This window comes from Streptomyces sp. NPDC002884 (assembly GCF_040295245.1).
In the GTDB taxonomy this organism is placed as follows: Bacteria; Actinomycetota; Actinomycetes; order Streptomycetales; family Streptomycetaceae; genus Streptomyces.
The window spans coordinates 54,399-109,898 of record NZ_JBEOVB010000002.1 but is presented as its reverse complement, the minus strand read 5'-3'; the positions used below and the strand labels follow the sequence as shown (position 1 = coordinate 109,898).

The window sequence follows — 55,500 nt, the reverse complement described above, 5'->3', positions numbered from 1 at the left end:
AAAGCGCCGCGGGCGCCTCCCGAAGGCGCCACGATCGCCGACCGGGCCTCCCAGCGGCTTGCTGCGCACCCTCCGGGAGCAGCACCCTGGTCAGGCGGCCATCCCGCCGATCCGCCGGAGTGAGGAGCGACCCCTTGTTCTACTACGTGCTCAAGTACGTCTTGCTGGGCCCCCTGCTGAGACTGGTCTTCCGACCGCGGATCGAAGGCCTCGAGCACGTACCGGAGTCGGGACCCGCGATCGTCGCCGGGAACCATCTGTCGTTCTCGGACCACTTCCTGATGCCCGCGATCCTCAAACGCCGCATCACCTTCCTCGCGAAGGCCGAGTACTTCACGGGCCCCGGCATCAAGGGCCGGTTGACCGCGGCCTTCTTCCGCAGCGCGGGCCAGATCCCGGTCGACCGCTCCGGCAAGGAGGCCGGCCAGGCCGCGATCCGCGAGGGCCTCGGCGTGCTGAGCAAGGACGAACTGCTCGGCATCTACCCGGAGGGCACCCGCTCCCACGACGGCCGCCTGTACAAGGGCAAGGTCGGGGTGGCCGTGATGGCGCTCAGGGCTCAGGTCCCCGTCATCCCCTGCGCGATGATCGGCACCTTCGAGGCACAGCCGCCCGGCAAGGTGATCCCGACCCTGCACCCGGTGGCGATCCGCTTCGGCAAGCCCCTCGACTTCTCCCGCTACCTCGGCATGGAGAACGAGAAGGCGGTGCTGCGCGCGATCACCGACGAGATCATGTACGCGATCCTGACGCTGTCCGAGCAGGAGTACGTGGACCAGTACGCGGCCGTGGCCAAGGCGGAGGGGCAGGCGGCGGCCAAGGCGGCGAAGACGGAGAGGGAACGCAGGTTCCCGCGTCTGCCGTCCCGCTGACGTTCCGTCACGAGGGGGTGCGCCGCCGCGGGTGCTCCGGGGCCGACGGTCGTGTCGCCGCCGTCCGGTGGCCGACACCGGCGTTCGGCGGCTGATGTTCCGTCAAGACGCCGGAAGGGCGGCCGGATCGCTCCGGCCGCCCTTCGCTGTCAGACGGGCGGTGCTACGGCTTGGGCGTGGCGTGCGGCGCGCAGGTCACGTCCGCGGTGTCCAGCTTGCCGGTGAGGAGGTAGGCGTCCACCCGCGCGTTGATGCAGGTGTTCACCAGGCCGGTCACTCCGTGGGAGCCGGCGTCCTTCTCGGTGATCAGACGGGATCCCTTGAAGCGCTTGTGCAGTTCGACGGCACCCTCGTACGGGGTGGCCGCGTCGTCCGTGGACTGCACGATGAGCACCTGCGGCAGGCCCTTGTGGGTCTTGACGTCCACCGGCGTCTGCTGCTTGACCGGCCAGTAGGCGCACGGCAGGTTCATCCACGCGTTGGCCCAGGTCATGAACGGGTAGTCCTTGTTGAGCCGCGTGTTGTCGCTGTTCCACTTCCGCCAGCTGGTCGGCCACTTGGCGTCGGTGCACTCGACGGCGGTGTAGACGGCGTTGCCGTTCTCCGAGGAGATGTTGCCCGCCGTGTCGGTCAGGTCCGGCGCGGCCGCGTCGACGAGCGCCTGGGTGTCTCCCGCGAAGTACTTGCTGAAGATCGTGGCGACCGGGATCCACGAGGAGTCGTAGTACGGGGCGCTCTGGAAGAAGGAGATCAGCTCGGCCGGGCCGACGATCCCGCCGATGGGGTTCTTCTTCGCGGTGGCGCGCAGTTCGAGCCACTTGGCCTGGACGGCGGCACGGGTGGTGCCGAGGTGGAAGGTGGCGTCGTTGGCGGCGACCCAGTCCTGCCAGTCCTTCCAGCGGCCCTCGAAGGCGACGTCCTGGTCGAGGTTGGCCTCGTACCAGATCTTCTCGCGGGAGGGGTTGACCACGCTGTCGACGATCATGCGGCGCAGGTGGCCGGGGAACATGGTGCCGTAGACGGCGCCGATGTAGGTGCCGTAGGAGACGCCCAGGAAGTTGAGCTTCTTCTCGCCCAGGGCGGCGCGGATCACGTCCAGGTCGCGGACGGTGTTCGGGGTGGTCATCTGCGCCAGCACGGCCTTGCCGCTGCGCTCGGCGCACCCGTCCGCGTACTCACGGGCGAGCTTGATCTGGGCGAGCTTGTCGGCCTCGCTGTCCGGGACCGGGTCGGCCTTCGGCGCCTTGACGAACTCCTGCGGGTCGATGCAGGAGATGGCGGCGGAGTGGCCGACGCCGCGCGGGTCGAAGCCCACGAAGTCGTAGGCCTTCGCCACGTTGGTCCAGACGGGGGCCTTGGTGGTGACGCGGCGCGGGAAGCGCAGGCCCGAACCGCCGGGGCCGCCGGGGTTGTAGACGAGCGCGCCCTGGCGCTCCTGGGCCGTGCCCGTGTTGCCGATGCGGTCGACGGCGAGCTTGATCTGCTTGCCGTTCGGCTTGGCGTAGTCGAGCGGCACGGTGACCCAGCCGCACTGGATCGGCTTCTCCAGGCCCCAGTCGGCGGGGCAGTCCTGCCAGTCGATGCCGGCCTTGCCGGCGCGCTCCGCGGCGATCGCGGCGCCACGCGCCTCCCGGTCCTGGCCCGGACGGCCGCTGGTCGCGCTGGCCGTGGGCGCCGCGAAAGCGCCGGCGAGCATCGTCGCGGCGACGAGCACGCCGGCCGATCCGAGCGCCGTGGTGCGCTTGTTCGGTCGTATGTCCTTCAAGTGGGAACTCCCCTACCTGGTGATGGCGGCAGAGGGATCCTCGCGGCTGTGAGGCACCTGAGAAAAGGTGTCGTTGACCTTCTTTGCCAATCCGATAACCGGAAAGTGATGTACCGCTCACCGGATGTCGACATCGGCGAGCGCCTCGTCCAACGCCCGCCGCAGCAGCAGCGCGTCGGGCGCGACGGCGGTGACGAGAGCGGCGGGGCCGGCCAGCGGCATGACCCTGGCGTGCTCGCCGACACTGCGGGCCGCCGTGGGCGTCTCGAGGAACTCCGGCCGTACGACGACGAGTTGCCCCACGGCACGATACCCCGCGAGGACGGCGGGCCCGTCCCAGCCGCCGGGCGCGCCGGTCCCGCAGGCCAGTTCCTGATCGAGGACGACCCGCCCGGCGACCCGCACGGTGAGTCGGCTGGTCAGTCTCCCCGGCTCCTCCCCCACCCGGCCGAGCACCTGCTCCTCGCGCAGCACGAGCCGGGCGCCGGACCCGAGCTCGACCCGCGTGGTGACGAACAGTTCGCTCCCCTTGGCCGAGATCAACTGCTCGGGCAGCCAGCGCAGTTCGCCGCCGTCGGCGACCGTGAGGCGTACGTCGTAGTGGGCCTCGCCCTTCGCCTGCCCGGGCAGGGCGATGGTCGCGGCGGCCGAACCGACCTGCAGCCGGGCGCCGCTCGCGACGTCGGCCTCGACGGCGAAGCGGTCACCGCCGAGAGGTCCGCTCATCGCGCCGACGAGCAGGACGCGTGCCTCGCCGTCGGCGCCCCGGGTGCGCCGCAGGGCGAGCGGCCCGTCGCTCTCGAGGACGGGCAGGGAGGTCCCGCCGCGTCCGTCGGCCCTCGCCCCGATCCGTGCGGTGGCGTGCACTCCGCTCATGTCACGCCGTCCAGGCGGCGAACTGCGCCCGCACCCACGCGGCGACGTCCGTGACGCCGACCTCGCTCCGCAACGACTGGAAGACGACCGGGAGTTCGGCCCGCTGAGCCTTGGCGTCGGCGGCCATCCGGGCGAGGTCGGAGCCGACGTACGGCGCGAGGTCGGTCTTGTTGACGACGAGCAGATCGGCGGTGGTGACACCGGGCCCGCCCTTGCGCGGGATGTCGTCCCCGCCGGCGACGTCGATGACGAAGATCTGCGCGTCCACGAGGCCCTTGGAGAAGGTGGCGGTGAGGTTGTCCCCACCGGACTCCACGAGGATCAGGTCCAGCGGCCCGGCCTCGTCCTCCAGATCCTCCACGGCCTCGAGGTTGGCGGAGATGTCGTCCCGGATCGCGGTGTGCGGACAGGCGCCCGTCTCGACGGCGGTGATCCGCTCGGGCGGCAGCACGGCCTCCCGCAGCAGGAACTCGGCGTCCTCGCGCGTGTAGATGTCATTGGTGACGACGGCGAGGGACAGTTCGTCACGCAGCGCCCGGCAGAGCGCGGCGACGGTGGCGGTCTTGCCGGAACCGACGGGACCGCCGAGTCCGATACGGAGGGCGCGCCGCGAGCCGTCCGTACGGTGCGCGTCGGCACCGACGGCGGCCGGCCCGTGGGGGGTGTGGTCGAGATGCATGACTACGGCTCCTCAAGTCAGCCCGTCCGGAGTCCGAGGACGAGGCCCGTCCAGGGCCGAACGGGGTCCGGGGGCAGAACCCCCGGGGTCGGGGTCGGGAAGGGGCGGCGGGGGCGGCTGGGCGACGGGACGACGGGGACGGCTGGACCGCGCGACGACGGGACGACGGGGACGGCTGGACGACGGACGCTAGGAGGCGAACAGCCGTACCGGCCAGGCGGCGTGCACCTCCGCCCCGATCTCCAGCAACGGCGCCGACGCCGCCGGCAGCACGTCGACGCCCTTCGTCGGCACCGCCGCCCCGCAGGACACCGCCCGGTCGACCACCCGGTCCAGCTGGGGCGCCAGCCGGGCCAGCACCGCCGTGGCCTCGAACGGGTCGAGGCTCAGCAGCCGCACCACGGCCGTCGCCGGTCCGCTCACGCTCTCGTAGACCGAGCAGTAGGCCGCGTCCTCGGCCCCGAGCCCGGCCGCCCGCGCGGTCAGCCCCAACACCACGGGCTGGTGGGCACCCTTGGGGAACTCGCTTGCCAGGGCGTCGAGTTCGGTGCTCGGCCAGGCCGCCCGGGCGGCCCGCATCAGTTGCCGGCCCAGCTTCCTGGCGGTCAGCCGCAGCGCCGGGGACGGGGTGCGGGCGTCCGCCGCCGCGTCCAGCTCCACCGGGTCGGCCCCGGCCGCGGCGGCGGCCGCCAGCGCCGCCGTCACCAGCCCGGTGGTGTGCAGCCTCCCGCGGAGGAAGGTCTCCAGGGTCGTCGCGCCGGTGATCCGGCCCGCCTTGACGGCCTCCTCCGCCCCGCCGGAGTGCGCGTGCCCTCCGGCGGGGAAACGGCCGTCGGCCAGGACGAGCAGTGCTGCCCTTGTCACATCGATGTCCTCAGAACCGGGTCAGAACCACGTCAGAACAGGAAGTAGCGCTGCGCCATGGGCAGTTCGGCGGCCGGAGTCGCCTCGACCAGCTCGCCGTCGATGTGCACGGCGAAGCTGTCGGGGTCGACCTGGACGCGCGGCCGGGCGTCGTTCTCCCGCATGTCCGCCTTGGTCACCCCGCGCGTGGAGTCGATGGCGACGAACCTCTTGCCCAGCTGCAGACGCTCCGGCAGCCCGTCCTCGATCGCGAGCGGCGCCACGAAGTTGAACGAGTTCGACGCGGGTGCCCGGCCGATCGCGCCGTACATCGGACGCGGCAGAATCGGCTGCGGCGTCGGGATCGAGGCGTTGGCGTCGCCCATCTGCGCGTACGCGATCTGTCCGCCCTTGATGACGAGGTGCGGCTTGACGCCGAAGAACGCCGGCTCCCACAGCACGAGGTCGGCGAGCTTGCCGCTCTCGACGGAGCCGATCTCGCGGGCCAGTCCCTGGGCCAGCGCGGGGTTGATCGTGTACTTGGCGATGTAGCGGCGCACCCGGTGGTTGTCCGCCCGGCCGTCGCCCGGCAGGGAGCCCCTGCGCCGCTTCATGACGTGCGCCGTCTGCCAGGTCCGCAGGACGACCTCGCCGACCCTGCCCATGGCCTGCGCGTCGGAGGAGATGATCGAGATCGCCCCGAGGTCGTGCAGCACGTCCTCGGCCCCGATCGTCGACGGCCTGATTCGAGACTCGGCGAAGGCCAGGTCCTCGGGGACCGCCGGGTTGAGGTGATGGCACACCATCAGCATGTCGAGGTGTTCCTCGGCGGTGTTCACCGTGTACGGCCGCGTCGGATTGGTCGAGCTCGGCAGCACGTGCGGCTCGGAGACCACGGTCATGATGTCCGGCGCGTGCCCGCCACCCGCACCCTCGGTGTGGTAGGCGTGGATGCCGCGTCCGGCGATCGCGGCGAGCGTGTCGCCGACGAACCCGGCCTCGTTGAGGGTGTCCGTGTGGATCGCGACCTGGATGCCCGTCCGGTCGGCGACGGTGAGCGAGGCGTCGATGACGGCCGGCGTCGAGCCCCAGTCCTCGTGCAGCTTCAGGCCGAGCGCCCCGCCCCGGATCTGCGACAGCATCGCGTCCTGCGACACGGTGTTGCCCTTGCCGAGGAAGCCGATGTTCAGCGGGTACTGCTCCATCGCCTCCAGCATCCGCGCGAGGTGCCAGGGGCCGGGCGTGACGGTGGTCGCCTTCGAGCCCTCGGCCGGTCCGGTGCCGCCGCCGACCAGTGTGGTGACACCGGCGGACAGCGCCTCGTCGGCGATCTGCGGGCAGATGAAGTGGACGTGCGCGTCGACCGCGCCGGCCGTCAGGATCCGTCCGTTGCCGGCGATGATCTCGGTCTCCGGGCCGATGACCAGGTCCGGGTGGACCCCGTCCATCGTGTCGGGGTTGCCGGCCTTGCCGATCCCGGTGATGCGCCCGTCGCGGATGCCGACGTCGGCCTTCACCACCCCCCAGTGGTCGACGACGACCGCGCCCGTGATGACGGTGTCGGGGGTGCCCTCCGCGCGTGTGGCGCGGGACTGTCCCATGGACTCACGGATGACCTTGCCGCCGCCGAAGACCGCCTCGTCACCGGCGAGTCCGGGGCCGCCGCAGCGGTCCTCCTCGATCTCGATCAGCAGGTCGGTGTCGGCGAGCCGGATGCGGTCGCCGGTCGTCGGGCCGAACAGGTCGGCGTACGCGGCACGCGAGATCTCAGGCATCGAGGGCACCTCCGGTCTCCCCGCGCAGACCGGGCACGACCCGGGCGCCGGCGAGGGGGACGAGTTCGACGTCGACGGGGATTCCGGGCTCGAAGCGCACGGCGGTGCCGGCGGCGACGTTCAGCCGCCGGCCGCGGGCGGCGGCGCGGTCGAACTCCAGGCCGGGGTTGGCCTCGGCGAAGTGGTAGTGGGAGCCGACCTGGACGGGCCGGTCGGCGGCGTTGAGGACGGTGAGCCGGGTGACCTCGCGGCCCTCGTTGCAGACGACCGGGTCCGCCGCGAACAGGATCTCTCCGGGAATCATCGAGGCCCTCTCAGACGATCGGGTCGTGGACGGTGACGAGCTTGGTGCCGTCCGGGAAGGTGGCCTCGACCTGGACGTCGTGGATCATCTCGGGGATGCCCTCCATGACGTCGTCGCGGGTGAGCAGCTTGCGGCCGGAGGACATGAGCTCGGCCACCGTACGGCCGTCACGCGCCCCTTCGAGGATGTGCGACGTGATGAGGGCCACGGCCTCCGGGTGGTTGAGCCTGAGCCCGCGGGCCCGGCGCTTCTCGGCTACGTCGGCCGCCACGTGGATCAGCAGCCTCTCCTGCTCGTGCGGGGTCAGTTGCACGTCCCACCTCACATCCTCGCTCCGGACCGTGCGGGGCCCGGTTGCCGCGGCCACGGGGCAAAGACCCAGGTGGCATGGATCGGCAGGCTAGTTGGACCGCATTTCGAGCAAGTTAACCGAGCTGTGGTCGATTCAGGCCCCCGAGAGCGGGGCCGACACGCTCATCAACGCGCGCAGCCCGTCCCGCAGCACCTCGACCGGAGCGGGCCCGAACAGCGACTGCTGGACGAGGAAGCCCAGGACGACGGCGATCATGGTGCGGGCCACATGGTCGGGCGCCACGTCGGACCGCATCATCCCGGCCTCCTGGTAGGCGACCACGATCCGCCCCCACGCCTCGCGCACCCCGCTGTAGCCCTCCCTCAGGATCGCCGCCAGCTCCGGGTTGCGCAGTGTCTCCGTCCACACCTGGATCACCAGGCGGGGGAAGGCCGGCAGCCCGTCGACGGTCAGGTACTCCCGGGAGGTGTGGACCCGGCCGAAGACCGAGGAGACCAGGATGTCGGGCGCCGGTGGCGGAATGTGCCGGCCCTCCTCCTCGAAGCTCTCGCGGACCTCGTCGAGCACCTCTCCGACGATCGCGGCGATGAGCTCCTCCTTGCCGCTGAAGTAGCGGTACACCGCCCCGGCGGAGAGGTCGACCTCCTTCAGCACGTCCTGCATGGACGTGGCGTGGAAGCCGTTGCGGGCGAAGCACACCGACGCGCCGTCGAGGATCTGCCGGCGGCGGGCGTCGAGGTGTGCCTGGGATACACGGGCCATGGTCACAAAGTAAAACGAACATTCCTTCTTGACAAGACGCCGGTCCGGCGGGACGGTGTCGTCGTACCTAAAACGAACGATCCTTCTTTTTACCGCGCACGCCGACCCGTCCCACCGCTTCCAGGGGGAGCCCCCATGTCCGCCACCCGGCGCCTGATCGCCGTCGTCCTGCTCGTTCCGACCCTCGCCGCCGTCGCCCTCTGGGCCTTCGCCTGGCCGGCCGCCCGCACCGCGCCCCGCGACCTGCCGATCGGCGTGGCCGGCCCGCCCGCCGCGACCGCACAGCTGGAGGGGCAGCTGACCCGGCACCAGGGAGCCTTCGAGATCCACCACTACGCCGACGGGACGGCCGCCCGGGACGCTGTGAAGGACCGGACCGTATACGGCGCGGTGGTCGTCACGGCCGAGGGGCCCGAGCTGCTGACCGCCTCGGCCGCGAGCCCGCTGGTGGCCCAGCTGCTCCAGCAGGCGGTCGCCGAGCCGGCGGCCGCCTCGGGCACCCGGGTGAAGACGGTGGACGTGGTGGCGGCGCCGGCCGCCGACCCGCGTGGTTCGGCCCTCGGCGCGAGCGTGCTGCCGCTGGCCCTCGCCGGGATCGCGGCGGGCGCGGTGGCGTCCCTGCTGGGCCTGCGCGGGGTCCGCGCCGTGCTCGCGCTGGTCGGCGCCGCCGCCCTGGTCGGGCTGGTCGCGGCGGCGCTGGCGCACAGCTGGCTCGGGGTGCTCACCGGTGACTGGTGGGCGGAGGCGGCGGTGCTGGGGCTGTCGACGCTGGCGGTGAGCGCGGCGGTGGCGGGCTGTGCCGCGCTGCTCGGCACACCGGGCATCGGAGTCGTGTCGTTCCTGGTGATGTTCCTCGGGAACCCGTTCTCCGGGGCCGCCTCGGCGCCGCGGATGCTGCCGGAGCCGGTCGGGGCGATCGGCCAGTGGCTGCCGCCGGGCGCCGGGACGACCCTGCTGCGCTCGGTGTCGTTCTTCGACGGAGCGGCGGCGACCGGCCCCGCGCTCACATTGGTCTGGTGGGCCGCGCTGGGCCTCGGGGCGGTACTGCTGGGCGCTCAGCTGAAGCCGGGACCGAGCCGGGCCGAGCCGCCCGCCGAGGCACGGCGGCCCGCGCTCGTCGCCTGACCGGCGCTCGTCGCACGAACCGCGCTCGTCGCCTCATCGGCGCTCGTCGCCCGACCCGTTCCGAGGCCGGACCTTCCACAGGGCCGTGCGCCCCCGACTCCGGGGCTGCACGGCCTTTCTGGTGCCCGGCGCTTCCGGGCCCGGCCCCAGAGCCCTGGCGTGCCCTACGACGGATTCGGTCCCCGGTACTCCGCCGTGACCCCGAACCGATGCTGTTCGCGGGGAGCGGACGCGACCTCGCGCACGGTCGTGACCGAGCTGATCACCGGCTCCTCCGCGGCCCTGTCGAGTTCGTCGAGTCGCTCCAGGTCGGCGGCGGAGACGAGGGCGACGAGAGGCTTGCCGTGGCGTGTCACGACGACACGCTCACCGCCGTACACCACGCGGTTGATCAGGTCGGCGAGTTCAGCCCTGGCTTGCGTCACCGGAATCTCGTAGGCCATGACCCCATTCTAACGTCACGTACGTCCTGTACATTTTTTACAGATGCCGTCAGACGCAGAAGGAGGGGGCTCCGATGAACCGACCGTCCGCCCGCCATGTACTGCCCGAGTTCACCGAGCGCACGAGCTTCGGGCACCGGACCGTCGACCCGTACTCGAAGCTGCTGGAGGAGCGGATCGTCTTCCTGGGGACGCCGATCGACGACATCTCGGCGAACGACGTGACGGCCATGTTCATGTACCTCGAGCACAAGGACCCGGACCGGGACATCGCGCTGTACATCAACTCCCCCGGCGGCTCCTTCAGCGCGATGACGGCCCTCTACGACACCATCCGCTTCGTCACCTGCGACGTCGGGACGACCTGCCTGGGCCGGGCGGATTCGACCGCCGCGGTGCTGCTCGCCGCGGGCACGCCGGGCAAGCGGTACGCACTGCCGGGCGCGCGGATGACGATCCGCCAGCCGTCCCCGCCCGAGCCCTTCGAGGGACGGGCCAGCGACCTGGCCGTACGGGCCGAGGAGCTGGCACGCACCCGCGCGGGCCTGGAGGAGATGCTCGTACGGCACACCGGACGGACGCCGGAGCAGGTGGCCGCGGACATCGAGCGGGACAGGTTCCTCACCGCCCAGGAGGCCGTGGAGTACGGCCTGGTGGACGGGATCGTCCCCGGCCGCAGGGCCTCGGCCGGCGCGTCCGGCGGGAGGTGAGCCGCCGATGGTGCCCGAGCTGCCGCCGCTGCCCGCACTGACCCGCGCGGAGGCCGAGCTGATCGACGGTTACCTCGACGTGGTCGACATGCTCGGCCGGATCAACCCGGCCCACCACGGCGACACCTACCGCGGACTGCGCGCCGCCCAGGCGCTGGTGACCAAGGCGGCCGCGCTGCGCGACGCGCTGACGCTGATGCACCAGCGGGGCGAGAGCGAGCTGCACGCGCCGACGCTCGCGCGGGCGCTGCGCGTCCTGGACGGAGAGCGCCGCACCGCGCGTGTCACGCTGCCCCCGCTCTCCGACAGTTGACCCGAGTGGCCCACCTCCGGTCCGGACCGCTCACGCCCGGGACGTGACGACCGGACCGGAGTCGAAACGGCCCAGAAGAGGTACCCCCGTTCAGCGGAGCGTCTACTGCTCCCCCGGACCCTCCGAGGTTGCGCAAAAGGGCGCTCTTCGGGCGGAACAGCGGACTCCACCGCTGGTGGGAGGCCTTGAGGCGCCTTGACACCTGATCCCCCATCAGGGTGTCCACCCGAACGGGTGAGTGGTGAGTAACCCCACAAATCCCCGGTTCCGTTGGGATTTTCGGACATCGGTGAGCCAAGATCCCTGACTGACGACAAGCCCCCGCCACAAGCGGCGGGGCGGTCCGGGCGGACGCCGAGTCCTGCCGCCGCACGGATGACCGGTCGACAGGAGTGCATCGGCAGGAGTGGAGGACCCAAGCACGACGGGTCGCCGGAACGGTCACGCCATGACCGGGCCGAGCAGCCCTTGGGGTGAAGCCGCAGCAGCGGCCGGGCAACTTCGCCAGCCCGAATCCGACAGGTCATCCTTCACAGGCGGCTGACGAAGGGTTGCGCATGACTGCGCTCAATCGTGTCCCGTCGCTCATGGCCCGGGCCGGTACGGCCTCGGCTTTCGCCATCGCCGCCGTGGGCGGCTCCGTCGTGGTCCCGGGGCTCGCCCCCGACGCCGCGGCCGCCACACCGGCGACGAAGGCGCTCCAGATCGCGGCCTCGAAGAAGGGTGCCCCGTACAAGTACGGCGCCACCGGACCGAAGAGGTTCGACTGCTCGGGGCTCACGCTGTACTCGTTCAAGAAGGCGGGCAAGAGCCTGCCCCGCACGGCGGCCCAGCAGTACAACAAGACGAAGCACATCTCGTCGTCCAGCCGCAAGGCGGGCGACCTCGTGTTCTTCCACTCGGGCTCGAACGTGTACCACGTCGGGATCTACGCGGGTAAGGGCAAGATCTGGCACTCGCCGAAGACCGGCGACGTGGTGAAGCTCCAGAAGATCTGGACCAAGAGCGTCTGGTACGGGCGGGTCCGCTAGGGCCTGCCAGGGTCACGGGCTGGTTTTCCCGGGGCGGTGGGGGCGTCCTGACGCGCCTTCAACGCCCCGGGAGCTCACCCTCCGCCGGGGCCGTCAGAGCTCCGGCCACCGGCTCCGTCGCCGGGACGGCCCACGGGAGCTCGACGGTGACCGTCTTGCCGCCCTCCCGGGTGGGCCGCACTCTCAGCCTGCCGCCGCACTCCGCGGTGAGCCAGCGAATGATCACCATGCCTCGGCCGTTGTCCTGCTGGACGGCGGCCGGCAGTCGTTTGGGGAAGCGCGGGTGGCTGTCGGTGACCCCGACGCGCAGGTGTTCGTCACGGTCGAGGACCAGGTCCACCGTGAAGGTGGGTGACTGCCCGAAGGTGTGCTGTACGGCGTTGGTGGCGAGTTCCGAGACGATGAGCCGGATGGCGTCGGCCGCCTCCGTGTCCGCCGGAAGACCCCATTCCCCCAGGACGTCGGCCACGAAGCCGCGGGCCGTGGACACCGAGGCGGGATCGCTCGGCAGAGTGACGGATGCTTCCAGGTGATCTGCCATGGCGACGTCGTCCCTTTCCCACGGGACCGGGAGCCCGACACGGTGCGGATGGTTCGAGTACGGTCCCGGACTGGTGCTTCTTCGCCAGACTGCCATTACCGCGCCGGTCACGGGTGGGATCCACCAAGATATGCATATATCTGTCGCCCAATGCGGTGAACTCTGCGACGGCAGAGCGTATTTGGTCGGCCCGATAGGAGTAAGGAGGGACCCATGCAGCACGGTCCCGCGGTGCGTCGCCGAAAGCTGGGCGCCGAACTGCGCAATCTGCGCGCCCAGGCGGGGCTCACCAGTGGTGAGGCGGCCCGGCTCGTGGGCTGGCACCAGTCCAAGGTGAGCCGCATCGAGACCGGTATCAGTGGATCGAAACCGGCCGATGTGCGGTTACTCCTCGACGCCTACGGTGTCGAGGATCCGCAACTGCGGGAGCTGATGCTGGCGTTGGCGAGCGACGGCGGAAGTGGCGGCCGGGACCACTGGTGGCACGCCTACCGCGGGGTGCTGCCGCCCACCTACCGGGACTTCATCAGCCTGGAGTCGCAGGCGAGCGCGATGCGCACCCTGGAGACGACGGTGGTGCCGGGACTGCTGCAGACGCCCGAGTACGCACGCGCGGTGACCAGGGCGGCCGTGGAGGGGGGCGACGAGGACCAGCTCGACACCCTGGTGGAGGTACGGCTGGCCCGCCAGGACGTGCTGCGCGCGCAACCGCCGCTGGAACTGTGCGCGGTACTGGACGAGGCGGTGCTGCGGCGGGAGGTGGGCGGGCCCGAGGTGATGGCGCGACAGCTGGGCCGGCTCGTGGAAGCCGCCCGATTGCCCCAAGTCCGGCTCCAGGTACTGCCGTTCGCCGCCGGAGCGCATATCGGGGTAACCGGCCCTTTCGTTATCTTCTCATTTTCGCGCACTTCTGATCTGGACGTGGTTGTTCTCGACCACTTGACGAGTAGCCTCTATCTCGAACGGAAAGAAGACCTCCAGGCCTACACCGAGGCCTTCAACGCCCTTCGGGCGCATGCCCTTTCGCCCGGGGACTCATCGGATTACATCGCCGCGATAGCCGACGGCGCGTAAGGAGGCACCATGTCCGCACCACCGCGGAACGTACCTTCCAGTACCGATCCCGACCGTCTCCCGGATGTGCGGTGGCTGCGCAGCAGCTACAGCACGGGAGCGAACAACTGTGTGGAGACGGCCCGGCCGGCCTCCGGCCCCTGGGCCGGTCTGCTCGCCGTACGCGACTCCAAGGACCCGGCCGGACCCGCCCTGCTCTTCTCCCCCGAGAGCTGGTCGGGCTTCACGGCAGTGTTCTCGCGGGTCCGCTGACCGAACCGGAGCAGCCGGAGCGGTCAGCGGCGGTCCACGGCCGTGTCACGCCGACTCATGGTCGTGTTTCGCCGATCACCCGTACAGCGCGTTCCAGCTCGGCCCCGGAGAGGTCCGCACGCGCGGTCAGCCTGAGGCGCGAGATGCCGTCGGGCACGGAAGGAGGACGGAAGCAGCCCACGGCCAGGCCTGCCGACCGGCAGTCCGCCGCCCAGCGCACGGCCCCCTCCGGGGACGGCGCACGCACGGAGACGACCGCGGCGTCCGGACGCACCGCTGCCAGACCCGCGGCCGTCAGGCGCGCGTGCAGCTCGCCCGCCACTTCACGCGCGCGTCGCGCGCGCTGCGGCTCCCGCCGCAGCAGTCCGAGAGCGGCCAGCGCCGCGCCCGCCGCCGCCGGGGCCAGACCCGTGTCGAAGATGAACGTCCGGGCCGCGTTCACCAGATGCTCGATCACCCGCGCGGGACCCAGTACGGCGCCGCCCTGGCTGCCCAGCGACTTGGACAGCGTGGCCGTGACGACGACGTCGTCGGCGCCCGCCAGACCCGCCGCGTACGGAGCGCCCTGACCGCCCTCCCCGAGCACACCGAGCCCGTGGGCGTCGTCGACGACCAGTCCGGCGCCGTACTCCCGGCAGGCGGCCGCCAGGGCGGCCAGCGGGGCGGCGTCGCCGTCGACCGAGAAGACCGTGTCGGAGACGGCCACGGCCGGGCCGTCGTGCGTGCCGAGCGCCTTGCGCACCGCGTCCGGGTCGGCGTGCCCGACGACCTGGGTGGTGCCGCGGGCCAGTCGGCAGCCGTCGATGAGCGAGGCGTGGTTGCCCGCGTCGGAGACGATGAGCGAGCCGTGGGGGGCCAGCGCGGTGACCGCGGCCAGGTTGGCCGCGTACCCGGAGGAGAAGACGAGGGCCGCCTCGAAGCCGCAGTGCTCCGCGAGCTCCCGCTCCAGCTCGGCGTGCAGCTCGGTGGTGCCCGTGACGAGCCGGGAGCCGGTCGCACCGCCGCCCCAGGTCCTGGCGGCCGCCGCGGCGCCCTCCGTCACCTCGGGATGGCGGGCGAGGCCCAGGTAGTCGTTGCTCGCCAGGTCGAGGAGCGGCGAGTCGGCCGGGCGGGGCCGCAGCGTCCGTACGAGTCCGGCCCGGCGGCGCAGCTCCGCCTGTTCGTCGATCCAGCCGAACGCCATGGGTCCTCCGGGCTTTTGTAGGTAGCGGACAGACACTAGCGGGCCGACCGCCCACCCACGGTGTGGCAATACCCACACGTCGAACCCGGTGTGTTGTGCGATCCCTACCTTGGCCCGGAGCGGGTGCGTAGGACAGGATCGGCTCTCATGGACCTGCTGAACACGCTGGTGGACAAGGGGCTTCGGCGCGAGCTGCCGACCCGCGAGGAAGCGCTGGCCGTACTGGCCACTTCCGACGACGACGTGCTGGACGTGGTGGCCGCGGCCGGCCGGGTGCGCCGGCAGTGGTTCGGGCGACGGGTGAAACTGAACTACCTCGTCAACCTCAAGTCGGGGCTGTGCCCCGAGGACTGCTCCTACTGCTCCCAGCGGCTCGGCTCCACGGCCGGGATCCTCAAGTACACCTGGCTCAAGCCGGACGAGGCCTCGCAGGCGGCGGCGGCCGGGCTGGCGGGCGGGGCCAAGCGGGTCTGTCTGGTGGCGTCCGGGCGCGGTCCGACGGACCGTGACGTCGACCGGGTCGCCGGCACCATCAAGGCGATCAAGGACCAGAACGAGGGCGTCGAGGTCTGCGCCTGTCTGGGCCTGCTCTCCGAGGGCCAGGCCGAACGGCTGCGCGAGGCGGGCGCCGACGCCTACAACCACAACCTGAACACGTCCGAGGGCACGTACGGGGAGATCACGACCACGCACACGTACGCCGACCGGGTGGACACGGTGCAGAAGGCGCACGCGGCCGGTCTGTCGGCGTGCTCGGGTCTGATCGCCGGCATGGGCGAGTCCGACGAGGACCTGGTGGACGTCGTCTTCTCGCTGCGCGAGCTGGATCCGGACTCCGTCCCGGTCAACTTCCTCATCCCGGTCGAGGGCACCCCGCTCGCCAAGGAGTGGAACCTCACCCCGCAGCGCTGTCTGCGCATCCTGGCGATGGTGCGGTTCGTCTGCCCGGACGTCGAGGTGCGCATCGCGGGCGGCCGCGAGGTCCATCTGCGCACCATGCAGCCGCTCGCCCTGCACCTGGCCAACTCGATCTTCCTGGGCGACTACCTCACGACCGAGGGCCAGGCCGGCAAGGCCGACCTGGAGATGATCGCGGACGCCGGTTTCGAGGTGGAGGGCGCGGAGCAGGTCACCCTGCCGGAGCACCGGGCGACGGCGGGCGGGGCCTGCGGGTCCCACGCGGGCGGTGGCTGCGGCTCCCACGAAGGCGGTGGCTGCGGCTCCCACGAGGACTCCGGGTGCGGCTCGCACGAGGGCGGCGGTGTGTGCGGCTCCGCCCCGGCCACGACCGCGGCCGTGGCCCCGGCGGCGACCGCGGCGGTCGGCGAGGCCCGTACGGACCTGGTCGCCGTACGCCGCCGAGGCGCCGGTACCGATCTCGCGCCCAATGCCTGAGCTGCCCCCGCTCGGGGTGCCCGAGCTGCTGGAACTCGACCGGCGGCACGTGTGGCACCCGTACGGTCCGATGCCCGGCCGGGTCGAACCGCTCGTCGTGGAGTCGGCGAGCGGGGTCCGGCTGCGGCCGGCGGACGGCTCGGGTGAGCTGGTCGACGGCATGGCGTCCTGGTGGTCGGCGATCCACGGCTACAACCACCCGGTGCTCAACGAGGCCGTGCGCGATCAGCTGGGCCGGATGAGTCATGTGATGTTCGGCGGGCTCACCCACGAGCCCGCCGTACGTCTGGCGAAGCTCCTTGTCGACATGTCTCCCGAGGGTCTGGAGCATGTCTTCCTCGCCGACTCCGGCTCGGTGTCGGTCGAGGTGGCGGTGAAGATGTGCCTCCAGTACTGGCGCTCGCTGGGCCGCCCGGCCAAGCGACGCCTGCTGACCTGGCGCGGCGGCTACCACGGCGACACCTGGCAGCCGATGTCCGTGTGCGACCCCGAGGGCGGGATGCACGACCTGTGGACCGGGGTGCTGCCCCGACAGGTCTTCGTGGACGCGCCTCCGGTGGAGTTCGAGGAGGCGTACGCCGACCTCTTGCGCGAGACGATCGGGCGGCACGCCGACGAACTGGCCGCGGTCATCGTGGAGCCGGTCGTACAGGGCGCGGGCGGGATGCGGTTCCACTCCCCCGGGTATCTGCGGGTGCTGCGCGAGGCGTGCGACGCGCACGACGTGCTGCTGGTGTTCGACGAGATCGCGACCGGGTTCGGGCGCACGGGCGCGCTGTTCGCGGCGGAGCACGCCGCGGTGACCCCGGACGTCATGTGCGTCGGCAAGGCGCTGACCGGCGGCTACCTGACGATGGCGGCGACGCTGTGCACGTCCCGGGTGGCCGACGGGATCTCGCGGGGCGAGGTGCCGGTCCTGGCCCACGGGCCGACCTTCATGGGCAACCCGCTGGCCGCGGCCGTCGCGTGCGCCTCGATCGAGCTGCTGCTCGGACAGGACTGGCTCGCGGAGGTCAAACGGATCGAGGCGGGGCTGCGGGAGGGACTCGCTCAGGCGGCGGAGATCCCGGGTGTGCGGGACGTCCGGGTCCTCGGCGCGATCGGCGTCGTCCAGCTCGATCGCCCCGTGGACATGGCGGCCGCCACTCGGGCCGCCGTGCGCGAGGGCGTCTGGCTGCGGCCGTTCCGCGATCTGGTCTACACGATGCCGCCGTACGTCACCGGTGACGTGGACGTGGCACGGATCGCGCGCGCGGTGTGCGCCGCGGCGCGGGAGGGATGAACATGCCGATCCTGGTGATCACGGGGACGGGCACGGAGGTCGGCAAGACCGTCACGACGGCCGCGGTCGCCGCGTCGGCGCTCGCGGCGGGGCGGTCGGTGGCCGTCCTCAAGCCCGCGCAGACCGGCGTACGGGCGGACGAGAGCGGGGACGCCGCCGAGGTGGCCCGGCTCGCGGGCGCGGTGACGACGGCCGAACTGGCCCGCTATCCCGAGCCGTTGGCTCCGGCGACGGCGGCGCGCAGGGCGGGCCTGGCGGCGGTGCGGCCGCAGGACGTGGCGGAGGCGGCGCAGAAGCTGGCCGCCGAACACGACCTGGTGCTCGTCGAAGGGGCGGGCGGGCTGCTCGTCCGGTTCGACGAGGCGGGCGGGACGCTGGCCGACGCGGCGCAACTGCTGCGGGCGCCGGTGCTGGTCGTGGCCTCGGCGGGCCTCGGCACGCTGAACACGACGGAGCTGACGGCCCGTGAACTGCGCGTACGGGGAGTCGAGTTGCTGGGGGTCGTGATCGGCAGCTGGCCCGACTCCCCCGATCTTGCGTCCCGTTGCAATGTCGTGGATCTGCCGGAGGTGGCCGGGGCCCCGCTGCTGGGGGCGCTGCCGTCGGGAGCCGGTGCTCTCGAACCCGCCGACTTCCGTACCGTGGCGCCCGGTTGGCTGGCGCCACGGCTGGACGGGACCTGGCAGGCGGAGGCCTTCCGCGAGCGGACCGGTTCGGGGTCCTAGCCGTTCTCCGCGTCCGCGAGCAGCCGTACGAGTTCGATGCGGGAGCGGATGCCGAGGCGGGTGAAGACACCGCGCAGATGGTGGTCGATGGTGCGCGGGCTGAGGGCGAGGCGGGCGGCGATCTCCCGGTTCGTGGCACCGTCGGCGGCCATCCGGGCGACCAGGAGCTGCTGGGCGGTCAGGTGGGCCGTCGGACGCCGGTCGCCGCGGGTGGGGGCCGCGGGGGCGCCGAGCGCGCGCAGTTCGGCGCGGGCGCTCTCGGCGCAGTGCGGGGCGCCGAAGGACTCGAACGCCTCCAGGGCGCTGTGCAGCCGGTCGCGGGCCTCCGTGCGGCGGCGCAGCCTGCGCAGCGCACTGCCGAACAGCAGTTCGGTGCGGGCCCGTTCGAAGGCGCGCGTCCCTTCGGCGTGCAGGCGCAGCGCCGTGCGGTAGTGCTCGACGGCGTCGGCGCCCGGCGTGAGCAGGGCCCGGGAGCGGGCGCTGAGGGCCAGGTCGTCGGGGCTGTCGACGGCACGGGCCCAGCGGTCGTAGTCGGCGTGCGCGGCGCGCGCCACCCGGGTCTCGCCGGTGCGCACGGCCGCCTCGACATAGTGCGGGGTGGCCAGGTGGCGGATGGCCCGGTGGCCGTGGCCCGGGCCCGAGGCGGCGAGCGCGCGCAGCCGGGCCGCGGCGGCGTCGAAGCGGCCGGAGCCGAGGTCGAGGAAGGCGAGCGCCCACTGCGCCAGGGCGGCGGGCAGCCCCAGGGCATGGGCGAGGGCGTAGGACCGGGCGGCCGCGGCCCGCTCCCGGCACAGGTCCTCGTCGCCGGTGAGCGCCGCGAACATCGCCAGAGCGGCCTGGAGATGGCAGGCGCCGTTGTCCTGTCCGGTGGCGTACGCCTGGCGCAGGGCGTCCAGCGCGGCGGCCTCGGCGGCGCGCGGGCGGCCGGTCCAGAAGTCGGCGTAGGCACGGAACTCCATCGCCTGGGAGACGGCGGCGGTGACGCCCCGGGCGCGGGCGGAGGCGGCGGCCCGGACCGTGGCGGTGGCGGCGCGGGTGTGGTCGCCGAGCATCAGGGCGGCGATGCCCGCGTGCAGGAGGAGGGTGGGGTCGCCGCCGGGACCGCACCGTCCGGCGGTGGCCTCCAGCAGGTCGCGGGCGTCCTCGTACCGCCCGTCGACGGCCGCGGCGAGGCCGCCGAGCACACCGGGCGGGTCGACGCCCGACTGCGCCGCGACGAGCGTCGCCTCACGGCATCGACGCAGATCACCGGTGTAGACGGCGGCTTCGGCGGCTCGGGCCAGGAAGTGGGCGACGGGGGTGAGGGGGGCTGAGCCCGCTGCCTCGCGATGGTCCCGGGACTCCCCGGACTCCCCGGACTCCCCGGACTCCCCGGACTCGCGGGACTCGCGGGACTCGCGGGACTCGCGGGACTCGCGGGACTCGCGGGACTCGCGGGACTCGCGGGACTCGCGGGACTCGCGGGAGAGGGCGGAGGCAGTGAGGTCGGCGGAGGCGAGGGAAGCGGTGGTGCCGGAGGAGGCGGTGGTGCCGGGGGAAGCGATCGTGGTGGGGGAAGCGGTCGTGGTGGGGGAAGCGGTGGTGGTGGCGCTTCGTGCCGGTGGCGGGTCGCCGGGCGCGGGCCGCGTCCCGGCCGCCCGTGCCGCCCCGGCCAGCAGCGCGTCGAACGCCTCCCCCGCGTGCCCGGTCCGCAGGGCGAGGATGCCGGTGAGGGCGTCGGCGTCGGTGCGGGCGGCCAGGGCGCGGGAGCGGTCGCCGTCGCCGCGGTGCCAGGCGTCGGCCGCCGCATGGGCGAGGAGCCGGGACCGTTCGCCCGGGTCCGTGCAGAGCTCGACGGCGCGTTCGGCGAGGGCGCCCGAGAGCGCCGGGTCGCCGGCGGCGCGCGCCCGGTCGGCGGCCGCCGTCAGTTCCGCGGCGAGCCGCGTGCTGGGCCCGAGCGCGCCCGCGCCCCGGTGCCAGGACCGCCGGGGTGTCTCCGCCGGGCCGTGCAGGACGCGGGCGAGCAGTCGGTGGGCGTCGCGCCGGTCGGCCGGGGCCGCCGTCTCGTACGCGGCGATCCGGGTCCAGGCGTCGCGGAAGCCGACCCCGCCGGCCGTGGCGTAGGCGATCCCGGCTGCCTCGGCCGCGTCGAGGGGCCGGGTGTCGAGGCGGGCGGCGGCGACGGCGCGCAGGAAGGCGTGGGTGGCCACCGGGTACTGGTCGGCGGCCGCCAGCAGGAGCACCAGCCGGGTGCCGTCGGGCAGCGCGCGGACCTCGCGGCGGTGGGCGCGCAGCGTCTCGGGGGCGAGATCGGCGGGTTCGGCCGGCAGCGGGTCGAGGCCGGCGGCCTGCCGTTCGGTCAGCCGCGCGACGAGTTCGGCGGCGGCGCGCGGGTCGCCGTATACGAGGCGCAGCACGCGCACGCGGACGCCTTCGGACAGCGCCGGGACCGGGAGCGGGCCCGCTCCCGGAGGCGCCGGTGGCGAAGTGCGGTCAAGCGACGGGGGGTTCACTCGTGTCACCACACAAGTGACGTTACTGGCGGGTTACTTGAACCGTAAAGACTGGCGATTTCACCGATGCGGCGCGCGTAGACCCGCCGGACACTCCTGGCAACCCCACACGTTTCAGGAGGCATCATGCAGCGCCACAAGCGTCGCATCGCCGCGGCATTCTCGGCCGTGGTCTCTTCGCTCCTTCTGTCACTCTCGTTCTCCGCCCCCACAGCCCACGCCGCGACCCACAACCCGATCGTCTTCGTGCACGGCCTCAGCAGTTCCTCCAGCAGCTGGGACGACTGGGTCGCGGACTTCAAGGCCGACGGCTACACCGCCGCCGAGCTGGACGCCTGGACCTACAGCTGGTCCCAGTCCAACGTCACGACCGCCTCCCAGCTCTCCACCGAGATCAAGAACGTGCTGGCGAGAACCGGCGCGTCCAAGGTCGACGTGGTCGTCCACTCCATGGGCACGCTCAGCTCCCGCTACTACCTCAAGAACCTCGGCGGCACCGCGTACGTGGACGACTTCGTCTCCGTGGCGGGCACGAACCACGGGACGTCGGTCGCCTCGTGGTGCAGCTGGCTCTACACCTCCTGCGCCGAGATGGTCACCGGCAGTTCGTTCCTCACCTCGCTCAACTCCGGCGACGAGACCCCGGGCAGCGTGAACTACGCGACCTACTGGTCGAACTGCGACTCGGCCATCGACCCGGACTCCTCGGCGCTGCTGAGCGGGGCCACCAACGTCGGCGTCGGGTGCATCTCGCACACCGACATCAACAACGACTCCGGCGTGTACGAGCAGGTGCGCGACTTCATCCAGTGAGCCGTTCCGTCCGGTGAGCGGCGCGACAGCGACAGCACGGGTGCGGCGGGCCTGCGCGGGGGACAATCCCGGTAGGCCCGCTCCTGCTCGGGAGGTCGCCATGCCCCTACGGTCCGCCGGCTCCGGCAAGACGCCCGGTGATCCCGTCCACCACCCGCTGTTCGCCCGCTGCTACGCCCGGCTCGGCACGGCCGCGGAGACCCGAGCCGGTCTGGCCCCCCTGCGGGACCAGCTGCTCGCGGGACTCGCCGGCCGGATCATCGAGATCGGCGCGGGCAACGGACTGAACTTCGCGCACTACCCGGCAGCCGTCTCGGAGGTCGTCGCCGTCGAGCCGGAGCGCCACCTGCGCACGCTGGCGCTGGAGGCGGCCCTGCGCGCGGACGTGCCGGTGGACGTCGTGCCGGCCGTGGCGGAGGCGCTGCCGGTGAAGAGCGAGGCCTTCGACGGGGCGGTCGTCTCGCTGGTGCTGTGCAGTGTGCGGGACGTCCCCCGTGTGCTCGGGGAGCTGCGGCGGGTGCTGCGGCCCGGCGGCGAGCTGAGGTTCTTCGAGCACGGTCCCGGCGGCGGTCCGGTGATGCGGTTCACCCAGCGCGCGCTGGACCGGACGGTGTGGCCGACGCTGGCCGGCGGCTGTCACCTCACCCGGGACACGCTGGACGCCCTGCGCGAGGCAGGGTTCGAACTCGGTCCGTACCGCCGGCTGACCGTGCCGGAGAGGGGCCCGCGGTCCCCCGCCTCGTACTGCGTGCTCGGCAGGGCCCGTCGGCCGTCCTAGCCCTCACTGGCTCCATCGGCGCAGTTCCCGCGCGATGTCGGACACCGAGGCGTCCCCGGTCTTGGCCAGGCGGGCCAGGTCACGGACCTGTTCGGGCGAGGTGGCGACCTTCAGGCCGCTGGCGACGAGATAGGCGTACGCGACGGCGCAGGCGAACAGGGCGTTGGAGCGCTCCAGCGCGGGGACGTGGATGAGGAGCTGGAGCAGCGCGGCGGCGCGGGCCGGCGCGTCGTCGTAGACGGGGACGTCGAATATCTCGGCCTGGTGGCGTGCCACGGCCGCCACCAGCGCCCCCCAGTCGGTGACCTGGGGGTCCCCGGGTGTCTTCTGTTCGGCGAGCATGAGGAGCCAGGCGAGATCGATGCGGAGGTCGCTCAAGGGATCAGCGGCGACCTTCGCGCGTGCCGCCCTCGCGTTCCGCGCCGAACTCGTCCGCGAAAACGGCCTCGTACTGCTTCATGAAGTCGCTGGCGGCCTCGACGAACGTGTGGCCGACTTCTCCGGCGTCCTTTCTGACCAGCTCTTCTATATAGCGGTTGACGCTCATGCCACGGGCCGTGGCGCGCTCGCGGGCGGCGCGGGCCGTGCCCTCGTCCACGCGTACGTTCAGCTGGGTCTTCGCCATACCTCGACGCTAGCGCCGTGACGCTAGCAACGGCAAGGGCGGACGGGAGTCGAAAAGGGATACCGGGTGTGCGCCGGGTCACACTACGCTCGGCCGGGCAGAAACATCACCACGCGGTCGGCACGTCCATACGAGCGAGGAGGCAGCCTTGTCCACACCTGCTGCGGAGCACGCCCCCGGCCGGGCCTCGGCCGGCGGGATCGCGGCCCGCGCCCGCGGTCTGACCAAGGCGTACGGCTCCGGCGAGACCACGGTGCTCGCCCTGGACTCGGTGGACGTGGACGTGGCGCGCGGCCGTTTCACCGCCGTCATGGGGCCGTCCGGCTCCGGGAAGTCGACGCTGATGCACTGCCTGGCGGGCCTCGACACCGTGTCGGCCGGTCAGGTGTGGATCGGCGACACCGAGATCACGGGCCTGAAGGACCGGGAGCTGACCCGCCTGCGCCGGGACCGGATCGGGTTCATGTTCCAGTCGTTCAACCTGATCCCGACGCTGAACGCGGCCGAGAACATCACCCTGCCCATGGACATCGCGGGGCAGAAGCCCGACCAGAAGTGGCTGGACGAGGTGATCGACACGCTCGGCCTGCGGGACCGGCTGAAGCACCGGCCGTCGCAGCTGTCCGGCGGCCAGCAGCAGCGCGTGGCCTGCGCCCGGGCGCTCGCCTCCCGCCCCGAGCTGATCTTCGCCGACGAACCGACCGGCAACCTGGACTCGCGCGCCGGGCTGGAGGTCCTCGCGTTCCTGCGGGAGGCCGTCGACCAACTGGGGCAGACCGTCGTCATGGTCACCCACGACCCGGGTGCCGCCGCCCACTCCGACCTGGTCCTCTTCCTCGCGGACGGGCGGATCGTGGACGAGATGGAGCGGCCGACGGCGGACGCGGTGCTGGAACGCATGAAGCGTTTCGACGTGCTCCGCGCCCCGGCCGACGGCGAGAGCGGCGCCGGCGCCCGTCTCCCGGCGCCCGACACCGACGCCCACGGCACCGACGCCCACGGCACCGAAGTCAAGGAGAAGTGATCCGGTGCTGAAAGCGACCCTCAGGAGCTTCCTCGCGCACAAGGGGCGGCTGCTCCTGTCCGCGCTCGCCGTCGTCCTGTCGGTGGCGTTCGTCGCGGGCAGTCTGATCTTCTCCGACACGGTGACACGCACCTTCGACCGGCTCTTCGCGTCCACGTCGGCGGATGTGACGGTCGGACCCTCCGACGACCTCAAGGCGTCCGTGCCGACCGGCGCGGTGCAGACCGTGCCCGCCTCGCTCGCCGAGGAGGTGGCCCGCGTCGACGGGGTCGCGTCGACCCACGCGGACGTGAGCGTGGAGAACATCACGGTCGTGGACAGCGGGAACAAGTCCGTCGGCCCGACCACGGGCGCGCCCACCATCGCCACCGACTGGTACGTCACCGACCGCAGTCCGGTGAAGCTGACCTCCGGTCACGCCCCGCAGGGCGCGGGCGAGGCCATGCTGGACGCCGACACCGCCGACAAGAAGCACGTGAAGATCGGCGACACCCTCACCGTGATGGCCCAGCCGGGCTCGTTCAAGGTGAAGATCGTCGGCGTCGCCACCTTCACCACCACCAACCCGGGCGCGGCCCTGGTCTTCCTCGACCCGAAGACGGCCGCCGACCAGCTCCTGGGATCGCCGGACAAGGCCACGAGCATCTCCGTCGACGCGGCGCCGGGGGTGAGCGACGCGGCGCTCGAACGACGCGTCACCGCCGCGATCGGCGCCGGTCCCTACGACGTGAAGACCGCCGACGAGCAGGCTCAGTCGTCGGCGGAGGCGCTGGGCGGCTTCCTCGACGTGATCAAGTACGTGATGCTCGGCTTCGCCGGGATCGCCGTCCTGGTCGGTGTGTTCCTGATCGTCAACACGTTCTCGATGCTGATCGCCCAGCGCACCCGTGAGCTGGGTCTGCTGCGCGCCCTGGGCGCCGACCGCCGTCAGGTGCGCCGCTCGGTGCTCACCGAGGCGGTGCTGCTCGGTCTCGTGGGCTCCACGCTCGGTCTGGCCGCCGGAATCGGTCTGGCGGCCGGGCTGATCAAGCTCATGAGCGCGTTCGGCATGAACCTCAAGACCACGGAGATGGTCGTCGGCTGGGCGACCCCGGTGGCGGCGTACGTCGTCGGCGTCGGCGTCACCTTCGTGGCGGCCTACCTCCCGGCCCGGCGCGCCGCGACCGTGTCGCCGATGGCGGCCCTCGCGGACGCGGACATCGCCGGAGTGGGCCGGCCGCTGAAGGTGCGCGCGGTGGTGGGCGTGGTCGTCGGCGCGCTGGGCGTGGCGGCGCTGGCCGGCTGTGCGAGCGCCTCGAAGACGGCGTCCGCGGCGTCCCTGCTGGGCCTGGGCGTCGTGCTCACGCTCATCGCCACCGTCATCGCCGGGCCGCTGCTCGTCCGCCCGGTGATCCGCGTGCTCGGCGGCGCCTTCCCCGCGCTGTTCGGCTCGGTCGGCCGGATGAGCCAGCGCAACGCCCTGCGCAACCCGCGCCGTACGGGTGCCACCGCGGCGGCCCTGATGGTGGGCCTCGCTCTGGTGGGCGGGATGTCGGTGGCGAGCGCCTCGATGTCCAAGTCCTTCGACGAGCAGATCGACAAGACCCTGGGCGCCGACTTCGTCGTCCAGAACGCCAACTTCACGCCGTTCTCCCAGGAGGTCACGGACGCGGTGCGCGACACCGACGGCGTCGGCCTCGTCGTACGGCAGCGGTTCGCGCCGCTCGCCGTACGGCTGCCCGACGGCAAGCGGGTCGAGACGACCGCCTCCGGTTACGACGACCAGGTCGACGACGTCGCGCACGTCACGTACGCCGAGGGCGACACGGCGGCCGCGCTGGCCGACGGCTCCATCGGCATGGACGTCGACTTCGCCAAGGACCACGGGGTACGGCTGGGCAGCGTGCTGCCGGTGGAGTTCCCCGGGAAGCGGACCGCGTCGCTGAAGGTCGGCGCGCTCAGCGACCAGGACGGCGGCGACGGGTTCGGCATGCAGGGCGGGCTGTTCCTCGGGATCGCCACCGTCGAGAAGTACGTGCCCGGCGGACAGGACTCGGCGCTGTACGTGAACGCGGCCCCGGGCACGAGCGGCGAGCAGCTGCGCCCGCGCCTGGAGAAGACGCTCGACGCCTATCCGCAGGTGCAGGCGCGTGACCAGGCCGACTACAAGAAGCTGGTGCACGACCAGATCGCCGTGCTGCTGTACCTGGTGTACGCGCTGCTCGGGCTCGCGATCGTCATCGCGGTGCTCGGTGTGGTCAACACCCTGGCGCTGTCGGTGGTGGAGCGGACCCGGGAGATCGGGCTGCTGCGGGCCATCGGGCTGGGCCGGCGGCAGTTGCGCCGGATGATCCGGCTGGAGTCGGTCGTGATCGCGGTGTTCGGCGCGGTGCTGGGGCTGGCGCTCGGGCTGGTGTGGGGCGTGTGCATACAGCAGGTGCTGGAGTTGCAGGGCATGAAGGCCCTCGCCGTCCCGTGGGGCACGATCGTCGCGGTGGTGGTGGGCTCCGCGGTCGTCGGCGTCGTGGCGGCGCTGCTGCCCGCGTTGCGCGCCTCCCGGATGAACGTACTGGCCGCCATCGCGCACGAGTGACGCGAACGCGGCACGGACTCGAGCGACTTACCACTCAAGAGCGGTACGGGTTCTCGTACTGACCGTCATGGAACCGGAGACGGAGGCTTTCGCGCCGGTGATCGCCGAGCTGAGCGGCGAGCAGTGGCCCGCGACCGTCCGCCTGCCGCCCGCCCGGGCGCCACGCGACCACCACTCGACCGCCGTCCACGGACCGTCCGTTTGCCTCCCGCGCCGCTTGCCTCCCGCGGTTCGTCCGGGTACCGCACGCGGATCGTAGGGGTGTCGCACGCAGGCCGTCGGCAGTGGTCCGCATGCTGGAAATTCGCGTTCCGTCCGGTTTCCCGCGTGGTGGGATCGGGCCATGACTGATCTGCGGATACGGGCCGCCGGCCCCGAGGACCTGGACGCCGTGCTGGACTTCTGGAAGACCTCCGCCGAGGGCACGAGCATCAGCGACGACCGGAGCGGGGTGGAGCGGCTGGTCGCGCGCGATCCGGGGGCACTGATCCTGGCCGAGCGGGACGGTGAACTGGCCGGGACGGTGATCGCCGGGTTCGACGGATGGCGGTGCCATCTGTACCGGCTGGCGGTACACCCGGAGCGCCGCCGCCAGGGCATCGGATCGGCGCTGCTGGCCGCCGCGGAGGAGCGGTTCGTACGGCTGGGCGGGCGCCGCGGGGACGCGATGGTGCTCACCCGCAACGAAACGGCACATCATGCCTGGCGCGCGGCGGGGTACGCGCCCGAGGAGAAGTGGCGGCGCTGGGTGAAGCCGCTCAGCGACTGACCGGAGCCCCCGGAAGGGCCCTTTTGCCGATCCTTTACCATTGGGGGACCGTGCGGACGACCCGCGCGGTCCCCTGATGACTTCATGAAAGGTGTGAGCGTCCGCCCATGGGCGAGCCTCCCAGTACCCCCACGCGACATCGCGCGTCCCTCCCCGCCCTGCCCGATCATGGGACGGAGGTGACCCGATGACCGAAGTCCTGCTCCTCCTGGTGGCGATCCTGCTATCGCTCGCGTGCGGCGCCTTCGTCGCCGCCGAGTTCTCGCTGACCACGGTCGAGCGCAGCGAACTGGAACGGGCGGTGGAGCGCGGCGAGCGCGGCGCTCCCGGAGCGCTCAAGGCCGTACGGAACCTCACCTTCCAGCTCTCCGGCGCCCAGCTCGGCATCACCGTCACCAACCTGGTGGTCGGCATGCTCTCCGAGCCGTCGATCGCCAAGCTGATCGCCGGGCCGCTGGAGTCGCTCGGCCTGTCCAGCAGCGCGTCGAGCTCCGTCGCGCTGGTGCTGGGTACGGCCCTGTCGACCGTGTTCCTGATGGTCGTCGGCGAACTCGTGCCCAAGAACTGGGCGATCTCCTCCCCGCTGGCCGTCGCCAAGCGGGTGGGCAACGCGCAGCGCTGGTTCAGCGCCGCCTTCCGGCCCTTCATCACCCATCTCAACAACACCGCGAACCGCATCGTGCGCCGCTTCGGCGTGGAGCCCACCGAGGAACTCGCCGCCGCGCGAGGCCCCCAGGAGCTCGCCGCCCTGGCCCGGCACTCCGCGAAGGAGGGCGCCCTGGAGGCGGACACCGCGGAACTGTTCGTGCGCACGCTGAACCTGGCCGATCTGACCGCGGAGAACGTGATGACCCCGCGCGTCCAGGTCATCGCCCTCGACACGGCGGCGACCTGCGAGGACGTGGCGAACGCGACCCGGGCGACGGGCCTGTCCCGGTTCCCGGTGTACCGCGGCAACCTCGACTCGGTGGTCGGCACCGCGCACATCAAGGACGTGCTGGCGATCCCGGCGGAGCGCCGGACGCGCGTGCCGGTCTCGGAGATCATGCGTGAGCCGCTCCTCGTGCCCGAGTCGCTGACCGTGGACCGGCTGCTGGACCGGCTGTCCGGCAAGCGGACGATGGCCGTGGTGATCGACGAGTACGGCGGCACGGCGGGCGTCGCGACGCTGGAGGACATCGTCGAGGAGGTCGTCGGCGAGGTCCGCGACGAGCACGACCCGCACGAGACGTCCGACCTGGCCGCCGCGGGCAAGGACGACGAGGGCCGCGCGCTCTACTCGGCCGACGGCGCCGCCCGCACCGACCAGCTCGCGCGCGTGGGCCTGCACACCCCCGAGGGGCCGTACGAGACGCTCGCCGGCCTGCTCGCCACCGAGCTGGGCCGGATACCGGCCGTCGGCGACACCGTGGAGGTCGCGGGCTGGCGCATGGACGTGGTGGACGCCTCGGGCCGGCGGGCCGCGCGCGTGCTGCTGCACGCGCCGCTCGCCCCGTCCGAAGGCTCTGAACAGGAGGCCGGGAAGTGACCGCCGTCCAGTTGCTGATCGCACTGGCGACCCTCGTCGTCAACGCGTTCTTCGTCGGCGCCGAGTTCGCGCTGATCTCCGTACGCCGCTCCCAGATCGAGCAGTACCTCGAAGGGGGCGCGAAGGGCGCCCAGGGCGACCGGCGCGCCAAGAGCGTGCTGTGGGGCCTCCAGCACGTGTCCGCGCTGATGGCGGCCGCGCAGCTCGGCATCACGCTGTGCACGCTGGTCCTCGGCGTGGTCGCCGAACCGGCCATCGCGCACCTGCTGGAACCGGTGTTCCACGCGGTGGGCGTGCCCGAGGGCGCGGGACACGCGGTGTCCTTCGTGATCGCGCTGGCGGTGGCGACCTATCTGCACATGCTGCTCGGCGAGATGGTGCCGAAGAACATCGCCCTCGCGGAGCCGGTGCGCAGCGCGCTGCTGCTGGGGCCGCCGCTGGTCACGCTGGCCCGGGCGCTGCGCCCGGTGATCTTCGCGATCAACGCCTTCGCGAACGCCCTGCTGAAGCTCATGCGGATCGAGACCAAGGACGAGGTCGCCGCGGCCTTCTCCGACGCCCAGCTCGCCCAGATCGTCAAGGACGCGGGCGAGGCGGGTCTCATCGACGACCGCGCCCTGGAGCGGCTGCACGACGCCCTGGAACTGGGCCGGCGCCCGGTGCGGGATGTCGTCCTGCCGCTGGAACGGGTCGTCTACGCGCGCGTGGGCGTCACCGCGGAGGAACTGGAGCAGCTCGCGGCGGAGTCCGGGTTCTCCCGGTTCCCCGTGGTGGACGAGGGGCGCCGGATCGTCGGTTACCTGCACGTGAAGGACGCCCTGGACGCCTCGCCGCGGGACAAGGCGTTCCGGCTGGGCGACATGCGGCCCATCGCGCGCGTGCGGGAGGCGACACCGCTGGACGACGTCCTCACCGCGATGCGGGGCAGCCGTACGCACCTGGCGGCCGTGCTCGGCTCCGACGGGCGGCTGTCCGGCCTGGTGACCATGGAGGACGTGTTGCAGGAGCTGTTCGGGCAGCGGGCGTGAGCGCGCGGGGGGGGGGAGCGGCCGCAGGGGCCGGAGCGGGGGCAGCGGCGGCGGCCGAGGAACCGGAGGTGACCGACCGCTGGGTATGAGACTCGGGCTACCATCGATGTCGCCATGCAGACGAATCCCACACACACCAGCCTGGTCGCGATCGGCGACTCCTTCACCGAGGGCATGTCGGACCTGCTGCCCGACGGCTCCTACCGGGGCTGGGCGGACCTCCTCGCCGCGCGGATGGCCGCCCGCGCCCCCGGCTTCCGGTACGCCAACCTGGCGGTACGCGGCAAGCTGATCGGGCAGATCGTCGAGGAGCAGGTGCCGGTGGCCGCCGCGATGGGCGCCGACGTGATCACCCTGGTCGGCGGCCTGAACGACACCCTGCGCCCCAAGTGCGACATGGTCCGCGTGAAGGACCTGCTGACGGAGGCCGTGGAGCGCCTCACGCCCGCCTGCAAGGAGCTGGTGCTGATGCGCAGCCCGGGTCGGCAGGGGCCGGTCCTGGAGCGGTTCAGGCCGCGCATGGAAGAGCTGTTCGTGCACGTCGAGGAGCTGGCGCAGCGGCACGGCGCGCTCGTCGTCGACCTGTACGGCGCCCCGTCCCTCGGCGATCCGCGGCTGTGGGACGTCGACCGGCTGCATCTGTCGGCGGAGGGCCACCGCCGGGTCGCGGAGGCGGTCTGGCAGAGCCTCGGGCACGACCCCGAGGACACCGAGTGGCACACGCCGATGCCGGCGACCCTGCCTCCGGGCTGGGCCGCCCGGCGCGTCGCGGACGCGCGGTTCGCCCGGCAGTACCTCCTCCCCTGGATAGGCCGCCGCCTGACCGGCCGGTCCTCCGGGGACGGCCTGCCGCCGAAGCGGCCCGATCTGCTGCCGTACGAGGGTCAGCCGCACGAGGGCCGGCCGCACGAGGGCCGGCCACACGAGGGTCGGGCGTAGACGGGTTCGCGTACGCCGCGCTGCTGACCGGCCGCGCGGCCGGAGCCGAGGCGGGTCGCGCCCAGCCGCACCGCACGGCACCGGGCGGCACCGGGCGGCACCGGGCGGAGTGACGCCGGTCTCGTACGTTCCGCCGAACCGGGCCGCGGCACTGGCCTGCACGAATCGCCAGTAGAATCCGTACACGTGACTTCCGCTCCCGCCAAGCCCCGCATCCCCAACGTCCTCGCCGGACGCTACGCCTCCGCCGAGCTCGCCACGCTCTGGTCGCCCGAGCAGAAGGTGAGGCTGGAGCGTCAGCTCTGGCTCGCCGTGCTGCGGGCGCAGAAGGACCTCGGGATCGAGGTGCCGGACGCCGCGATCACCGACTACGAGCGTGTCCTCGACACCGTCGACCTGGCCTCCATCGCCGAGCGCGAGAAGGTCACCCGGCACGACGTGAAGGCCCGGATCGAGGAGTTCAACGACCTCGCCGGCCATGAGCAGGTCCACAAGGGCATGACGTCCCGCGATCTGACCGAGAACGTCGAGCAGCTCCAGATCCGGCTCTCGCTGGAGCTCGTCCGCGACCGCACGGTGGCCGTGCTGGCGCGTCTCGGCAAGCTGGCCGGCGAGTACGGCGAGCTGGTCATGGCCGGGCGCTCGCACAATGTGGCCGCGCAGGCCACGACCCTCGGCAAGCGGTTCGCGACCGCCGCCGACGAGCTGCTCGTCGCGTACGGCCGGGTCGAGGAACTGCTCGGGCGTTACCCGCTGCGCGGCATCAAGGGCCCGGTGGGCACCGCCCAGGACATGCTCGACCTGCTCGGGGGCGACGCCGAGAAGCTCAGCGACCTCGAGGACCGGATCGCCGGACACCTGGGCTTCTCGCAGGCGTTCACGTCCGTCGGCCAGGTCTACCCGCGGTCGCTGGACTACGAGGTCGTCACCGCGCTGGTGCAGCTCGCGGCGGCCCCCTCCTCGCTGGCGAAGACGATCCGGCTGATGGCCGGGCACGAGCTGGTGACCGAGGGGTTCAAGCCCGGCCAGGTCGGCTCCTCGGCGATGCCGCACAAGATGAACACCCGCTCCTGCGAGCGCGTCAACGGCCTGATGGTCATCCTGCGCGGCTACGCGTCGATGACCGGCGAGCTGGCGGGCGACCAGTGGAACGAGGGCGACGTGTCCTGCTCGGTGGTGCGCCGGGTCGCGCTGCCGGACGCGTTCTTCGCGCTCGACGGTCTGCTGGAGACGTTCCTGACGGTCCTCGACGAGTTCGGCGCCTTCCCGGCGGTCGTCGCCCGGGAGCTGGACCGCTACCTGCCGTTCCTCGCCACCACCAAGGTGCTGATGGGCGCGGTGCGCGCGGGCGTCGGCCGTGAGGTCGCGCACGAGGCGATCAAGGAGAACGCCGTCGCCTCGGCGCTGGCGATGCGCGAGCGGGGTGCCGAGCGCAACGAGCTGCTCGACAAGCTGGCCGCCGACGAGCGGCTGCCGCTCGACCGCGCCCGGCTGGACGCGCTGATGGCCGACAAGCTGTCCTTCACGGGTGCCGCGGCGGCCCAGGTGACCACGGTCGTCGGCCGGATCGAGGAGATCGTGAAGCAGCGTCCGGAGGCGGCCGGCTACACCCCGGGAGCGATCCTCTGACGCGCTTCACCCAGGCGGAGCTGGAGGCCGCCCGCGACCGTCTCGTACCGGACGTCGTCGCGGGCGGCCTGCGCGTGCTGTTCTGCGGCATCAACCCGGGCCTGATGACGGCGGCGACCGGCCACCACTTCGCCCGCCCGGGCAACCGCTTCTGGCCGGTGCTGCACCTGTCCGGCTTCACCCCGAGGCTGCTGAAACCGGCGGAACAGCAGGAGCTGCTCTCCTACGGGCTCGGCATCACCAACGTGGTGGCGAGGGCGACCGCGCGGGCCGACGAGCTCACGGCGCGGGAGTACCGGGACGGCGGGCGGCTGCTGGCGGAGAAGGTGACCCGGCTGAAGCCCCGCCTGCTGGCGGTGGTGGGCGTGACCGCGTACCGGGCGGCCTTCGACGACCGCAAGGCCGTGGTGGGCCCGCAGGAGCGGGTCATCGGGGACACCCGCGTGTGGGTGCTGCCGAATCCCAGCGGGCTGAACGCGCACTGGACGGCGGCGACGATGGCGGAGGAGTTCGCGCGGCTGCGGGTGGCGGCGCAGGACTGACCGCGGTCAGGGCGGGGCGACCTCCGTCACGACCAGGAGGAGCTGGAACGGCAGCTCCCTGTCCCACTGGGAGACGCCCAGAGCTATCCAGCGTGCCGTGCCCGGCAACCGCCACAGGTGGAGATCCGGCACATGCGCGCTGAGCGAGGCCCAGGGCTCGGGTATGTCCTCGCCGTCCACGGAGGACTCGAGCGTGCTCGCCAGGCTGATGAGGTGGGGTGCCCCCCAGCGGTCGGCCAGCCGCTCCGACAGACCGTCCCGGTCGGCGTCGTACTGGTCCTCCGTCTCCTCCCACCCGGTGCCGTCGTCCTCGTAGAAGTCGCGGCTGGTCTGCAACTCGGCGACGAGATACCCCTCCTCGGGGAACTCCCGGACGCACAGCAGGTCGACGGTGGCGAGGCCGCGCGCGATGTCCATGGCATCCAGTAAACCGGCCGCCACTGACAATTGGCGGCCCGTCAGGACGCCGTCCCGGCGGCCGATCGGGTCCGGCGCTCCCGGCCGAGCGGCGGACGACGGGCGCCGGCGTTGGTTGCGGTACGGATTCGACACTCGCCGGGGTCCTTTCCGCCGAGTACGATCCGCCCAACACGCGCACGAGCTGGAAGGACGGACGTTGGGGCAGCTGACCGGCGGGGATCCCTCGCTGCTGCGAAGGATCAATTCCGCGGTGGTGCTGCACGCGCTGCGTGCCGCGGACTGCGCGACGCTCACGGAGATCACCCGCGTGACGGGCCTGTCCCGGCCGACCGTCGAGGGGGTCGTCGAGGACCTCATCGGGGCGGGGCTCGTCGTCGAGAAGGCGGCCGACGAGAGTGTCGCCCGGCGGCAGGGGCGGCCCGCGCGGCGGTTCCGGTTCCGGGCGGAGGCCGGGCACCTGCTGGGGCTGGAGATCGGCTCGCACCGGGTGGCCGCGCTGCTGGCCGACCTGGACGGCCGGGTACTGGGCGCGCAGGCCAAGGACGTCGACGAGGCGGCACCGGCGGACGAACGCCTGGAGCGGCTGCGTACGGCCGTCGCCGAGCTGCTGCGCCGGGCGGGCGTCCCGCGCAGCTCACTGCGGGCGGTGGGCGTGGCCACGCCCGGAATCGTGGAGGCGGACGGGACCGTACGGCTGGGCACCGCGCTGCCCGAGTGGACGGGGCTGCGGCTGGGTGAGCGGCTGAGCCGTTCCTTCAAGTGTCCGGTGCTGGTGGAGAACGACGCCAACGCGGCGGCCGTGGCCGAGCACTGGAAGGGTTCGGCCACCGAGTCCGACGACGTCGTGTTCGTGCTGGCCGGGCTGAGCCCGGGCGCCGGCTCGCTGATCGGCGGCCGGCTGCACCGGGGGTACGGCGGGGCGGCCGGGGAGATCGGCGCGCTGCATCTGCTGGGCCGGGAGGTGACGCCGGAGACGCTGCTGTCCATGACGGACGAGCCGCTGCATCCGCTGGACGAGCAGGCGGTCGCCGCGGTGTTCGCACAGGCCCGCGAGGGCGACCAGCAGGCCCGGGCGGCGGTGGACCGCTTCATCCAGCGGCTCGTGCACGACGTGGCCGCGCTGGTCCTGGCGGTCGATCCGGAGCTGGTCGTGGTGGGCGGCTGGGCGGCCGGTCTGGACGGTGTCCTGGAGCCGCTGCGGAACGAGTTGGCGCGCTACTGTCTGCGCCCGCCGAAGGTGGTCCTGTCGCTGCTCGGGGAGGCGGCGGTGGCGACGGGGGCGCTGCGGCTCGCCCTCGACCATGTCGAGGAGCAGCTGTTCGCGGTCGAGGGGACGGTGACGGCGCGGCGGTGACCGGTCGTCATCGGTGAAACGCGCCGCGCCCCGGCGGAGTTCCGGGGCGCGGTCGCAGTCGAGGTGTCCGCCCGGTGCCGGGTGCAGGCCGTTCAGGGAGCCTGCCGTGTCCGGCCCGCGGCGCACGGGGTGTTCAGGAGGCCCGGCGCTCCGGCCCGTGGTGTATCTCCACCCCGCCGGACGCGCCGAACGTCAGCCGGCAGGTGTCCGCGCGGTAGGTCGCGACGGAGAGCGCGGCGGTGCGTCCCCCGGCGAAGAACCGGGTGGTGACGACGAGGACGGGGGCGCCGGGGAGCCGGTCGAGTTCCCGGGCGTCGTCCGCGCGGGCCGAGCCCAGCTCCACGGCGCGGTCCTGGCCCTCCAGTTCCAGGCGCTGCAGCTCGCGCAGCACCGCACGCGCGCGTGCGGCCTCGGAGGGGGTGTCGATCGCGGTGAGGTCGGGCACCGACGTCACGGGGACGTAGAGCAGTTCGGCGGCGACGGGCTGGCCGTGCGAGACCCGCGAGCGGCGCACGATGTGCACGGCCTGGTCACGCGCGGTCTCCAGGGCGGTGGCGACGACCGCGGGAGGGGCCGCGAGCGTGCAGTCGACGGCCTGCCAGGCGTCGTCGCCCGTGCCCGGCCAGACCTGCTGGTCGCCGCCGACGGCGACGCCCATCCGCGGCGGCGCGACGGTGGTGCCGACGCCACGGCGGCGCTGGAGCCGGCCCTCCAGTTCGAGCTGCTCCAGTGCCTGGCGGAGCGTGGCGCGGGCGACGCCGAAGCGGGCGGCCAGGTCACGCTCGTTGGGCAGGATCTCGCCGACGGTGAATTCCGAGTCGAGTGCCTCGCTGAGCACGGTCTTGAGATGCCAGTACTTCGGTTCCGGTACCGATTCCAGCTGCGTGGTCCCCACCCTGTCCTCCGCAATCGCCGTGGTCCGGCGGCGTTTTTCGCGCCTTTGTTTATTAAAGGTTGTTGTACTTCTCTGCGACCATAGGACGGCCCCCACCCTTGGTCAAGACCAATCCTCGATCCCTCTCGAGGCCGACAGGCGTCCGACAGAAAAGCGTTCACGGGGCGTTCGTACGGGCGCGTTTTCGTGACACTCCGGCAAGGTCCGCTTAGCAGAGCCGCCTTGTGACGGAGGGGCGCGCGGCCCACCTCTGGGGGCTACCCGTCGGTAGCCATTGCTGACAAGCTGTCTACGGCGTCCGCCGGCCGGTCCACGGCCCGTCCAGTCGAGGAGCTCCCATGTCCGCCACCGTCTCCTTCACGGTCCCCTCCCCCAGTGGCCCGCTGCCCGTCACCGTCTCCTACACGCGCGCGGGCCGGGGCGAGCCGCTCCTCCTGCTGCACGGCATCGGACACCACCGGCAGGCCTGGGACCCGGTGGTGGACATCCTGGCCGCCGAGCGCGAGGTCATCGCCGTGGACCTGCCCGGCTTCGGCGTCTCCCCGCCCCTGCCGGACGGACTGGCGTACGACCTGCCCACGACGGCCGCCGTGTTCGGCGCCTTCTGCGAGGCGCTGGAGCTCGACCGTCCCCACGTCGCGGGCAACTCCCTCGGCGGTCTGCTCGCCCTGGAACTCGGACGCGAGAAGCTCGTACGGTCCGTCACCGCGCTGTCCCCCGCCGGGTTCTGGTCGCAGGCCGAGCGGCGCTACGCCTTCGGCGTCCTGCTCACCATGCGGCAGATCTCGCGCCGGATGCCGCTCCCCCTCGTCGAGCGGATGGCGAGCACGGCGGCCGGCCGTACAGCCCTCACCAGCACCATCTACGCCCGCCCTAGCCGGCGTTCACCCGAGGCCGTGGTCGCCGAGACGCTGGCCCTGGCCCGGGCCACCGGGTTCGACCAGACCCTGCGGGCCGGCGCCACCGTCCGGTTCACCGACGACCTCGCCGGGGTCCCGGTCACCCTCGGCTGGGGCACCCGCGACTGGCTGCTGGTACGCCGCCAGGGCGTCCGGGCCAAGCGGATCATCCCCGGCGCGCGCCTGGTGCGGCTGCCCGGCTGCGGTCACTGCCCGATGAACGACGATCCGGCGCTCGTCGCGCGCGTGATCCTCGACGGCAGCCGCTGAGGCGCCGGGGACGCGCCGCGACACCCCGGGCCCCAGGGCGACCCCGGTCCCGACGAGGGCGCCGCCCACGGCCGGGGCGAGGCCGCAGGAGCCCGTTCCGACGAGCGGGGCGGTGCGGGCGGCCGCCACCGGAACGAACCCCTCGCGCAGGGCCGTGCGCGTCGGATCCCGGGTGGGCGCGGCCAGTTGTTCACTTGCGGTTTCCGTGTGCGCTGCGACGTACCAGTAGTTGTGGCTGTGCACACCGGCCGGTTCCCGCCCCTGGAGGCCCCTCCATGTCACCCAGTCCGTTTCCCGGGCGCCGCGGCGTCCTGCGCGGCTCGCTCGCCGCTTCCGCGGCCCTGACCCTGCCCGCCGCCGTCGGCGCGGCGCCCGCCTTCGCGCTGTCCGGGCGGCCCAAGGCGGGCTGGGGAGTGCAGGCCGGGGACGTGACGTCCGACTCCGGCCTGGTGTGGGTGCGTTCCGACCGTCCGGCCCGGATGGTCGTCGAGACCGCGGCCACGGAGTCGTTCCGGGGCGCCCGACGGTGGCACGGTCCGCTGCTCGGCGCCGGCACGGACTTCACCGGCACGACCCGGCTGCACGGGCTGCCGGCCGGCGAGCAGATCCACTACCGCGTGCTCCTCGCCGACCCGGACGACCCGCGGCGCACCGGGGAGCCGGTGACGGGCACCTTCCGCACCGTGGCCCCCGGGCGTCGGCGCGGGGTCCGCTTCCTGTGGTCCGGGGACCTCGCGGGCCAGGGCTGGGGCATCAACCCCGAGCTGGGCGGCTACCGCATCTACGACGCGATGGCGAAGCTCGATCCCGACTTCTTCCTGTGCAGCGGCGACAACATCTACGCCGACGGCCCGATCACGGCGACCCAGGCACTGCCCGACGGCACCCTCTGGCGGAACGTCACCACCGAGGAGAAGTCCAAGGTCGCCGAGACCCTCGCCGAGTTCCGCGGCAACTTCCGCTACAACCTGCTCGACGAGAACCTGCGCCGCTTCAACGCGCAGGTGCCGTCCGTCATCCAGTGGGACGACCACGAGGTCCGCAACAACTGGTACCCGGGCGAGGTGATCGCCGACTCCGACGCCCGCTACACGGAGAAGAGCGTCGACGTGCTCGCGGGGCGCGCCCGGCGGGCGTTCGGCGAGTACTTCCCGATCTCCACCCTGCGTCCGGGCGCGAAGGAGGGCCGGGTCCACCGGGTCGTGCGCCACGGGCCGCTGCTGGACGTGTTCGTGCTGGACATGCGGACGTACCGCAACGCCAACTCACCGGACGACCAGCGGGTGGACCCTCAGGGCATCCTCGGCGCCGAGCAGCTGGAGTGGCTCAAGCGGGAGCTCTCCCGGTCGCGCGCGGTGTGGAAGGTGATCGCCGCCGACATGCCGCTCGGCCTGGTGGTGCCCGACGCCACCGAGGGCAGGGCGAACATCGAGGCCGTCGCGCAGGGCGATCCGGGTGCGCCGCTGGGCCGTGAGCTCCAGATCGCCGAGTTGCTGCGGTACGTCAAGCACCGGCGGATCACCGGCACGGTGTGGCTGACGGCCGACGTCCACCACACCTCGGCGCAGCACTACCAGCCGTCGCGGGCCGCGTTCGGCGACTTCGAGCCGTTCTGGGAGTTCGTCTCCGGTCCGCTGAACGCGGGCGCCTTCCCGGCCAGCGCGCTGGACGACACCTTCGGCCCGGAGCGGGTGTTCGTGAAGGCGCCGACCGCCTCGAACGTGTCGCCCGCCGGCGGGTACCAGTTCTTCGGCGAGGTCGACATCGACGGCGGCAGCGGGGAGCTGACGGTGCGTCTGCGCGAGCAGGACGGCACCGTGCTGTTCACACAGGTGCTCCAGCCGGGACGGGTCGGCCAGTAGTCCGGCGTCCCGTACCCTCGGAACCGTGCCGCGCACCGGCGTCATCCCCCGGTGCGCGGCTCTGTCGTTGCACCTCGTACACCGTGTGACCGTAGAAGAATTAACAAAACGGGCATTGGGAACCTTTACCCATCAGTCACAAACCGTTCGTGATCACGCAACACCGTTCCTCCACAGTGGCTGCATGACTCGAGACATGTCTGATGTGACGCGTGCGAAACGCGGACGCCCGGTGCACCACTGGCGACGGGACGTGGTGGAACTCGCCGCGCTGTTCACCGCGGTCGCGGTGGCCGACGGTGTGGCGAACCTGGTGGGCCACGGACCCGACGGTCCCGTGCTCCTGGCCGTCTCCGCCGCCGTGCTCGTCGCCACGGCCGGATTCCACACCTGGTGGGCACGGCGCCACGGTCACGCGCCTCCCACGGGCGATACCGACGCCCGGCCGCGCTCCGAGGAGCCGCAGGCCGGGCCGTCCGAACTCCCCTCCCAGGTCACGGAGGAGAGCGCCCTGTGGCGGATGCGGACGACGGTGAAGGACGCCCCGGGGTCACTGGCCACGCTGTGCGCGGCGCTCGCCGGCCACCGGGTGGACATCCTGAGCCTCCAGACGCACCCGCTGGGCGAGGACACCGTGGACGAGTTCCTGCTGCGCGCCCCCGGCGCCCTGGCGGCGGCCGAGATCACCCGGGCCGTGGCAGGGGCGGGCGGCAGCGGCACCTGGATCGAGCGGGCCGACGCCCACGACCTGGTGGACGCGCCGACCCGGGTCCTCGGCCTGGCCACCCGCACCGCCCTCGACGCGGCTGAACTACCCTTGGCGCTACGTCAGTTGCTGGGACGCTGCACGATCCGTTCGCTGCCCGCCACGCCGGGCGGCGGCGGCCGCGGGCCGGACGGCGTGCCCGTGGAGGGCGTACTGGAGGACACAGTGATGCGCCTGCGGGCGCCGGAAGGCGGAGTGATCACCGTGGAGCGGCCGTACCTGCCGTTCACCCCGACCGAGTTCGCACGCGCGCGTGCGCTGGTGGAACTGGACGCGCGGCTCGGCCCGCGGGTGCCGCGCGGCCAGGACGTGCTGACGCTGCCCGAGGGCAACGCGATCACCGTGCGCCGGGCCGACGCCGGTGACCTGGCGGCGTCGAAGGCGATGCACGAGCGGTGCTCCTCGCGCACGCTCGGGATGCGCTACCACGGGCCCGTCGGCGACGCCGACCGCTACCTCAGGCACCTGCTCAGCCCCCGCTTCGGCCGCACCCTCGCCGTGCAGACGCCGTCGGGGCGCGTCGTCGGCCTCGGCCACCTGCTGTGGGACGGCGACGAGACGGAGGTCGCCCTGCTGATCGAGGACCAGTGGCAGCGGCGCGGCATCGGCGCCGAACTGCTCGGCCGGCTGGTGGCGATGGCCGTCGAGGCGGGCTGCGAGAGCGTCTACGCCGTGACGCAGGCCTCCAACACCGGCATGGTCGCCGCCATGCGCGGCCTCGACCTGCCCCTCGACTACCAGATCGAGGAGGGGACGCTGGTCATCACCGCCCGCCTGGACGGCGCCGCGACCCGGGCACGGGCCGGCTCCGGGCGGTACGACGAGCGCGTCGCGCGCGACTGAGCCACGGAACACCGCGCGGCCCGGCGGTACGCCACACCGCCGGGCCGTCCGCACACGGTCGACCGGACACCGTTCGCCGGACACCGTTCGCCGGACCTTGGTCGCCGGACACCGTTCGCCGGACCTCGGTCGCCGGACACCGTTCGCCGGACACCGTTCGCGGCCGGCGGTCACACGACGGCGGCTCCGCGCGCGGGCCGGGCGGCCGTGGCGCCCGCGCCGAGCGCCTCCCGCAGGTCCCCCCACAGGTCCTCTACGTCCTCCAGGCCGACCGAGAGCCGCAGCAGCCGGTCGCTCACGCCCGCGCCCCGGCGCTCCTGCGCGTCCACGATGCGATGGCTGATGGACGCCGGATGCTGGATCAGCGTGTCGACGCTGCCGAGGCTGACGGCGGGGGTGATCAGACGGACCCCCGCGATCACCTCGTGCGGGTCGCCGTGGACCTCGAACGCGATCATCGCGCCGCCGATCCGCGGATAGTGGACCCGGGCCACCCGCGGGTCGGCGGCCAGCCGCCGGGCCAGGTCGGCCGCGGTCGCGGAGGCGGCCCGCACCCGCACCGGGAGCGTGGACAGGCCCCGCAGCAGCAGATAGCCGGCCAGTGGATGCAGGACGCCGCCGGTGGCGAACCGCACCTGCCGAAGCCGCCCGGCGAACTCCTCGTCGCAGGCGACCACGCCCCCCAGCACGTCTCCGTGTCCGCCCAGGTACTTGGTGGCGCTGTGCAGGACGAGCCGCGCGCCCCGCTCGGCGGGACGCTGGAGCACCGGTGTCGCGAAGGTGTTGTCGGCGAGCAGCGGGACCGAACCACAGGCGTGGGCGACGGCCCGCAGGTCGACCTCGGCGAGCGTCGGGTTGGCCGGCGACTCGACCATGACAAGGCCGGTGTCCGGGCGCAGCGCGTCCGCGATCCCGGCCGGGTCCGTCCAGGTGACCTCCGAGCCGAGCAGCCCGGCGGTCAGCAGGTGGTCGCTGCACCCGTAGAGGGGGCGTACGGCGACGACGTGCCGCAGCCCCGTCGAGGCGCGGGCGAGCAGCACCGCGCTCAGCGCCGCCATCCCGCTGGCGAACGCGACCGCGCTCTCGGTGCCCTCGAGGCGGGCGAGGGCCGTCTCGAAGCGGGCCACGGTCGGGTTGCCCAGCCGGCCGTAGACGGGCGGGCCCTCCGGCTCCGCGCCGGTCGCAGCGAACGCGTCGATACGGGCGGCCTCGGCCCGGCTGTCGAACGAGGGGTAGGTGGTGGACAGGTCGATCGGCGGGGCGTGCAGGCCCTGGCGGGCCAGGTCGTCCCGCCCGGCGTGCACGGCCTCGGTGGCCAGTGCGCGGGGCGCTCTCGACGCGGGTCCGCGTACGTCGTCGTACGCGTGCGTGCTCGCTGAGACTGAGTCCATGGACGGCAGGGTGAACATCGAACGGGCCGCTGTAATCGAACACCGTGCTACGTTCGGCCCATGACTGAATCCGTCGTACTGGATCCGGTCGATCTCCAGCTGCTGCGGCTGCTCCAGAACGACGCCCGGACCACTTACCGCGACCTCGCGGCGCAGGTCGGGGTCGCGCCGTCGACCTGTCTGGACCGGGTGGCGCGACTGCGCCGCTCGGGCGTGATCCTCGGTCATCAGCTCCGGCTGGATCCGGCCAAGCTGGGGCGTGGCCTCCAGGCACTGCTGTCGGTGCAGGTCAGGCCGCATCGGCGGGAGTTGGTGGGCCCGTTCGTGGAGCGGATCCGAGGGCTGCCGGAGGCGCTCACGGTCTTCCACCTCACCGGCCCCGACGACTACCTCGTCCACGTCGCCGTCGCGGACATGGCCGATCTGCAGCGCCTGGTGCTCGACGAGTTCACCTCGCGCCGGGAGGTGGCCCGGGTCGAGACGCGGCTGATCTTCCAGCAGTGGGAGTGCGGACCGCTGCTGCCGCCGACGACTTCGGGACAATCCGCGTGACGTGCGCCACCGCCTCGTACGAGGATGGAGCCCATGTCACAGACCAGCAGCCCGCTTCCCCGCGAGGTCGCCGACGCGTATGTCGACGACCTCATCGCCCTCGACCCGGTGACCGGTACCTATCTCGGCGTGCAGGAGAGTTCGAGCCGTCTGCCCGACTACTCGCCCGCCGGTCAGGAGGCGCTCGCGCAGCTCGCGCGGGACACCCTGGCCAGGCTCGACGAGGCGGAGCGGCGGCCCGGCGCGGAAAGTGACATCGAGCGCCGGTGCGCGCGCCTGCTGCGCGAGCGCCTGACCGCGGAACTCGGTGTGCACGACGCCGACGAGGCACTGCGCGCCGTCGGCAACATGGCCACTCCCCCGCACAACGTGCGCGAGGTGTTCACCGTGACGCCCACCCGGACCGACGCGGACTGGACGGCGATCGCCGAGCGGCTGCGCGGGGTGCCGGCGGCTCTCGCGGGCTACCGGGAGTCCTTGGCGCTGGGCCTGGAGCGCAAGCTGTACGCGGCGCCGCGGCCGACCCTCACGTTCGTCGGACAGCTCACCGAGTGGGCGGACACGGACGGCGAGGGCCACGGCTGGTTCGAGGACTTCGTGTCCACCGGGCCGGACGCGCTGCGCGCGGAGCTGGACGAGGCCGCCCGGGCGGCGACCGCGGCCGTCGTGGAGCTGCGGGACTGGATGCGCGACGTGTACGCGCCGACGATCGAGGGCGCCCCGAACACCGTCGGCCGGGAGCGGTACGCCCGCGCGGCCCGCTACTTCAACGGCACCGACCTCGACCTCGACGAGGCGTACGCGTACGGCTGGGCGGAGTACCACCGGCTGCTCGCCGAGATGAAGCAGGAGGCCGAGAAGGTCCTGCCGGGCGCGGAGACCCCCTGGGTGGCGCTGGCCCATCTCGACGAGCACGGCAAGCACATCGAGGGCGTCGACGAGGTCCGCGACTGGCTCCAGGGCCTGATGGACCAGGCGATCGAGACGCTCGACGGCACGCACTTCGAACTCGCCGAGCGGGTACGGAAGGTGGAGTCGCGGATCGCCCCGCCCGGCGGCGCGGCCGCCCCGTACTACACGCCCCCGACGGAGGACTTCTCGCGGCCGGGCCGTACCTGGCTGCCGACCATGGGGCAGACGCGCTTCCCGGTCTACGACCTCGTCTCCACCTGGTACCACGAGGGCGTCCCCGGTCACCACCTCCAGCTGGCGCAGTGGGCGCACATCGCCGGGGACCTCTCCCGCTACCAGGCCTCCGTGGGACTCGTCAGCGCCAACGTCGAGGGCTGGGCGCTCTACGCGGAACGGCTGATGGACGAACTCGGCTTCCTCACCGACGCGGAGCAGCGGCTCGGTTACCTGGACGCGCAGATGATGCGGGCGGCCCGGGTCATCGTCGACATCGGCATGCACCTGGAGCTGGAGATCCCGGCGGACTCCCCCTTCCACCCGGGTGAGCGCTGGACCCCGGAGCTGGCCGAGGAGTTCTTCGGCGGGCACAGCAGCCGCACCGCGGACTTCGTGGAGAGCGAGCTGACCCGCTATCTGACCATCCCCGGCCAGGCGATCGGCTACAAGCTCGGCGAGCGTGCCTGGCTGCTGGGCCGGGAGAAGGCCCGCGAGCGCCACGGCGACGCCTTCGACCTCAAGTCCTGGCACATGGCGGCCCTTTCGCAGGGCTCGCTGGGCCTGGACGACCTGGTGGACGAGCTCGCACAGCTCTGAGCCACGGCCCGGGGCCGGGCGGCGACCGTGCCGCCGCCCGGCCCCGGCGCGCTCTCAGCAGCCGCAGTTCTCCGCGTCGACGGGCGCCGTGAGCGGATCGGCGTCGCGCGCCCCGCGACCCTCCCAGGTCTCGTACGCGAAGCCCTCCCGCGCCCAGTACTCGAAGCCTCCGAGCATCTCCTTGACCCGGTAGCCGAGTTCGGCGAGCGCGAGGGCGGCGCGGGTGGCGCCGTTGCAGCCGGGTCCCCAGCAGTACGTGACGACCGGCACGTCCCGGTCGAGGAGCCGCGGGGCCTGCTCGGCGATGAGCGCGGTGGGCAGGTGGACGGCTCCCGGGATGTGACCCTGGTCCCAGGACTCGGTGGAGCGGGAGTCCAGGACGACGAAGCCGGGGTCGCCGCCGGCGGCGAGGGCGGCCGCCACGTCGGAGACGTCGGCGTGGAAGGCGAGGCTCGCCCGGAAGTGGGCGGCGGCCTCGGCCGGGGCGGCGGGGGCCACGCGCAGGACGGGGTTGACCGTGGTCGCGGCGTCCGTGCCGCCGGTCGTGACGGCGAGCGGGGTCATGGGGGTCATCGCGGGGGCCCTCCCGTGGGGTTCCGGCTGGTCACTGCTTCCGACGACCAGAAATCTACGACCGGCGATCCCCCTCCCTGAAGGGGCATTCCCCGGCCTGATCCTTGCCCCGCCGGGGATTTCCCTGCTATCTCTCGCTCATGACCACGTATTCCCCGGACGCCACCGACTGGCGCATCCTCGAGGTCCTCCAGCGCGAGGGCCGGGCCAGTTTCGCCGACCTGGCGCGTGCCGTGGCGATGTCGCCGAGCGCCGTCACCGAGCGGGTGCGCCGGCTGGAGGAGGCGGGCGTCATCCAGGGGTACGCGGCCGTGGTGGACCCCGAGCGGCTGGGGCTGCCGATCCTGGCCTTCGTCCGGCTGCGCTACCCCAACGGCAACTACAAGCCGTTCCACGATCTGGTGGCCGTCACGCCCGAGATCCTCGAGGCCCACCATGTGACGGGCGACGACTGCTTCGTGATCAAGGTCACCGCCCGATCGATGCGGCACCTCGAAGAGGTGTCGGGCAAGATCGGCGCGCTGGGGTCGGTGACGACCAGCGTCGTCTACTCGTCGCCGCTCCCCAGGCGCCCACTGGGCCGGTAGCCCCGCTGCCGCACCAGCGACCCCGATCTCCCCTTGACGACCTCCAGCTGGGCGTGGATCCGCCGCCGCAGGTCGGCGACATGGCTGACGATGCCCACGCTGCGGTCGCGTTCGCGCAGCGAGTCGAGGACGTCGAGGACCTCGTCGAGCGTCTGGTCGTCGAGGCTGCCGAACCCCTCGTCGATGAAGAGGGTGTCGAGGCGGACCCCGCCCGCCTCGTCGGTCACCACGTCGGCGAGGCCGAGGGCGAGGGCGAGCGAGGCGAAGAACGTCTCGCCGCCCGACAGGGTGGCCGTGTCCCGCTCCCGCCCGGTCCAGGCGTCGACGACGTGCAGTCCGAGCCCGCTGCGGCCGCGCCCGGCCCTGTCGTCGGAGTGGACGAGGGTGTAGCGCCCCGAGGACATGCGCTGCAGGCGGACGGTCGCGGCGGCGGCCACCTGTTCGAGGCGGGCGGCCAGGACGTACGCCTCCAGGCGCATCTTGCGCTCGTTGTCGGCGGAGGTGCCGGCGGTGAGACCGGCCAGGCGGGCCACCCGGTCGTACTCCTCGCGCAGCGGCCCGAGCCGCCGTACGCCGTCGCTCGCGCGCGCGGAGAGCTGGTCGAGTTCGGCGCAGCGGCGGGCGGCGGCGTCCTGGGCGGAGGCGGCCGTGCGCAGCCGCTCGGCCGCGCCGGCCGCCGACCGGTCCGCGGCCACGAGGTCGGCGGGTGGCTGCTGGGCGGCGGCCACGGTGTCGGGTTCGGCGAGGACGGCCCGTACGGCGGCCTCCTCGGACTGCCGGGCGTCCAGCCGCCGTTGCAGCTCACGGTGGGCGGTGTCGTCGAGGAGGGCCTCGGCGGCGGCCCGCGGGGTGTCGAAGCCGGCCCGGAACGCGGCTTCGTCGAGGCGTCCGTCGGCCGCCTTGAGACGCTCGGCGCTCCCCTCGGCGACGCGGGCGGTGTCGGCCGCGTCGGTGAGTCGTGCCGCCAGGCCCTCCAGTTCGGCGGCCCGCGCGGCGACGCTCTGCGCGGTTCCCCGGGCCTGGGTCAGCTCCTCCTCCAGGGCGACCCGTTCGCGCTCCAGGCGCTCGCGGTGACCCACCCGGGACGCGGTCCGCACCGCGGCCTCGCGCTGTGCCGCCGTACGGCGCTCGTGCTCCTGCTCGGCCTGGCGCAGTTCCTCACGCGCGGGGTGCAGCGCGGAGGCCTCCCGGCGCGCCTGGGCGTAGCTCTCCTCCCCCTCCTGGGCCTCGGCGGCGAGCCGGTCCGTCGGGGTGTCGCCGGCCTCGGCGGTGGCGGCCGCGAGCGTCTCCCGTACGAGGCCGAGGTCGCGTTCGTCCTGGGCGTGCCGTTCCTCCGCGCGCCGGGAGGCGGTGAGCGCCCGCTCCTCGGTCTCGCGGTCGACATGTCCCGCGACCTTGCGGGCGGGCGCGGGGTGCTCGGTGGCGCCGCAGACGGCGCACGGCGTCCCGTCGGCGAGGGTGGCGGCCAGTTCGGCGGCGATGCCGTTCAGGCGCTGTTCCTTGAGGTCGAGCCAGTGCGCGCGGGCCGTCTGCGCCTGCTCCCCGGAGGCGAGCGCCCTGCGCCGGGCGGCCTCCAGATCGCGGGCCAGCTCGTCGCGCAGCCGGGCCGCCTTCAGTCGCCGCCGCATGGGCTCGCGCCGGCCGTCGAGCTGTTCGGCGCGGGCGGCGGCCTCCTGGGCGGTTTCGATGCGGCTCCGGTGGCCCGCGAGGACGGTGTCCCAGTCCGCGAGCCAGGCCTCGGTCTCCGTCAGGACGTCCTCGTCGTCGCGTTCCCGCCGGTCGAGGTCGGTCCGCTCGGCCACGAGACCGACCAGCCGCCGCTCGCCCCGGCGGGCCGACTCCAGCCCGCCCAGTTCCTCGGCGGCCCGGCGTGCGGCGGCGGCGAGCCCGGCGGCCCCGGCGTCCGCGAACCGCCGCGGGAGCAGGTCCCGTGCGTGCGCCGCTCGGGCGGACGCCGTGGTGTGCTCGGTGTCGGCGGCCTCGCGCAGCTCCAGCGCGGGCGCCACCGACTCCGCCTTGCGCGCCCGCTCCATCCGCGCCTGCGCCTCCCGATGCTCGCCCGCCCGCTCCTCCAGCACGGCGGCCCGCTCACGCGCGTCGGCGAACCGCCGCTGGAGCCGGGCCCGTTCACGTACGTCGTCCAGGGCACGCTCGGCGGCGGCCTGCGCGGACTCGGCGGCGAGACGGCCGCAGTGGGCGGTCGTCAGCAGCTCACGGGAGGTGCTGCGGGCGACGGCGGCCGCGGCCAGCACCGCCTCGGCGAGCCCCGGGTCGCCCGGGGCGAACTCGGGCAGCTCCATGGCGTCCCCGGCGACCTGCTGCATCCGGTGGGCGTCGGCGAGCAGGGCGGAGTCGCCCTCCCGCACGCGTGCCTCGGTGGTGCGGCGGCGCTCGACGAGCCGCTTCTCGACCTCGGCGAACCGCCGGGTGTCGAAGAGGCGGCCGAGGAGCCGGCCGCGCGCCTCGGCGTCGGCCCGCAGGAAACGGGCGAAGTCGCCCTGGGGCAGCAGCACGACCTGGCAGAACTGCTCGCGGCTCATGCCGAGCAGCTGGGTGATCTCCTCGCCGATCTCCTGGTGGGAGCGGCTGAGGTCCTTCCAGGCGCCGGCGACCGTCTCGTACTCGCGCAGCCAGCTCTGCGCCTTCTCGACCGTCGTGCCCGTGCCGCGCTTCTTGGGCCGCTCCCAGGGCGGCTGCCGGGTGACCTCCAGCCGGCGTCCCGCGACGGTGAGTTCGAGGGTGACCTCGGTGCGGATGCCGGGCGCCGCGTGGTCGCTGCGCAGGTTCAGGCCCTGGCCGCTCTGCCGGGCGCCGGGAACGGAGCCGTACAGCGCGTAGCAGACGGCGTCCAGGACGGAGGTCTTGCCGGCGCCCGTCGGCCCGTGCAGCAGGAAGATCCCGGCGGTGGAGAGCTCGTCGAAGTCGACGCTCTGCGGGTCGCCGAAGGGGCCGAAGGCCGTCAGGTCGAGCCGGTGCAGCCTCACCGCGCCACCTCCCGCACCACGTCGTCCGCGCGCACCGCGTCGAAGGCGTCCCGCAGCACGCCCTGCTCGTGGGCGTCGGGGCCGGCCCCGCGGACATGGGCCACGAAGTCCTCGGCGATCTCCTGGTCGCTGCGGTCGGCGAGCCGCCGGGCGTAGGACACGTGGGGGTCGTCGGGTGCGCGCTCGGGGGCGAAGACGAGGCTGAGCGTGTGCGGGAAGCGCTGGGCGAGCCGGGCCATGGGGTCGGCCGGGCGGGCGGCGTCGGTGAGCGTCGCCTCGACCCACGCCTCCTCGTGGCGGGTGAGGGCGGGGTCGGCGAGCAGCTCCTCCAGGGGGCCGCGGACCCGGGCCAGCGCGCGCGGCACCGGGCAGTCGATCCGCTCGGCGTCGAGCTCCCCGTCGGCGCCGAGGTCGACGAGCCACATGGTCTTGCGGTGCTCGCTCTCGGAGAAGGAGTACGGCAGCGGGGAGCCGGAGTAGCGCACGCGCTCGGTGATGGTCTGGCAGCCGTGCAGGTGACCCAGCGCGGTGTAGTCGACGCCGTCGAAGACCCCGGCGGGCACGGAGGAGACCCCGCCGACGGTGATGTCCCGCTCGCTGTCGCTGGGCTCGCCGCCGGTGACGAAGGCATGGGCGAGGACGACGGACCGGGTACCGCGCGGGCGGGCGGCGAGGTCGGCGCGGACCCGGTCCATCGCCGCGGCGAGCACGCTCTCGTGGCCGGCCTTCTCCACGCCGAACTCGTCCTTCACCAGGGCGGGTTCGAGGTAGGGCAGGCCGTAGAACGCCACGTCCCCGTGGGCGTCGGCGAGCACCACGGGCGTCCCGGCGGCGGCCGGGTCGGTGCGCAGGTGGATGCCCGCGCGGCCGATGAGCCCGGCGCCCACGCCGAGCCGGCGGGCCGAGTCGTGGTTCCCGGAGATCATCACCGTGGGCACGCCGAGGCCGGCGAGCCGGTGCAGGGCGTCGTCGAACAGTTCCACCGCGGCGAGCGGGGGCACCGCGCGGTCGTACACGTCTCCCGACACGACCACCGCGTCGACCTCGCGCTCACGCACGGTCGCGACGAGGTGCCCGATGAACTCGGCCTGGGCGCCGAGCATGTTCACCCGGTGGAACGCCCGGCCGAGATGCCAGTCGGAAGTGTGCAGGAGCCTCATGATCCCCGAGACTAACGGCCGGGTCTGACAACACGGGCGGTTACTCCCGTATCGCACCGTCACGCCGACCGGCATAAAGGGGCGTTATGGACATGTCGCCCGCGCGTTCGCCGGGCGTGTGACGAATCACCGGGTCGCACGCCGGCACGTCACGCGTCCCCGTAGGCCTCTCCGCCCAGCTCGAACCCCGCCGTCCCCGCCGTCGCGTCCGCGAGCCAGGCGCGGAAGGCGTCCACGTCGGCGTCCGGCAGGCCGATCTCGATGGTGACCTCCTCGCCGTAGCGGACGTCCCGTACCGCGCGCCCCGTCGAGTGGAGGTCGTTCTGGACCTTGCCGGCGCGCTGGTGGTCCACGGTCACCGTGGCCAGGCGGAAGCGGCGGCGGGTGAGGGTGCCGAGGGCGTCGAGTGCCTCGCCGACCGCGCCGCCGTAGGCCCGGATGAGGCCGCCCGCGCCCAGCTTGACCCCGCCGTAGTAGCGGGTGACGACGGCGACGGCGTACCGCATGTCGCGGCGCAGCAGCATCTGGAGCATCGGGACGCCCGCCGTGCCGCCGGGTTCGCCGTCGTCGCTCGCCCGCTGGACGGACGCGTCGGCGCCGATGACGTACGCCCAGCAGTTGTGCGTGGCGTCGGCGTGCTCCTTGCGGACGGACGCGATGAAGTCCTGGGCCTCCTGCTCGGTGGCCGCGGGGGCGAGGGCGCACAGGAAGCGGGAGCGGTTGACCTCGGTCTCGTGCACGCCCGCGTGGGCGACCGTGCGGTACTCGTCCTGCATCCGGCCAGCCTATGCGGTGATCGCTGAGTCGCCGTCGGCGGAGGGGCGGGCGACGATGTGCGGGGTGACCGAGGGCGGTGACCGCGGAGCATGGCCCGACCGACCGCAGGGAGCGCGCAGCATGACCGGCACCCGGGTGAAGGAGAGCAGCGGGGGCCCGCCGTCCTCCCGGTGGCGGACCTGGCTCCTGGAGGGGCTCAGCGAGCAGACCGCCCGCCATCCGGGCCCGCACGCCGCCCCCCGGGCGGAGCAGAAGGGCCACCGCTGGTGGCGGGTGATGTGCCTGACCGGTGTCGACTACTTCTCCACGCTCGGCTACCAGCCGGGGATCGCCGCCCTGGCGGCCGGTCTGCTGTCCCCGCTCGCGACACTCGTGCTGATCGCGCTGACGCTGCTCGGCGCGCTGCCGGTGTACCGCCGGGTGGCGCACGAGAGCCCGCACGGCGAGGGCTCCATCGCCATGCTGGAGCGGCTGCTGCCGTGGTGGTCGGGGAAGATCCTCGTGCTGGTGCTGCTGGGCTTCGCGGCCACCGACTTCATGATCACGATCACCCTGTCGTCCGCGGACGCCGCCGCGCACGTCGTGGAGAACCCGTTCGCCCCGCACTGGATGGACGACGGCAACGAATGGATCACGCTGCTGCTGGTCGGCGCGCTGGGCGCGGTGTTCCTGAAGGGTTTCCGGGAGGCGATCGGCATCGCGGTGCCGCTGGTGGCGTCCTTTCTCGCGCTCAATCTCGTCGTGCTCGGCGCCTCCGCGCAGGAGATCCTCACGCACCCCGCGCGGATCGGTGACTGGACCGACGCCATGACCGCCGAGCACTCCTCGCCGTGGGCCATGATCGGCGTGGCCGTGCTGGTCTTCCCGAAGCTGGCGCTCGGCATGTCCGGCTTCGAGACCGGGGTGGCGGTGATGCCGCAGGTCAAGGGCGACCCGACGGACACCTGGAAGGAGCCGAGGGGGCGGGTGCGGGACACCCGCAAGCTGCTCACCACGGCCGCGCTGATCATGAGCTGCTTCCTGCTGCTGTCCAGTCTGGCGACGACGATCCTCATCCCGCAGGACGACTTCGAGAGCGGCGGCCCGGCGAACGGACGGGCGCTGGCCTACCTCGCGCACGAGCATCTGGGCGAGGCCTTCGGCACGGTCTACGACGTCTCGACGATCGCGATCCTGTGGTTCGCGGGCGCCTCGGCGCTGGCCGGTCTGCTGAACCTCGTCCCGCGCTATCTGCCCCGCTACGGCATGGCGCCCGAATGGACGCGCGCGGTGCGCCCCCTGGTGCTGGTGTTCATGGCGGCCGCCGTCTGCATCACGCTGTGGTTCAACGCCGATGTCGACGACCAGAGCGGCGCCTACGCGACCGGCGTGCTGGTGCTGATGCTGTCGGCGGCGTTCGCGTCCACCGTGGCCGTGCACCGGCGGGGCCACCGGCGGGCCACGCTCGGCTTCGGCGCCATCACGGCCGTGTTCGCCTACACGCTCGTCGCGAACGTCATCGAGCGACCGGACGGCATCCGGATCGCGGCGATCTTCATCTTCGCCATCCTGGTCACGTCGTTCGCCTCCCGGGTGCGCCGCGCCTTCGAACTGCGCGCCGCCGAGGTCACCTTCGACGAGGCGGCGGCCCGGTTCGTCGAAGGGGCCGCGCGGCACGGACCCCTCCAGCTCATCGCGAACGAACCGCGGGAACACAGCACGCGCGCGTACCGCGCCAAGGAGGGGGAGCAGCGCGAGCACACCCCGATCCCCGGCGGCGGCCCGGTGCTCTTCCTGGAGGTGTTCGTGCGGGACTCCTCCGACTTCGCGGCGGACGTCGCCGTGCGCGGCGACGAGAAGCACGGGGTGCGCAGGCTGCGCGTCGCCGGTCCCACGGTGCCCAACGCCATCGCCGCGGTGCTGCTGGCGCTGCGCGACCGCACCGGCCAGGTGCCGCACGCGTACTTCAGCTGGACCGAGGGCAACCCGGTGAGCCATCTGATCCGGTTCCTCGTCTTCGGTGACGGCGAGGTCGCCCCGGTCACCCGCGAGGTGCTGCGCCGGGCGGAGCCCGATCCGGGGCGGCGGCCGCGCGTGCACGTCGGCTAGTTCCCCTGCGGCCCACGGCCTCTCGGCACGGTCATCGACGTCAGCAGGGCCGTGCCCGGGGTCAGGGACCGCCAGCCGGGCCCGTACCAGGCCAGGACGGCGATCGCCGACGTGGGGAACTTCAGCCGCACCCGGTCCAGGGCGTCGCCGGAGCCGTCCCCGGCCAGGGCGAGGACCAGTTCCTCCAGGCCGGGGTTGTGCCCGACCAGCAGCAGCGTCCCGACCTCGGCGGGCGTCTCGTGGACGACCTCCAGGATCCCGGGGACGTCGGACCCGTAGAGCCGCGGGTCGAAGCGCACCGGGGCCGGGGCGTCCCACTCGGCGGCGGCCAGCTCCCAGGTCCCGCGGGCGCGGGCGGCGGTGGAGCACAGGGCGAGGTCCGGGACACGGCCGGCCCCGGCGAGCGCGCGGCCCGCCGCCGGCGCGTCCCGCAGGCCGCGCGGGGCGAGCGGCCGCTCGTGGTCGGGGACGCCCTCCGGCCAGGCCGACTTGGCGTGCCGCAGGACCACCAGCCGGCGCGGGGGCGTCCCGCCGGGCCCGTTCACGCCGAGGCTCCCACGTCGCGCAGGAGGTCGAGACCGAGGAGCCGGTCGGCGTAGGCGTAGCTCTCGAAGCGGGCGCCGTCCGGCAGCTCGGGGCCGGCGTCCTCCACCGACCGCAGCACCCGCAGCACCTCGGGCAGGTCCAGGTCGTCGTCCCAGGCGGCCCGCAGCCGTCCGCGCACCTCGTCGGGGACCGGCCGCGAGGGCCGCCGCGCCCAGTCGGCGACGGCTCGCCGCCAGCGTACGAGGGTGTCCCGGGCCTCGCCCAGCACGTCGGCGTCGAGCCGGACGGGCTCGGTGCGGGGCCGGGCGAGCAGGGCGAGGCGCAGCACGGCGACGTCGGTGTCCGTTCCCCCGGGGGTCCGGCCCGGTCCCCGTCCCCGGGGCACCGCGCCCTCCGCCGGCGCGACGGCGACGCACACCCCGTCGGGGGTCCGGCCGCCCTCCTCCACCACGTGCAGGATCTGCGCCTCGCCCACTCCGGCGCCCGCGCCGAGGTCGCGGCCGTCCTCGAAGGGGTGCATGCCGAGGGCGGTCGCGCCCGCCCGGAGTTCCGCCTGATCGCGTTCGCCGGACAGCAGCGCCCACACGGGCGTGCCGCCGAGTTCCAGCGCGCGGACGAGCAGATCGGCGAAGAGCAGGACCCGCAGCGACCCTGCCCCGTACCCCGAGGCATGCGCCTCCACCCGGGTCAGGCCACGGCGGACGGGGGCGGCGACGACGGGCTCGCCGGTTCGGACGTCGATGATGCGCAGCACGAGGCGAGCCTAGGCGGGCGGGCGCGACTTCGCAGGCAGCGACCGGAATCAGGGTCCGGCGCGAGCTGTTGTAGCCGAGGACCGTCCCTTTCCGATCCCAAGGAGGCCGCCGGTGTACGGCGACGAGGCAACGATCCGCAAGATCCTCACCGGACTCGGCGACACCTGGGCCGTCGTGGGCCTGTCGACGAACCGCGGGCGGGCGGCCTACGGGGTCGCCGAGGTGCTCCAGCGCTTCGGCAAGCGGGTCGTCCCCGTCCACCCGAAAGCGGAGACGGTGCACGGGGAGCAGGGGTACGCCTCCCTCGCGGACATCCCGTTCGAGGTGGACGTCGTCGACGTCTTCGTCAACGGCGAACTCGCGGGCGCCGTCGCGGACGAGGCGGTCGCCAAGGGCGCGAAGGCGGTGTGGTTCCAGCTCGGCGTCGTCGACGAGGCGGCCTACGGCCGTACGCGGGCCGCGGGCCTGGAGATGGTCATGGACCGTTGCCCGGCGATCGAGATTCCTCGGCTGGGCTGACGGCCGGTGTTCTCCCGGCCCGGCCGGAGGGCCCGCCCATAATGTGCGGGTGACCACCGACTCCCCTTCCCCCCACCACACTCCGGTCGTCGTCGTGGGCGCGGGCCCCGCAGGTCTCACCGTCGGCAACATCCTGCGGGCCGCGTCCGTCGACTGCGTCGTACTGGAGACGGAGAACCGTGAGTTCATCGAACAGCGGCCCCGCGCCGGAGTCGTCGAGGAGTGGGCCGTCCACGGGCTGCGTCAACGGGGCCTGGCACGGAACCTGTTGGCGCGGGCCCAGCGGCACTCGGCGTGCGAGTTCCGCTTCGGCGGCGAGCGCCACCGTTTCTCCTACACCGAGCTGACGGGTCGCCATCACTGGGTGTACCCGCAGCCGTTGCTGGTGACGGACCTCGTCCACGAATACGTCGACGTACGGGGCGGCGACGCCCGCTTCTCGGTGCGCGACGTCGAGCTGCACGACCTCGACACAGCCCGTCCCTCGGTGTCGTACACCTGCCCCGACACCGCCGAACGGCAGGTGCTGACCTGTGATTTCGTCGTCGGCGCCGACGGGGCGCGCGGGGTCAGCCGGGCCGCGCTGGTGCCGGAGCGGGCCCGGATCGCCCGGCACGACTACGGCATAGGCTGGCTGGCGCTGCTCGCGGAGGCGCCGCCGTCCGGCGACTGCGTCCTGTTCGGCGTCCATCCGAACGGGTTCGCCGGGCACATGGCCCGCGGTCCCGAGGTGACCCGGTACTACCTCCAGTGCCCGCCGGGCGACGACCCGGAGAACTGGCCCCACGAACGGGTCTGGTCCGAGTTGCACCGGCGCCTCGAGGGCGCGGGAGCCCCGCCGCTCACCGAGGGGCGGCTGATCGAGAAGCGTGTGCTGGACATGCACGACTACGTGGTCGAGCCGATGACGTACGGGCGGCTGTTCCTGGCCGGGGACTCGGCCCATCTCGTCGCGCCCATCGCCGCGAAGGGCATGAACCTCGCCCTGCACGACGCGTTCCTGCTGGGCGACGCGCTGGTCGACCGTCTCGACGGCGGTGACGGCCACGGCCTGGACGACTACTCGCAGGCGTGTCTGCGCCGGGTGTGGGACTACCAGGAGTTCTCGCAGTGGCTGTCCGAGATCTACCACGGGACCTCGGGAGGCGACCCGTTCCGCGCGGGCACGACGTTCGCCCGGCTGCGCCGCCTGTTCACGTCGCCCGTCGCCGCCGCCGCCTTCGCCGAGCAGTACCTGGGAACGGCCGAGCACTACTGAGTCAGTCGTGCACCGGCTCGTCCCCGAGCCGGTGGTCCGCCACGTTCAGCGCCTCGTCGACCAGACGGCGCAGATGGCCGTCGGAGAGCGAGTAGACCACCCGGCGGCCGTCCTTGCGGGTGCTCACGAGCCCGGCCAGCCGCAGCCGTGCCAGATGCTGGCTGACCGCGGGCCGGGCCGCTCCGACGCCTTCCGTCAGCGTCGTCACGTCGGCCTCGCCGGCCGTCAGCGCGTGCAGCAGGGCGAGCCGGGTGCGGTCGCCGAGCAGGGCGAG

At 73.0% G+C, this 55,500-nt stretch carries 54 protein-coding genes and 1 riboswitch (1 of these 55 cut by a window edge); of the genes, 30 read left to right on the top strand and 24 right to left on the bottom strand.

The genetic code is table 11. The features are described 5' to 3' along the window. Positions 1-134: 134 nt before the first annotated feature. On the top strand, positions 135-872 hold the full coding sequence (locus ABT070_RS04925; RefSeq protein ID WP_351754748.1) for a lysophospholipid acyltransferase family protein: 738 nt from the start codon (positions 135-137) through the stop codon (positions 870-872). 163 nt (positions 873-1,035) lie between these two features. On the opposite strand, the gene ABT070_RS04920 is transcribed toward ABT070_RS04925, so the two are convergent. From ABT070_RS04920 to ABT070_RS04885, 8 genes are all read right to left on the bottom strand, one after another. After that, a complete protein-coding gene (locus ABT070_RS04920) occupies positions 1,036-2,568 on the bottom strand; it encodes an alpha/beta hydrolase (RefSeq protein ID WP_451100717.1) in 1,533 nt (510 codons plus the stop codon). A gap of 186 nt (positions 2,569-2,754) precedes the next feature. After that, a complete protein-coding gene (locus ABT070_RS04915; RefSeq protein WP_351754744.1) occupies positions 2,755-3,513 on the bottom strand; it encodes an urease accessory protein UreD in 759 nt (252 codons plus the stop codon). A 1-nt stretch (position 3,514) separates the two neighbouring features. Beyond that, positions 3,515-4,192 carry an urease accessory protein UreG gene (ureG, locus tag ABT070_RS04910; protein ID WP_351754741.1) on the bottom strand — a complete coding sequence of 226 codons (678 nt, stop codon included), beginning with the start codon at positions 4,190-4,192 and terminating at the stop codon, positions 3,515-3,517. 189 nt (positions 4,193-4,381) lie between these two features. Further along, the gene (locus ABT070_RS04905) at positions 4,382-5,056 is read right to left on the bottom strand and encodes an urease accessory protein UreF (RefSeq protein WP_351754739.1); all 675 of its coding nucleotides are present in this window, start codon (positions 5,054-5,056) and stop codon (positions 4,382-4,384) included. A gap of 32 nt (positions 5,057-5,088) precedes the next feature. After that, positions 5,089-6,810 carry an urease subunit alpha gene (locus ABT070_RS04900; protein ID WP_351754738.1) on the bottom strand — a complete coding sequence of 574 codons (1,722 nt, stop codon included), beginning with the start codon at positions 6,808-6,810 and terminating at the stop codon, positions 5,089-5,091. After that, positions 6,803-7,114, bottom strand: coding sequence for an urease subunit beta (locus ABT070_RS04895; RefSeq protein WP_351754736.1), 312 nt, complete (start codon positions 7,112-7,114; stop codon positions 6,803-6,805). The genes ABT070_RS04900 and ABT070_RS04895 overlap by 8 nt, the downstream gene beginning before the upstream one ends. A gap of 10 nt (positions 7,115-7,124) precedes the next feature. Further along, on the bottom strand, positions 7,125-7,427 hold the full coding sequence (locus ABT070_RS04890; RefSeq protein WP_028808600.1) for an urease subunit gamma: 303 nt from the start codon (positions 7,425-7,427) through the stop codon (positions 7,125-7,127). A 132-nt stretch (positions 7,428-7,559) separates the two neighbouring features. Then, positions 7,560-8,189 carry a TetR/AcrR family transcriptional regulator gene (locus ABT070_RS04885; protein WP_351754732.1) on the bottom strand — a complete coding sequence of 210 codons (630 nt, stop codon included), beginning with the start codon at positions 8,187-8,189 and terminating at the stop codon, positions 7,560-7,562. Between the two features lie 135 nt (positions 8,190-8,324). Here ABT070_RS04885 and ABT070_RS04880 point away from each other — a divergent pair, with 135 nt between their 5' ends. After that, a complete protein-coding gene (locus ABT070_RS04880) occupies positions 8,325-9,314 on the top strand; it encodes an ABC transporter permease (protein ID WP_351754729.1) in 990 nt (329 codons plus the stop codon). 164 nt (positions 9,315-9,478) lie between these two features. Here ABT070_RS04880 and ABT070_RS04875 read toward each other — a convergent pair whose 3' ends face one another. Next, positions 9,479-9,757 (bottom strand): type II toxin-antitoxin system Phd/YefM family antitoxin, encoded by a 279-nt coding sequence (locus ABT070_RS04875; RefSeq protein WP_351754727.1) that lies wholly within the window; start codon positions 9,755-9,757, stop codon positions 9,479-9,481. A gap of 74 nt (positions 9,758-9,831) precedes the next feature. Here ABT070_RS04875 and ABT070_RS04870 point away from each other — a divergent pair, with 74 nt between their 5' ends. The 3 genes from ABT070_RS04870 (at position 9,832) to ABT070_RS04860 (ending at position 11,811) form a co-directional block, all read left to right on the top strand. Beyond that, a complete protein-coding gene (locus tag ABT070_RS04870) occupies positions 9,832-10,467 on the top strand; it encodes an ATP-dependent Clp protease proteolytic subunit (RefSeq protein WP_351754725.1) in 636 nt (211 codons plus the stop codon). A gap of 7 nt (positions 10,468-10,474) precedes the next feature. Beyond that, on the top strand, positions 10,475-10,780 hold the full coding sequence (locus tag ABT070_RS04865; RefSeq protein ID WP_351754722.1) for a hypothetical protein: 306 nt from the start codon (positions 10,475-10,477) through the stop codon (positions 10,778-10,780). A gap of 383 nt (positions 10,781-11,163) precedes the next feature. Then, a riboswitch (cyclic di-AMP (ydaO/yuaA leader) is annotated at positions 11,164-11,334 on the top strand. Between the two features lie 3 nt (positions 11,335-11,337). After that, positions 11,338-11,811 (top strand): C40 family peptidase, encoded by a 474-nt coding sequence (locus ABT070_RS04860; RefSeq protein ID WP_171395903.1) that lies wholly within the window; start codon positions 11,338-11,340, stop codon positions 11,809-11,811. Positions 11,812-11,869: 58 nt separating this feature from the next. Here the strand turns inward: ABT070_RS04860 and ABT070_RS04855 are convergent, their stop codons facing one another. Beyond that, a complete protein-coding gene (locus ABT070_RS04855) occupies positions 11,870-12,352 on the bottom strand; it encodes an ATP-binding protein (RefSeq protein ID WP_351754719.1) in 483 nt (160 codons plus the stop codon). A 213-nt stretch (positions 12,353-12,565) separates the two neighbouring features. Between ABT070_RS04855 and ABT070_RS04850 the strand changes: the two genes are divergently transcribed. After that, positions 12,566-13,426, top strand: a complete 861-nt coding sequence (locus tag ABT070_RS04850; protein WP_351754717.1) for a helix-turn-helix domain-containing protein — start codon at positions 12,566-12,568, stop codon at positions 13,424-13,426. 9 nt (positions 13,427-13,435) lie between these two features. Further along, positions 13,436-13,678: a DUF397 domain-containing protein gene (locus tag ABT070_RS04845; RefSeq protein ID WP_028807146.1), complete on the top strand. Its 243-nt coding sequence runs from the start codon at positions 13,436-13,438 to the stop codon at positions 13,676-13,678. 55 nt (positions 13,679-13,733) lie between these two features. Here the strand turns inward: ABT070_RS04845 and ABT070_RS04840 are convergent, their stop codons facing one another. Further along, positions 13,734-14,861 carry an 8-amino-7-oxononanoate synthase gene (locus ABT070_RS04840; RefSeq protein WP_351754713.1) on the bottom strand — a complete coding sequence of 376 codons (1,128 nt, stop codon included), beginning with the start codon at positions 14,859-14,861 and terminating at the stop codon, positions 13,734-13,736. Positions 14,862-15,008: 147 nt separating this feature from the next. Here ABT070_RS04840 and bioB point away from each other — a divergent pair, with 147 nt between their 5' ends. The 3 genes from bioB to bioD are packed head-to-tail and all read left to right on the top strand — an operon-like array spanning position 15,009 to position 18,263. Then, complete coding sequence (gene bioB, locus ABT070_RS04835) at positions 15,009-16,256, top strand: biotin synthase BioB (protein ID WP_351754710.1); 1,248 nt, start codon at positions 15,009-15,011, stop codon at positions 16,254-16,256. After that, the gene (locus ABT070_RS04830; protein ID WP_351754707.1) at positions 16,249-17,538 is read left to right on the top strand and encodes an adenosylmethionine--8-amino-7-oxononanoate transaminase; all 1,290 of its coding nucleotides are present in this window, start codon (positions 16,249-16,251) and stop codon (positions 17,536-17,538) included. Before bioB ends, ABT070_RS04830 begins: the two co-directional genes overlap by 8 nt. A 2-nt stretch (positions 17,539-17,540) precedes the next feature. Continuing rightward, positions 17,541-18,263: a dethiobiotin synthase gene (bioD, locus tag ABT070_RS04825; RefSeq protein ID WP_351755959.1), complete on the top strand. Its 723-nt coding sequence runs from the start codon at positions 17,541-17,543 to the stop codon at positions 18,261-18,263. Here bioD and ABT070_RS04820 read toward each other — a convergent pair. Then, the gene (locus tag ABT070_RS04820; protein ID WP_502990145.1) at positions 18,260-20,767 is read right to left on the bottom strand and encodes a helix-turn-helix transcriptional regulator; all 2,508 of its coding nucleotides are present in this window, start codon (positions 20,765-20,767) and stop codon (positions 18,260-18,262) included. The two genes, bioD and ABT070_RS04820, sit on opposite strands and share 4 nt — an antisense overlap. 114 nt (positions 20,768-20,881) lie before the next feature. Between ABT070_RS04820 and ABT070_RS04815 the strand changes: the two genes are divergently transcribed. Then, positions 20,882-21,568 (top strand): esterase/lipase family protein, encoded by a 687-nt coding sequence (locus tag ABT070_RS04815; RefSeq protein ID WP_351754701.1) that lies wholly within the window; start codon positions 20,882-20,884, stop codon positions 21,566-21,568. A 100-nt stretch (positions 21,569-21,668) separates the two neighbouring features. Continuing rightward, entirely contained in the window at positions 21,669-22,346 is a 678-nt protein-coding gene (locus tag ABT070_RS04810) for a class I SAM-dependent methyltransferase (RefSeq protein WP_351754699.1), read from the top strand. Between the two features lie 3 nt (positions 22,347-22,349). On the opposite strand, the gene ABT070_RS04805 is transcribed toward ABT070_RS04810, so the two are convergent. Continuing rightward, the gene (locus tag ABT070_RS04805) at positions 22,350-22,724 is read right to left on the bottom strand and encodes a fic family toxin-antitoxin system, toxin component (protein ID WP_351754696.1); all 375 of its coding nucleotides are present in this window, start codon (positions 22,722-22,724) and stop codon (positions 22,350-22,352) included. Positions 22,725-22,728: 4 nt separating this feature from the next. Then, positions 22,729-22,971 (bottom strand): toxin-antitoxin system HicB family antitoxin, encoded by a 243-nt coding sequence (locus ABT070_RS04800; protein ID WP_351754693.1) that lies wholly within the window; start codon positions 22,969-22,971, stop codon positions 22,729-22,731. Positions 22,972-23,119: 148 nt separating this feature from the next. On the opposite strand from ABT070_RS04800, the gene ABT070_RS04795 reads away from it, so the two are divergent. From ABT070_RS04795 to mug, 8 genes are all read left to right on the top strand, one after another. Further along, the gene (locus tag ABT070_RS04795) at positions 23,120-23,995 is read left to right on the top strand and encodes an ABC transporter ATP-binding protein (protein ID WP_351754690.1); all 876 of its coding nucleotides are present in this window, start codon (positions 23,120-23,122) and stop codon (positions 23,993-23,995) included. A 4-nt stretch (positions 23,996-23,999) separates the two neighbouring features. Next, entirely contained in the window at positions 24,000-26,567 is a 2,568-nt protein-coding gene (locus ABT070_RS04790) for an ABC transporter permease (RefSeq protein ID WP_351754687.1), read from the top strand. 343 nt (positions 26,568-26,910) lie between these two features. Beyond that, the gene (locus ABT070_RS04785; RefSeq protein WP_351754685.1) at positions 26,911-27,336 is read left to right on the top strand and encodes a GNAT family N-acetyltransferase; all 426 of its coding nucleotides are present in this window, start codon (positions 26,911-26,913) and stop codon (positions 27,334-27,336) included. 187 nt (positions 27,337-27,523) lie between these two features. Further along, positions 27,524-28,864 (top strand): hemolysin family protein, encoded by a 1,341-nt coding sequence (locus tag ABT070_RS04780; RefSeq protein WP_351754683.1) that lies wholly within the window; start codon positions 27,524-27,526, stop codon positions 28,862-28,864. Further along, on the top strand, positions 28,861-29,892 hold the full coding sequence (locus ABT070_RS04775) for a hemolysin family protein (protein WP_351754681.1): 1,032 nt from the start codon (positions 28,861-28,863) through the stop codon (positions 29,890-29,892). The genes ABT070_RS04780 and ABT070_RS04775 overlap by 4 nt, the downstream gene beginning before the upstream one ends. A gap of 114 nt (positions 29,893-30,006) precedes the next feature. Beyond that, positions 30,007-30,831 carry an SGNH/GDSL hydrolase family protein gene (locus ABT070_RS04770; protein ID WP_351754679.1) on the top strand — a complete coding sequence of 275 codons (825 nt, stop codon included), beginning with the start codon at positions 30,007-30,009 and terminating at the stop codon, positions 30,829-30,831. Positions 30,832-31,017: 186 nt separating this feature from the next. Next, positions 31,018-32,460 carry an adenylosuccinate lyase gene (gene purB / locus ABT070_RS04765; RefSeq protein WP_351754676.1) on the top strand — a complete coding sequence of 481 codons (1,443 nt, stop codon included), beginning with the start codon at positions 31,018-31,020 and terminating at the stop codon, positions 32,458-32,460. Then, positions 32,457-33,002 (top strand): G/U mismatch-specific DNA glycosylase, encoded by a 546-nt coding sequence (gene mug, locus ABT070_RS04760; RefSeq protein ID WP_351755957.1) that lies wholly within the window; start codon positions 32,457-32,459, stop codon positions 33,000-33,002. The genes purB and mug overlap by 4 nt, the downstream gene beginning before the upstream one ends. Before the next feature lie 6 nt (positions 33,003-33,008). Here mug and ABT070_RS04755 read toward each other — a convergent pair whose 3' ends face one another. After that, positions 33,009-33,419 (bottom strand): hypothetical protein, encoded by a 411-nt coding sequence (locus ABT070_RS04755; RefSeq protein WP_351754674.1) that lies wholly within the window; start codon positions 33,417-33,419, stop codon positions 33,009-33,011. A gap of 199 nt (positions 33,420-33,618) precedes the next feature. Here ABT070_RS04755 and ABT070_RS04750 point away from each other — a divergent pair, with 199 nt between their 5' ends. After that, positions 33,619-34,776, top strand: a complete 1,158-nt coding sequence (locus ABT070_RS04750) for an ROK family transcriptional regulator (RefSeq protein WP_351754671.1) — start codon at positions 33,619-33,621, stop codon at positions 34,774-34,776. A 133-nt stretch (positions 34,777-34,909) separates the two neighbouring features. On the opposite strand, the gene ABT070_RS04745 is transcribed toward ABT070_RS04750, so the two are convergent. After that, the gene (locus tag ABT070_RS04745; RefSeq protein WP_351754668.1) at positions 34,910-35,671 is read right to left on the bottom strand and encodes a GntR family transcriptional regulator; all 762 of its coding nucleotides are present in this window, start codon (positions 35,669-35,671) and stop codon (positions 34,910-34,912) included. Positions 35,672-36,009: 338 nt separating this feature from the next. Here ABT070_RS04745 and ABT070_RS04740 point away from each other — a divergent pair, with 338 nt between their 5' ends. The 3 genes from ABT070_RS04740 (at position 36,010) to ABT070_RS04730 (ending at position 40,311) form a co-directional block, all read left to right on the top strand. Further along, positions 36,010-36,840: an alpha/beta fold hydrolase gene (locus tag ABT070_RS04740; protein ID WP_351754666.1), complete on the top strand. Its 831-nt coding sequence runs from the start codon at positions 36,010-36,012 to the stop codon at positions 36,838-36,840. Positions 36,841-37,115: 275 nt separating this feature from the next. Further along, a complete protein-coding gene (locus ABT070_RS04735) occupies positions 37,116-38,702 on the top strand; it encodes an alkaline phosphatase D family protein (protein WP_351754663.1) in 1,587 nt (528 codons plus the stop codon). A 196-nt stretch (positions 38,703-38,898) separates the two neighbouring features. Then, positions 38,899-40,311, top strand: a complete 1,413-nt coding sequence (locus ABT070_RS04730; protein ID WP_351754661.1) for a GNAT family N-acetyltransferase — start codon at positions 38,899-38,901, stop codon at positions 40,309-40,311. Between the two features lie 170 nt (positions 40,312-40,481). Here the strand turns inward: ABT070_RS04730 and ABT070_RS04725 are convergent, their stop codons facing one another. Beyond that, positions 40,482-41,702, bottom strand: a complete 1,221-nt coding sequence (locus tag ABT070_RS04725) for a trans-sulfuration enzyme family protein (RefSeq protein WP_351754658.1) — start codon at positions 41,700-41,702, stop codon at positions 40,482-40,484. A gap of 60 nt (positions 41,703-41,762) precedes the next feature. On the opposite strand from ABT070_RS04725, the gene ABT070_RS04720 reads away from it, so the two are divergent. Both ABT070_RS04720 and ABT070_RS04715 read left to right on the top strand, forming a co-directional pair. Beyond that, positions 41,763-42,254: an Lrp/AsnC family transcriptional regulator gene (locus ABT070_RS04720; RefSeq protein WP_351754655.1), complete on the top strand. Its 492-nt coding sequence runs from the start codon at positions 41,763-41,765 to the stop codon at positions 42,252-42,254. 33 nt (positions 42,255-42,287) lie between these two features. Beyond that, entirely contained in the window at positions 42,288-43,979 is a 1,692-nt protein-coding gene (locus ABT070_RS04715) for a DUF885 domain-containing protein (protein ID WP_351754652.1), read from the top strand. A gap of 54 nt (positions 43,980-44,033) precedes the next feature. Here the strand turns inward: ABT070_RS04715 and ABT070_RS04710 are convergent, their stop codons facing one another. Continuing rightward, positions 44,034-44,552, bottom strand: a complete 519-nt coding sequence (locus tag ABT070_RS04710) for a rhodanese-like domain-containing protein (protein WP_351754649.1) — start codon at positions 44,550-44,552, stop codon at positions 44,034-44,036. A gap of 140 nt (positions 44,553-44,692) precedes the next feature. On the opposite strand from ABT070_RS04710, the gene ABT070_RS04705 reads away from it, so the two are divergent. Beyond that, complete coding sequence (locus tag ABT070_RS04705; protein WP_351754647.1) at positions 44,693-45,139, top strand: Lrp/AsnC family transcriptional regulator; 447 nt, start codon at positions 44,693-44,695, stop codon at positions 45,137-45,139. On the opposite strand, the gene ABT070_RS04700 is transcribed toward ABT070_RS04705, so the two are convergent. The 3 genes from ABT070_RS04700 to ABT070_RS04690 all read right to left on the bottom strand — a co-directional run bounded on the left by ABT070_RS04700 (position 45,100) and on the right by ABT070_RS04690 (position 50,059). Beyond that, positions 45,100-48,123: an AAA family ATPase gene (locus tag ABT070_RS04700; protein WP_351754644.1), complete on the bottom strand. Its 3,024-nt coding sequence runs from the start codon at positions 48,121-48,123 to the stop codon at positions 45,100-45,102. The genes ABT070_RS04705 and ABT070_RS04700 overlap by 40 nt on opposite strands. After that, complete coding sequence (locus tag ABT070_RS04695) at positions 48,120-49,283, bottom strand: exonuclease SbcCD subunit D (protein ID WP_351754641.1); 1,164 nt, start codon at positions 49,281-49,283, stop codon at positions 48,120-48,122. The genes ABT070_RS04700 and ABT070_RS04695 overlap by 4 nt, the downstream gene beginning before the upstream one ends. Positions 49,284-49,432: 149 nt before the next feature. Next, positions 49,433-50,059, bottom strand: coding sequence for a YigZ family protein (locus ABT070_RS04690; RefSeq protein WP_351754638.1), 627 nt, complete (start codon positions 50,057-50,059; stop codon positions 49,433-49,435). Positions 50,060-50,180: 121 nt separating this feature from the next. Here ABT070_RS04690 and ABT070_RS04685 point away from each other — a divergent pair, with 121 nt between their 5' ends. Beyond that, positions 50,181-52,148: an APC family permease gene (locus ABT070_RS04685; RefSeq protein ID WP_351754635.1), complete on the top strand. Its 1,968-nt coding sequence runs from the start codon at positions 50,181-50,183 to the stop codon at positions 52,146-52,148. On the opposite strand, the gene ABT070_RS04680 is transcribed toward ABT070_RS04685, so the two are convergent. Beyond that, positions 52,145-52,693: a SixA phosphatase family protein gene (locus tag ABT070_RS04680; protein ID WP_351754632.1), complete on the bottom strand. Its 549-nt coding sequence runs from the start codon at positions 52,691-52,693 to the stop codon at positions 52,145-52,147. The two genes, ABT070_RS04685 and ABT070_RS04680, sit on opposite strands and share 4 nt — an antisense overlap. Continuing rightward, positions 52,690-53,448, bottom strand: a complete 759-nt coding sequence (locus tag ABT070_RS04675; protein WP_351754630.1) for a hypothetical protein — start codon at positions 53,446-53,448, stop codon at positions 52,690-52,692. The genes ABT070_RS04680 and ABT070_RS04675 overlap by 4 nt, the downstream gene beginning before the upstream one ends. Before the next feature lie 112 nt (positions 53,449-53,560). Here ABT070_RS04675 and ABT070_RS04670 point away from each other — a divergent pair, with 112 nt between their 5' ends. Continuing rightward, positions 53,561-53,968, top strand: coding sequence for a CoA-binding protein (locus tag ABT070_RS04670; protein WP_351754628.1), 408 nt, complete (start codon positions 53,561-53,563; stop codon positions 53,966-53,968). Positions 53,969-54,017: 49 nt separating this feature from the next. Next, on the top strand, positions 54,018-55,226 hold the full coding sequence (locus ABT070_RS04665) for a 4-hydroxybenzoate 3-monooxygenase (RefSeq protein ID WP_451100330.1): 1,209 nt from the start codon (positions 54,018-54,020) through the stop codon (positions 55,224-55,226). A 1-nt stretch (position 55,227) separates the two neighbouring features. Here the strand turns inward: ABT070_RS04665 and ABT070_RS04660 are convergent, their stop codons facing one another. Beyond that, positions 55,228-55,500, bottom strand: the 3' portion of a protein-coding gene (locus ABT070_RS04660; RefSeq protein WP_351754622.1) for an ArsR/SmtB family transcription factor. Its footprint extends 87 nt past the window's final position; 273 of the gene's 360 nt are visible here — the last part of the coding sequence; the start codon falls outside the window, past its right edge — the gene reads right to left on this strand; the stop codon is at positions 55,228-55,230.

Bases quoted from the DNA above. Each gene is read 5' to 3' on its own strand.
- ABT070_RS04920 (WP_451100717.1), bottom strand. From the start codon at position 2,568: ATGCTCGCCGGCGCTTTCGCGGCGCCCACGGCCAGCGCGACCAGCGGC.
- ABT070_RS04915 (WP_351754744.1), bottom strand. From the start codon at position 3,513: ATGAGCGGAGTGCACGCCACCGCACGGATCGGGGCGAGGGCCGACGGA.
- ureG (WP_351754741.1), bottom strand. From the start codon at position 4,192: ATGCATCTCGACCACACCCCCCACGGGCCGGCCGCCGTCGGTGCCGAC.
- ABT070_RS04900 (WP_351754738.1), bottom strand. From the start codon at position 6,810: ATGCCTGAGATCTCGCGTGCCGCGTACGCCGACCTGTTCGGCCCGACG.
- ABT070_RS04895 (WP_351754736.1), bottom strand. From the start codon at position 7,114: ATGATTCCCGGAGAGATCCTGTTCGCGGCGGACCCGGTCGTCTGCAAC.
- ABT070_RS04885 (WP_351754732.1), bottom strand. From the start codon at position 8,189: ATGGCCCGTGTATCCCAGGCACACCTCGACGCCCGCCGCCGGCAGATC.
- ABT070_RS04880 (WP_351754729.1), top strand. From the start codon at position 8,325: ATGTCCGCCACCCGGCGCCTGATCGCCGTCGTCCTGCTCGTTCCGACC.
- ABT070_RS04875 (WP_351754727.1), bottom strand. From the start codon at position 9,757: ATGGCCTACGAGATTCCGGTGACGCAAGCCAGGGCTGAACTCGCCGAC.
- ABT070_RS04870 (WP_351754725.1), top strand. From the start codon at position 9,832: ATGAACCGACCGTCCGCCCGCCATGTACTGCCCGAGTTCACCGAGCGC.
- ABT070_RS04865 (WP_351754722.1), top strand. From the start codon at position 10,475: ATGGTGCCCGAGCTGCCGCCGCTGCCCGCACTGACCCGCGCGGAGGCC.
- ABT070_RS04860 (WP_171395903.1), top strand. From the start codon at position 11,338: ATGACTGCGCTCAATCGTGTCCCGTCGCTCATGGCCCGGGCCGGTACG.
- ABT070_RS04855 (WP_351754719.1), bottom strand. From the start codon at position 12,352: ATGGCAGATCACCTGGAAGCATCCGTCACTCTGCCGAGCGATCCCGCC.
- ABT070_RS04850 (WP_351754717.1), top strand. From the start codon at position 12,566: ATGCAGCACGGTCCCGCGGTGCGTCGCCGAAAGCTGGGCGCCGAACTG.
- ABT070_RS04845 (WP_028807146.1), top strand. From the start codon at position 13,436: ATGTCCGCACCACCGCGGAACGTACCTTCCAGTACCGATCCCGACCGT.
- ABT070_RS04840 (WP_351754713.1), bottom strand. From the start codon at position 14,861: ATGGCGTTCGGCTGGATCGACGAACAGGCGGAGCTGCGCCGCCGGGCC.
- bioB (WP_351754710.1), top strand. From the start codon at position 15,009: ATGGACCTGCTGAACACGCTGGTGGACAAGGGGCTTCGGCGCGAGCTG.
- ABT070_RS04830 (WP_351754707.1), top strand. From the start codon at position 16,249: ATGCCTGAGCTGCCCCCGCTCGGGGTGCCCGAGCTGCTGGAACTCGAC.
- bioD (WP_351755959.1), top strand. From the start codon at position 17,541: ATGCCGATCCTGGTGATCACGGGGACGGGCACGGAGGTCGGCAAGACC.
- ABT070_RS04815 (WP_351754701.1), top strand. From the start codon at position 20,882: ATGCAGCGCCACAAGCGTCGCATCGCCGCGGCATTCTCGGCCGTGGTC.
- ABT070_RS04810 (WP_351754699.1), top strand. From the start codon at position 21,669: ATGCCCCTACGGTCCGCCGGCTCCGGCAAGACGCCCGGTGATCCCGTC.
- ABT070_RS04800 (WP_351754693.1), bottom strand. From the start codon at position 22,971: ATGGCGAAGACCCAGCTGAACGTACGCGTGGACGAGGGCACGGCCCGC.
- ABT070_RS04785 (WP_351754685.1), top strand. From the start codon at position 26,911: ATGACTGATCTGCGGATACGGGCCGCCGGCCCCGAGGACCTGGACGCC.
- ABT070_RS04780 (WP_351754683.1), top strand. From the start codon at position 27,524: ATGACCGAAGTCCTGCTCCTCCTGGTGGCGATCCTGCTATCGCTCGCG.
- ABT070_RS04770 (WP_351754679.1), top strand. From the start codon at position 30,007: ATGCAGACGAATCCCACACACACCAGCCTGGTCGCGATCGGCGACTCC.
- ABT070_RS04755 (WP_351754674.1), bottom strand. From the start codon at position 33,419: ATGGACATCGCGCGCGGCCTCGCCACCGTCGACCTGCTGTGCGTCCGG.
- ABT070_RS04740 (WP_351754666.1), top strand. From the start codon at position 36,010: ATGTCCGCCACCGTCTCCTTCACGGTCCCCTCCCCCAGTGGCCCGCTG.
- ABT070_RS04735 (WP_351754663.1), top strand. From the start codon at position 37,116: ATGTCACCCAGTCCGTTTCCCGGGCGCCGCGGCGTCCTGCGCGGCTCG.
- ABT070_RS04730 (WP_351754661.1), top strand. From the start codon at position 38,899: ATGTCTGATGTGACGCGTGCGAAACGCGGACGCCCGGTGCACCACTGG.
- ABT070_RS04725 (WP_351754658.1), bottom strand. From the start codon at position 41,702: ATGGACTCAGTCTCAGCGAGCACGCACGCGTACGACGACGTACGCGGA.
- ABT070_RS04720 (WP_351754655.1), top strand. From the start codon at position 41,763: ATGACTGAATCCGTCGTACTGGATCCGGTCGATCTCCAGCTGCTGCGG.
- ABT070_RS04715 (WP_351754652.1), top strand. From the start codon at position 42,288: ATGTCACAGACCAGCAGCCCGCTTCCCCGCGAGGTCGCCGACGCGTAT.
- ABT070_RS04710 (WP_351754649.1), bottom strand. From the start codon at position 44,552: ATGACCCCCATGACCCCGCTCGCCGTCACGACCGGCGGCACGGACGCC.
- ABT070_RS04705 (WP_351754647.1), top strand. From the start codon at position 44,693: ATGACCACGTATTCCCCGGACGCCACCGACTGGCGCATCCTCGAGGTC.
- ABT070_RS04695 (WP_351754641.1), bottom strand. From the start codon at position 49,283: ATGAGGCTCCTGCACACTTCCGACTGGCATCTCGGCCGGGCGTTCCAC.
- ABT070_RS04690 (WP_351754638.1), bottom strand. From the start codon at position 50,059: ATGCAGGACGAGTACCGCACGGTCGCCCACGCGGGCGTGCACGAGACC.
- ABT070_RS04685 (WP_351754635.1), top strand. From the start codon at position 50,181: ATGACCGGCACCCGGGTGAAGGAGAGCAGCGGGGGCCCGCCGTCCTCC.